This is a genomic window from Streptomyces sp. AK02-01A (assembly GCF_033795305.1).
GTDB lineage: Bacteria > Actinomycetota > Actinomycetes > Streptomycetales > Streptomycetaceae > Streptomyces.
The window spans coordinates 170,797-218,682 of the sequence record NZ_JARBAE010000008.1 but is presented as its reverse complement, the minus strand read 5'-3'; the positions used below and the strand labels follow the sequence as shown (position 1 = coordinate 218,682).

The following is a 47,886-nucleotide window of genomic DNA, read 5'->3' as shown; positions in this document are numbered from 1 at the left end:
TTTCCAAGGCATGGGTGGGCGGGTCTTGCCCTCCCACCCATTCCTTGGAAAAGAGGCTCGAACCCCGACCCCCGAGGCTCAAGCGACGTGAACGTCCCAAGCGGAATCGTTCATGCGGAGCCCCGCGAGCGCGGCTCGGACCCGGCTTGAGCTTCGGGCGGACAGCCGACGCCGCGCCCCCGTCCGCCGATCCGGCCGACCCGGGCACCATCCGCCCGCGAGGAGTAGCTTCGTATGGGTGGATACCGGACTTGTCGGGGACCGACGCTGGCAGGAAAAGATCTTCACCGGTGAGTGGCGGGACGGCGGCGGCGGTGTGCTGCCCGTCATTGAGCCCGCCACCGGTGCGGAGCTGGGTGTGGCCGGGAAGGCCGCGCCGGACGATGTGGCACGCTCCGTCGCCCGGGCGGACGAGGCCCAGGCCGCCTGGGCCGCCGCGCCGTTCAGCGAGCGCGCGGGCGTACTGCGACGGGCCGCGGAGCTGTGGACGGAGCACAGTGCCGAGGTCCGCACCTGGCTCGTGCGTGAGGCCGGGAGCGTCCGCCGCAAGGCGATGAGAGAGCTGGGCGGCACGGTGGCGGAGTGTTGGGAGGCCGCCGCGCTGCCGTCGCACCCGCTGGGCGAGGTGCTGCCCAGCGAGCGGGCGACGCTGAGCATGACCCGCCGGACTCCGGTGGGCGTCGTCGGCGTGATCGCCCCGTTCAATCTGCCGCTCAAGCTGGCCTTCCGTTCGGTGGCCCCGGCGCTGGCGCTCGGCAACGCCGTCGTCCTCAAACCGGATCCCCGTACCCCGGTCTCCGGTGGCGTGGCGCTCGCCCGGGTCTTCGAGGAGGCCGGGCTGCCGCCCGGGGTGCTGCATGTCCTTCCCGGCGGCGCGGACGTCGGCGCGGCGCTGGTCGTCCAGCCCGCCGTACGGGCCGTCTCCTTCACCGGTTCGTCGCGGGCCGGGCATGCCGTGGCCGAGCTGTGCGCGCGCCACTCCACCCGCGTCCATCTCGAACTGGGCGGCAACTCCGCGCTGATCGTCATGCCGGACGCCGACCTCGACCGGGCCGTCGCCGCGGCCTCCTACGGCGCGTTCTACCACCAGGGGCAGGGCTGCATCGTGGTCGGCCGGCACCTTGTGCACGACTCGGTGTACGACACCTACGCGCAGATGCTGGCGGAGAAGGCCGCGGGCCTCACCGTGGGCAACCCGGCGGAGCAGGACGTGGCCCTCGGCCCGCTCATCGACGCCCACCAGCGCGACAGCGTCGACGCGCTGGTCACGGGAAGTGTGGAGGCGGGAGCGAAACCGCTCACCGGCGGCACCTACCAGGGCCTCTTCTACCGGCCCACCGTCCTCGCCGACACGGGCCCGGGAGCGCCCGCCTACGACGCCGAGGTCTTCGGTCCCGTCGCCTCCGTCACCCGCTTCAGCACCGCCGACGAGGCCGTCGAACTCGCCTCCGACAGCCCCTACGGTCTCGCCCTTTCCATCCTCACGGCCGATGTCACCGCCGGACTGGAGATGGCCGCCGCCATCCCCACCGGTCTCGCGCACATCAACGACCAGACGATCGCCGACGACGCGCACGCGCCGTTCGGCGGACTGGGCGAGTCGGGAAACGCGTCGCGCTTCGGCGGACCGGCCGCCAATATCGAGGCGTACACGGACACCCGCTGGATCACCGTCCATTCGGCGATCCCGTCCTACTGAGGCGCGCCCGGCGGGCCCTCCGGACCGTCCGACGAGCCCGGTCGGCACGGGGCCCCGCATCTGGCGCCCGGACCTTCTTTCGGAGGAATCCCCGGCATCGTGCCACCAGAACGTCCGCCGTTGCCCGAGCATCCCTGCTGGGGCACCCGACACGGGCGTAGCCTGGCGCCAGAGACAGGGAGGACAGCGATGAGCGCCGACTCCATCACCGAGCCGGTGGCCCAGAGCGTGTTTCGAAAGTCCCGCCTGGCTCGCCACACCTGGCACGCACGCTCGCCGCGTTGCCGGAGTCATCCCAGTACGTCCAGTACGCGAACGATCCTCCGCCTTGCGATCGCACGGTCCAGACGCCGCGAGCCCCGCCCCAGGGGGCGGACGGCGCTACTTTCGAAACACGCCCAAGCAACGAGGCTTACCGCAAGGCCCACAAGGGCTGGTATCCGATCGAGTTGCTCGCCCTCGCCGGTGAGGTCACCTCCACCAACCATGAGACGGACTCCGGGCCCAAATACCGCGGCTACGCCGCCGCGGGCGTACCGATGTACGTGCTCGTCCACCGCCAGGAGCGGAGGGCGTACGCCTCTCCGATCCGGTGCCCGGCGAAGACCCCGCCATCGCGCACTACGCCACCAAGGTCGAGGTGGAGCTGGGCCGCCCGCTGCCGTTGCCCGCGCCCTACCCGGCCCTCGACACCTCCGTACTCCTGGAGCACTGAGCGAAGCGCCGCGCCACACGCCGGAAGCGTCTCCGGCCCGCCCGGCGCACACCGGGATCCGCTCAGGACTCCAGCGACTCGAAGCGCCAGCGGTGGACCGGCCGGGCGATCAAGTCCCTCGCCGGATCCGGGAGTTCGGGGACATCGGCGTCATAGGGACCGTCCCACCAGGTGATGACCAGCACACGGTCCTGAGGAGCCCGGAGAAGCTCGCGGCGTACCGGGGCGTACGGCAGTTCCTGCGCGCGCGCCCATTCCAGCAGCTCCGCGCCGCGGCCCAGGACCGCCTTCGCCTCCCACATCAGCGCCACGGTCATGAGTAGAGGTTGTCCTTCCGCAGTTCGTGCAGATGATCGTGCTCGTGAACATGCCCGTGCTCATGCTCGTGAATCCGATCTTGCCCCGGCACATGCGGCTCGGTCACCGGCAGCGACGAGTCCGCCGACAGGTCCCAGTCCGACGCGGCACGTCCGCGCGCGACCATCTCCGCGCCCAGCGCGGCGACCATCGCGCCATTGTCCGTGCACAGTCCCGGGCGCGGGACGCGCAGCCGGATTCCGGCCCGTTCGCAGCGTTCGGCCGCGAGCGCGCGCAGCCGGGAGTTCGCCGCGACGCCGCCGCCGATCATCAGATGATCGACGCCCTCGTCCTTGCAGGCGCGGACCGCCTTCCTGGTCAGTACGTCGACGACCGCTTCCTGGAAGGAGGCCGCGACATCCCGGACGGGCACCTCCTCGCCGGCGTTCCGCTTCGCCTCGATCCAGCGGGCCACCGAGGTCTTCAGACCGGAGAAGGAGAAGTCGTAGGCCGCGTCGCGCGGGCCCGTCAGCCCGCGCGGGAAGGCGATGGCGGACGGGTCGCCCTCTCTCGCCAGCCGGTCGATCACCGGGCCGCCGGGAAAACCGAGCTGAAGCACTCGCGCGATCTTGTCGAACGCCTCGCCCGCCGCGTCGTCGATCGTCGCTCCCATGGGCCGCACATCGCTGGTGATGTCAGGCGCGAGTAGCAGCGAGGAGTGGCCGCCGCTCACCAGCAGCGCCATGGTCGGCTCCGGCAGCGGACCGTGTTCGAGCTGGTCGACGCAGATGTGCGAGGCCAGATGGTTCACGCCGTAGAGCGGCTTGCCGAGCGCGTACGCGTACGCCTTCGCCGCCGAGACACCCACCAGCAGCGCGCCCGCGAGACCGGGACCGGCGGTCACCGAGATCCCGTCCAGATCGCGGGCCGAGACGCCCGCCTCCTTCAGCGCGCGCTCGATCGTCGGCACCATCGCCTCAAGATGCGCGCGCGAGGCGACCTCCGGCACGACACCTCCGAAGCGCGCGTGCTCGTCGACGCTCGACGCGACGGCGTCGGCGAGCAGCGTCGTACCGCGGACGATGCCGACACCCGTCTCGTCGCAGGAGGTCTCGATACCGAGGACGAGAGGTTCGTCAGCCATGGGTCCCAGTTCCTTGTACGTGGAGTCCTTGTACGCGCAGGCGCATGACGAGCGCGTCGACATTGCCCGGCTGGTAGTAGCCGCGGCGGAAGCCGATGGGCTCGAAGCCGAAACGTTCGTACAGCTTCTGCGCCCGGGTGTTGTCGACCCGCACTTCGAGCAGCACCTCCTCGCACTCGAAGGCGGTGGCGTGCTGGAGCAGATCCGTGAGGAGCCGGGAGCCGAGGCCGGTGCCCCACTGGTCGCGGGCGGCGGCGATGGTCTGTACGTCGCCGAGGCCGCCGGCGGCCGCGAGTCCGGCGTAGCCGACGATCCGGCCGTCGATCTCGGCGACCACATAGCGGCGCGTGGCCCTCGGGCCGCGCGCGTGCGCCAGCTCCGACCAGAACATCCCCGGTGACCAGGCGTCCTCGGGAAAGAGGTCGTGCTCAAGCGCGAGGACGGGATCGATGTCCCACCAGCGCATCTCCCGCAGCACAGCGCCGGAGGCCGTCACATCGGTCGCGTCGGTCACATCGGTCACTTCGGCGTGACCACCTTGTAGTTCTTCGGCACCTGCGCGTCGGGACGGCGCAGATAGAGAGGCAGCGGCGGCAGGAACTCCCCGCCGGAGGCGAGTCTCTCGGCGGCCAGCGAAGCGAGCGCGGCGGCCGACTGGTGCTCCGGTCCGCGGGCGTCGGCGAAGACACCGGGATAGAGCAGCGCTCCGGCGCCGACGGCGGGCAGGCCCGCGACCTGGTCGGCGATATCGGCGGGCCGGTCGACGGCCGGTTCGGTCAGGCGGGTGCGGGCATCCGCGTACCGCGCCCAGTAGACCTCCTTGCGGCGCGCGTCCGTCGCGACGACAAACGGCCCTTCGGCCTCCGCGCCGTAGGCCAGGCCGTCCAGCGTGCAGAGTCCGCGCACCGGCACTCCCAGCGCGGAGCCGAAGGTCAGAGCCGTGACCAGCCCGACCCGCAGGCCGGTGTACGGTCCCGGCCCGACTCCGACGACCACATCCGTCACGGCGTCCAGTGCGAGCCCGGCGACGGCGAGGACACGGTCGACGGCGGGAAGCAGCAGCTCCCCGTGGCGGCGCGCGTCGACCTGACTCTCCGCGGCCAGGACGGAGGTGCCGTCATGGAGAGCGACGGTGACGGCGGGCGTGGCGGTATCAACGGCGAGCAGAAGCACGCAAACAGCCTACGGCTCCCGCGCACCGGCCACGGCTACCGGTTCCGTCACTCTCCGGATGTTAACGTCACCACTGAGTCACACGTACGAGAGGTGGATCAAGGTGTCCTGGAGCTCCTCGGGAATCGTGGCCGGGCTCACCGCGGCGTCGCTCGCCGGGGTCGGCTTTCTCGGGTACCAGGCGGCGGCGAACATTCCGGACACCCTGAAGCCCAAGAAACCGCACGCCGGCGCTCCCGCGCACAAGCAGAAGAGGCAGAACCCGCTGGTCCTGCCCGAGAAGTCGGGCACCGGCGAGCGGGTCGTCTACGCGCCGGCCGACCGACGTGTGTGGCTGGTCGAGCAGAAGCCGAGGCAGCGGGAGAAGGTGACACGGACCTTCCCGGTCATGCCGAGCACGGTCAGCCCGATGCCCGGTTCCTACGCGGTGACCTCACGGACCGGAGCGGTCGCGGGCTCGGACGGCGTGAGCGTCGAGCACGTGGTGCGGTTCGCGACCATCGAGAACGTCTCGATCGGATTCAGCGCGGCGCTGGACAACACGATGGCGAAGCCCGACCCGACGCTGAAGACGGGCGGGGTCAGGATGAAGCGGGTGGACGGGAACGCGATGTGGAAGTTCGCGACCGTCGGCACCAGGGTCGTCGTCGTCCCGTAGGACGTCTCAGGCGGCGTCGGGCCGCTGCTCCGCGGGCTCTCCGGCGCGTCCGGCGGCTTCGGCGAGCGCCACCGCCGAGGGCGGCCGCGGCGGTGTGGACACGGCCGCGGCGGCCGCGCAGGACGCCAGCAGATCGCTCATGGACAGGGATGAAGGCGACGGCGGCTGTGACAATGCGGATGACTGGGTGCGCTTCTCGCGCTCTGACGCCGACATGGATGCCTCCTGGGGCTCCGGGGGCAGGCGTGGTTAGGTAGACCTAACCAGGTCTCTCTCACCATGTGACCATGCGCGGCACGGCACGCGCAACATTTTGCCGACGTCTTGTCGGAATACACGGAACGACGTGCCGGATCAGCGGGTCAGTGATCCCAGATCCGCGTCGGCCCACCGGCTGCCGAGCCCGGTCAGCGAGACGGTGCGGCGCCCGTCTTCCGTATCCAAGGCCGGATCAGCGGCCGGATCTGCGGCGGCGGCGCCCACGGTCCGGTGGATCACCACATGCAGCCGGTCCTCCGACAGCTCCTCGACCTTGCCGTCACCCCATTCCACGACCACCACGGAGTCCGGCAGCGAGACATCGAGGTCCAGATCCTCCATCTCGTCCAGTCCTCCGCCCAGCCGGTACGCGTCGACATGCACCAGCGCGGGACCGTTGACCAGGGAGGGATGGACGCGTGCGATCACGAACGTGGGAGAGGTGACGGCGCCACGGACCCCGAGGCCCTCGCCGAGACCGCGCGTCAGAGTCGTCTTGCCCGCGCCGAGTTCGCCGGTGAGCATCACCAGGTCGCCGGGACGGAGCAGCGCGGCGAGGCCGCGGCCCAGCTCCCGCATCCGCTCGGGAGAGTCGATTGTGATCATCAGGCCGGCCGGGTCGGTGGTGTCAGCCGCCGGGCTGTGCGGTGCTTCCATACGTGCCAACGTTAGCCGCTTCCGGCACCGCGCCCACGCGTGCGAGCAGGTCGGCGAGCCGGTCCGTGACGGCCTCGGGATGCTCCAGCATCACGAGATGCCCGGCGTCCGGTACGAGCACCAGCTCCGCGTCCGGCAGCAGATCGGCGATGGCCTCGCTGTGCGAGCTGGGTGTCACCAGATCGCGCTCGCCCGCCAGCACCAGCGACGGCACCTCCAGGAAGACCGTGAGCGCCTGTGCCTTGTCGTGGTCGGTGAAGGCCGGATAGAACTCCGCGACGACATCGATCGGAGTGCCCTCGATGAGCCGCTCGGCGAACCGTACGACGGCGGGATCCACGTCCTTCGAGCTGAAGGAGTACCGCTTGATCAGACCCGCGAAGAGATCCGCGGTGGCCCGCCGCCCGCGCTCGACCAGATCGGCCTGCGAACCGAGCGCCTTGAGGACACCGGGAAGCACCCGGCGCACGGCGTTCACGCCCGCGACCGGGAGCCCGTAGTTGACCTCACCGAGCTTGCCGCTCGATGTCCCGACGAAGGCGACGCCGACGACCCGGTCCCGTATCAGCTCCGGATACTGGTCGGCGAGGGCCATCATCGTCATGCCGCCCATCGAGTGACCGACCAGGACGAGCGGGCCCTCGGGCGCGGCGGCGTCGATGACGGCCTTGAGGTCACGGCCGAGCTGGTCGATGGTGACCGGGACAGCGCCGGGACCGCGCTGGGCGACGCCCCGGCCGGAGCGGCCGTGGCTGCGCTGGTCCCAGTGGACGGTACGGACGAGCCCCTTCAGCGCGGCGCGCTGGAAGTGCCACGAATCCTGGCTGAGGCAGTAGCCGTGGCTGAAGACGACGGTGACGGGCGCCGGAGTCCTGCGGCCGAAGAGGCGCCGGCGGCGCGGACCGGCGGCCTTGGCGCCGGCCGTACCGCCGTGCGCGTCGGTCTTCTCGGCCTTCTCGGTCTCGTCGGCCTCGTCGGTCTCGTAGTACAGCTCCGTGCCGTCGTCGGCGAGAGCCGTACCGGGAGTGCCGCGCAGCGCGCCGTACGGCCCCGAGGCGTCGAGCGCGAGGCGCGCCTTCCTGCGTATGCCACGGCCGACGGTCAGCCGCTCGATCGCGACACCGGCCGCCGCACCGGCCGCGATCACGCCGATCGCCGCGCCGGCGAGGCCCGCCCGGCGCCAGTTGCCCGCGGTGTCCGTGGCCGCCGCCATGGTGGCGACCGCCGTGTACGCCGCCACGTCCCCCGCCGCGCTGCTCTCGGTCACCGTGCGCTCCTCGTCGTCCTGACTTGCCTCTTCTTCCCCGTCGTGGCGGGCTTCATCCGGCCGGGCCACACCGGGAGAGGTCACCCGGACAGTTCAGTCAGACTATTCAGCCGGGCTGGTGATCTTCGGCCGGGCCGGCTTCGGGCCGTTCACCGAGATGGACGCGAGGAACGCGGGCGCCGATGCGGGTGACGATCTCGTAGGCGATGGTGTCCGCGGCCTCGGCCCAGTCCTCGACGGTCGGCTCACCGTGATCGCCGGGACCGAAGAGGACGGCGGTGGTGCCCGGTTCGACGGTGTCGCCGGAGAGGTCGACGACGAACTGGTCCATCGCCACCCTTCCGGCCACCCGCCGCCAGGCGCCGCCGACCAGGACGGGCCCCCGGCCCGAGGCATGGCGCGGAATGCCGTCGGCGTAGCCGAGCGGGATGAGACCGAGGGTCGTCTCCCGGTCCGTGAGGTAGTGATGGCCGTAGCTGACGCCATGGCCGCCCGGGACCTGCTTGACCAGAGCGACGGAGGCCGAGAGCGTCATCACGGGCCGCAGGCCGAAGTCCTGAGGGGTGCCCAGCTCGGGGCTGGGCGAGATGCCGTACATGGCGATGCCGGTCCGGACGAGATCGAAGTGCGACTCGGCGACGGTGAGCGTGGCCGGTGAGTTGGCGATGTGCCGGACCTCGGGCTCGACGCCCTGCTTCTCGGCGTACGCCAGCATCTCGTGGAAGACGTCGAGCTGGGCGGCGATGGACGGATGACCGGGCTCGTCGGCGCAGGCGAAGTGCGACCACAGGCCGGTGACGGTGACCTCGCCGGCGTCCTGCGCGGCGAGGGCCGCGGCGACGAGTGCGGGCCAGTCGGCGGGCTGGCAGCCGTTTCTGCCGAGGCCGGTGTCGGCCTTGAGCTGGATACGGGCCGGACGGTGCGCCTCGCGAGCGGCGGCGACCACCTCGCGCAGGGCCCACATCCCGCTGACGGACATGTCGAGATCGGCCTCGATGCCCTCCCGCCACGGGTCGCCGGGCGTCCACAGCCAGCACATCACCCTGCTGGTGATGCCCGCGGCCCGCAGCGCGAGCGCCTCCTGAGGTGTGGCGGTCCCGAGCCAGGTGGCGCCGGCTTCGAGGGCGGCACGGGCGACGGGCACCATGCCGTGCCCGTACGCGTCGGACTTCACGACACCCATCAGCGCGGTGCCGGGTCCGACGCGTGAGCGCAGCGCGCGCACATTGCCCCGCAGGGCAGCGAGATCGACTTCGGCACGCGCCCGGAGAGCCGCCGAGGTCTGAGTCATTCCGGTCATCGCGCCCAGTCTCTCAGAGCGGCGCCCCGGGCCCGCGTCATCCGCCGGACGGCGCTCTCCGGCCCGGCTCAGCCGAGCACGTTCCGCCAGGCCTCCGGCAGCGCCAGCGCCACGTCATGGGCCGCCACCGGTGCGCCCGCCGACGCCAGACGGGCCGCCAGACCGTGGAGATAGGCCGCCACCGACGCCGCGTCGCGCGGCGCCAGGCCCGCCGCCAGCAGCGCGCCCGACAGGCCCGAGAGGACATCGCCGCTGCCCGCTGTCGCGAGCCAGGACGTGCCCGTGGGGTTCACCCGGACCGGGACAGCGGGATCCGGGTCGGCGATCAGCGTCGTCGACCCCTTCAGCAGCACCGTCGCACCGTACCGGGCCGCGAGCTGGCGCACCGCCGCCAGCCGGCCCGACTCCACCTGCTCGCGAGGCACACCGAGCAGCGCCGCGGCCTCTCCCGCGTGCGGAGTGAGCAGCGTCGGCGCCGTGCGGCTCCGGACCGTCGCCGCGTCCAGCGTCCGCAGGCCGTCCGCGTCCACCAGGACGGGAACCTCCGAGGCCAGTACGTCGGCCACGCCGGGTCCGTCGCCCAGACCGGGCCCGACGGCCCAGGCCTGGACCCGGCCCGCCTTCGACGGCGGGCCCTCGTGCACCAGCGTCTCCGGGAAGCGTGCGATCACCGCGTCGGTGCCCGGCCCCACATACCGCACCGCTCCCGCGCCGCCGCGCAGCGCGCCCGACACGGCGAGCACCGCCGCGCCCGGATAGCGGGCCGATCCGGCCACGACGCCGATCACGCCGCGCCGGTACTTGTCGCTCTCGGCCGTGGGAACCGGCAGCAGCCGGGCCACATCCTCGTGCTGAAGGGCCTCCAGCTCGGGCGCGGACGGCAGATGAGGGCCGAGGCCGATGTCCACGAGCCGTACCGCGCCCGCGTACTCCCGGGCCGGATCGATCAGCAGACAGGGCTTGTACGTGCCGAACGTCACCGTCACGTCCGCGCGCAGCGCCTCTCCCTTCACCTCTCCGCTGTCGGCCTCCACGCCGCTCGGGAGATCGACGGCCACGATCACCGCGTCCGATCCCCGGGCCGCCCGCGCCACCGGGACCGCGTCCGGCCGCAGCCCGCCGCGTCCGCCGATGCCGGTGATCCCGTCCAGCACCAGATCGGCGGCGGCCAGTACGGCGAACGGGTCGTCGGCGGCCCGCCCGCCCGCTGCCAGCAGCGCCGCGAGACCGCCCTCATGGGTGCGGTCGGGCGCGAGCAGCACGGCCGAGACGCGGGCGCCTCTGCGCGCGAGGCGGGCCCCGGCGTACAGAGCGTCGCCGCCGTTGTCCCCGCTCCCGGCGAGCACCACGACCCGCGCCCCGTACACCCGCCTGAGCAGGTCCGCGCAGACCGCCGCGAGACCGGCGGCCGCACGCCGCATGAGCGCGCCCTCCGGCACCCGCGCCATCAGCTCGCGCTCGGCGTTCCTCACCGTCTCCACGCTGTACGCAGTACGCATACGGTCAACCCTCCGCGATCACTACGGCGGACGCCACTCCCGCGTCGTGGCTGAGCGAGACATGCCAGCTCCGCACGCCCAGTTCCGCCGCCCGCGCCGCCACCGTCCCGCGCACCCGCAACCGCGGCTGCCCGGTCTTCTCCACGTACACCTCGGCGTCGGTCCAGTGCAGCCCGCCGGGCGCGCCCAGTGCCTTCGCCACGGCCTCCTTGGCCGCGAATCTCGCCGCCAAGGAGGCCACTCCGCGCCTTTCACCGCTCGGCAGCAGCAACTCCCGCTCCAGGAAGAGCCGTTCGGCCAGATGCGGAGTCCGCTTCAGCGCCTCTCCGAACCGGTCGATCGCCGCGACGTCGATCCCCACCCCGATGATCACTCTTACTCCACCCTCACTCCACAGTCACGGACTTCGCCAGATTCCTCGGCTGGTCCACCTCGTTGCCCCGCGCCGTCGCCAGCTCGCACGCGAACACCTGCAACGGCACCGTCGCGACGAGCGGCTGAAGGAGCGTCGGTGTCGCCGGGATACGGATGAGATGGTCCGCGTACGGCACCACCGCATCATCCCCCTCCTCCGCGATCACGATCGTCCGGGCGCCTCTGGCCCGGATCTCCTGGATGTTCGACACGATCTTGTCGTGCAGCACGGAGCGGCCGCGCGGCGACGGCACGACCACCACCACCGGCAGATCCTCCTCGATCAGCGCGATGGGACCGTGCTTCAGCTCACCCGCCGCGAAACCCTCGGCGTGCATGTACGCCAGCTCCTTGAGCTTGAGCGCGCCCTCCAGGGCCACCGGATACCCGACATGCCGCCCCAGGAACAGCACGGTCCTCTTGTCCACCAGCGAGCGCGCCAGCTCCCGCACCGGCTTCATCGTCGCCAGCACCCGCTCCACCTCACCGGCGATCCGCGACAGATCCCTGACGACCTCCCGGATCTCGTCACCCCATTTGGTGCCGCGCAGTTGTCCCAGATACAGCGCGACCAGATAACACGCCACCAACTGGGTGAGAAACGCCTTGGTCGAGGCGACGGCCACCTCCGGACCGGCGTGCGTGTAGAGGACGGCGTCCGACTCACGGGGAATGGTCGAGCCGTTCGTATTGCAGATCGCCAGCACCTTCGCGCCCTGCTCCCGCGCGTGCCGCAACGCCATCAGCGTGTCCATGGTCTCGCCGGACTGCGAGATCGCGATCACCAGGGTGCGCGGGTCGAGGATCGGGTCCCGGTAGCGGAACTCGCTCGCCAGCTCCACCTCGCACGGCATCCGGGTCCAGTGCTCGATGGCGTACTTCGCGATCAGCCCGGCGTGGAAGGCCGTCCCGCACGCGACGATGGTGACCTTGCCGACCTCGCGCAGCACCGACGCGGGGATCCGCACCTCGTCGAGCGTCAGCGAGCCCTCCGCGTCGATCCGTCCGAGGAGCGTGTCCGCGACCGCCTTCGGCTGCTCGGCGATCTCCTTGAGCATGAAGTAGTCGTAACCGCCCTTCTCGGCGGCCGACGCGTCCCAGTCCACGTGGTACGAGCGGACTCCGGCCGGTGCGCCGTCGAAGTCGGTGACGGTCACACCGTCCCGGCGCAGCTCGACCACCTGGTCCTGGCCCAGTTCGATCGCGGAGCGCGTATGGGCGATGAACGCGGAGACGTCCGAAGCGAGAAAGGACTCGCCCTCGCCGACACCGACCACGAGCGGCGAGTTGCGGCGCGCGCCGACGACCACGTCCGGTTCGTCCGCGTGCACGGCGACCAGCGTGAAGGCGCCCGCCAGCCGCCGGCACACCTGCCGCATCGACTCCGCGAGATCGCCGGACGCCGAGAACGCCTCGGCGAGCAGATGCGCCACGACCTCGGTGTCGGTCTCCGACTCCAGGTCATGGCCTCGGCCGGCCAGTTCGGCACGCAGCACCGCGAAGTTCTCGATGATGCCGTTGTGCACGACGGCGACGCGGCCCGCGTTGTCGAGATGAGGATGGGCGTTGGCGTCGGTCGGCCCGCCGTGCGTGGCCCACCTGGTGTGCCCGATACCGGTGGTGCCGCTCGGCAACGGCCGTTCCACCAGCGCTTTCTCCAGATTGACGAGCTTGCCCGCCTTCTTCGCCGCGGCCAGCCCGCCGTCGGCGAGTACCGCCACTCCGGCGGAGTCGTAACCCCGGTACTCAAGCCGCTTGAGACCTGCGATGACCACATCCAGTGCCGACTGTCCGCCGACGTAACCCACAATTCCACACATATCGGCAGCCTACGGCGCACAGACCCGCACTCCCTGTAACCGGAGCCTCCGGTCGGATCGCGCATCACGTCGACGGTCGTACCGATTGTCGAATTCGTCATCCAAAGCCTCTGGTGGCGGCCACCGCCGACCGCATTCAATAGGGCCTCGTGACCTTCCGTATGTTGATCACGCTGCCCCGGATGCTGCGCCACGGCGCGGCCGTCGGCGCCGACCTGCCGCCCGACACGGCCGTGGTCCTCGATCCGCCCGCTCCGGAGCTGCGCGCGGCGCTCACCGCGGCGTCCGCGGGCGATCACGGACCGGCCAGGGAACTGCTCGCCGCCACCCGGCTGGGCGCCGAGTGGGAGCGCCGCGGAAGCTGGGTGCCCCGTCTCGCCGAGAGCGCGCTGCACAGCCCCGGCTGGCTGGACGGCTGGCTGGCGCGGCACCCGGACGATCCTGACGCGATGCTGGTCAAGGCGGATCTGTGTGTGCGTCAGGCCTGGGAGATACGCACCGGAGCGCGCGCGGAGGATGTGCCGAAGGATCAGTTCCAGGCGTTCTTCGCGCTGCTGGACGACGCGGTGCCGGTGATCGGAGCGGCGGCCGAGCTGAATCCGGCCGATCCGGTGCCGTGGCAGGTGGCGCTGGCGCACGCGAAGGGCAGTCAGGCGCCGCGCGAGGTCTTCGACGCGTACTGGGCGGAGGCCACCGCCCGCGCCCCGCACCACTACGGCTGTCACGCGTCGGCGCTCCAGTATCTGTGCCACAAGTGGTACGGCTCGCACGAGGAGATGTTCGACTTCGCGGAACGGTCGGCGCGGAGCGCTCTGCCCGGTTCGAAACTGCGCGCCCTGCCGCTGCTCGCGGCCGTCGAGTACGACGTGGTGGCGGACGCCGCGGCGGCCGGTCCGATCGCCCGCAGCAGGATCGACGCGGCGGTCGGCCGCGCCCTGGAGCTGTCCGCCGCGTACGCTCCCGGCGATCCGGAGATGGCGGAGGTACGCAACCATCTCGCGCTGATGCTGATTCTCGCCGGCCGGTACGACGAGGCGCTGGAGCAGTTCCGCGCCGTGGGAGTGGGAGCGACCGAGTTCCCGTGGACGTACTTCGGTGACGCGCGGCAGGAGTTCCTGGAGTTCCGTACGGGCGTCCGGATGCGGGTGGCGTCGCGTATCCCGTTCTTCTCGACGCCCGGACCGCCGGCCACCGACGCCGGGACCAGCGGCGTACGGACCACGGCCCGGCTCCCGGCCGGACACCGCGCGGCCCTCCAGGCGCAGCACACACCCCGCTCCCTGGCCCTGATCAAGGCGCCGCCCCACAAGGTCGCGGACGCCGCCCTGTTGTGCGGAGTCCCGCTGCGGATCGCTCCGGCTCCCGGCAGCGCCTCGTATGTCGAACTGGCCGCCGACGCCTCACCGGGCCGGCGCGCCACCCTCCTCGGCGAGGAGCGGCTCGCCGCCGCGGCCGACAGCTTCACCACCGGCGAGCGCTGGCCCGCGCTCGTCCTGCGCAGAACCGCGGACCGGCACGGCTTCACCCTGCTGTACAAGGGCAGGAAGCTCGCCGACCACGAATGGGACCCGGCGGCCCCGGTGCCCGACCACGCGACGGCCGCCGCCACCGCCGGTGTGCTCGCCGCGGTCTACGGCATCGCCGACGCACGGCCGCTGACCAGCCTGCTGCGCGGCTCGGACGCCCCGGGCCGACGCCAGACGGCGCTGGCCGCGGCCCTCGGCCTGCCGCCGATCCCGCCGGGCTTCGGCGAACACGACGAGATCCTCAGCGCGCTGCCGGGCGCGCAGGTCCTCGCCCGGCGGGGCCTGTTCGCCGGAATCAGGGACACCCTCTCCGCCGGTCCGGTCCGCCCGACGCCTCCCCCGCCGGTCCTTCCCCGTCCGCGCCGCTGGTGGACCGTCCGCCTGCTGACCCTGCTGGTCTTCGTCCCGGTGACGGCCTACGCGTGGTGGTCGCCGGAGGTCGGCCGGCTCCGCGCCGTTCTCACCACCGTCGCCACGCTCTGGCTGACGACCCGGCTGACCCGCGCCTGGCGCCAGCGCCGCCGGACGCCGTCCTGACGGCGCGGCCCCGGCCGGCCGCCGCCGGCGCAAAACTCCTCGCACCACTGTCAGTCCGTGCTGCTAGCCTGCGTCTTCACTTCACGCACACATCGCGTGGACGCGTTTTCCGGGGGCATCGCGAGCGCTCGCGCCACCGCCGAGCCCCCTCGCTCACTCGCACCGGCACCCGCCGGTCATGTCTGCCCCGAGGACGTCATGCTTCGATCCGAGCCCCTGGCACGCCCGCAGTTCGACCCATATGTCTCCATGCCGGCGCTCACCGCACTGCGTACCGCCGTCCAGGCCGGCGACTGGCAGGCGACCGGGGCGTTCTTCGACTCCCTCACCGACGAGGACGACCGCGCCTACGCCTCCTCCCTCGTCTCCGAACTGGACGGCTCGGAAAGGTTTCTGGAGCGGGTCGTGGCCGAGCTGCCGACGGCGCCGCTGCCCAGGACGCTGCTCGCCGACCGCTATGTCGTCATCGGCTGGCGAATCCGGAGCTCGTCCCGCGCGCAGCATGTGTCACGCGATCAGTTCCGGCAGTTCCACACCTGGCTGCGGCGGGCCGAGCAGCTACTGATCGAGGTCTGCGCCGAACACCCGGGATACGCCCTGGCCTGGAACGCGCGCATCCTCAGCGCGCGCGGCCTGGAGCTCGGACAGAGCGAGGCGCGCCGCCGCTACGACCGGCTCTCCGAGACCCACCCGCACCACTACGCGGCGCAGAGCCAGCTCCTTCAGCAGCTCTGTCCCAAGTGGAGCGGGAGCTGGGAGGCCCTGCACGGCTTCGCCCGCGAGCGCACCGCCGCCGCTCCGCCCGGGAGCCACACCGGCGCGCTCGTCGCCCAGGCCCATATCGAGCACTGGCTGGAGCTCGACAGCGGCGCGGACGACCGCTATCTGAAGGACCCGGCGGTACGGGACGAACTGCTGGCCGCGGCTGCCGTGTCCGTGCTCCATCCGGATTTCCGCGGCGGCCACTACGCGATCAGCTCCCACGGCTACTTCGCGGCGGCGCTCTCCCTCGGCGGTCATCACGCCGAGGCCGCACCGCACTTCCGGGCCCTCGGAAACAACGCCGCCTCCTCGCCCTGGAGTTACCTCGGTGACAAGGAAGCCGCGTACCTCAAGCACCGCGAATCCGCACTGGCGAAGGGCTGACCCGATGTCCCAGGAAATCACCGCCACCGTCCCCGGGCCCGCCGCGGCCTCCGCGATCCGCGAGACCGAGGTCCAGGGCATCCGTACCGTCCTCGCCGCGGGCAGCGGACCGGTCACCGCCGGCCTGGTCTTCCGGGTGGGCGTCGCCGACGAGACCCTCGCCACCTCCGGCATCACCCACCTCGTCGAACATCTCGCGCTGCACCGGCACGGCGTGTCCGACCTGCACTACAACGGCGCCACCGCCGCCACGTACACCGTCTTCCACGCCACCGGCACCGCCGAGGAGATCGTCGGCTATCTCAACGGTGTCTGCGACGCGCTGCGGGACCTGCCGCTGGAGCGGCTGGAGACCGAGCGGGAGATCCTGCGCACCGAGGCCGCGGGCCGGAGCCAGGGCCCCAACCACCTTCTGCCGCTCTGGCGTTACGGTGCCCAGGGCTATGGACTGGCCAACTGCACCGAGCTCGGCACCTGGCATCTGACCGCCGACGCCGTACGCGACTGGGCCACCACCCACTTCACCCGCGACAACGCCGTCCTGTGGATCACCGGCGACACCGTGCCCGAGGGCCTGCGCCTCGATCTGCCGGCCGGTGAGCGCCGCCCGCTGCCCGCCGCCACCTCCGCGCTGCCCACGACTCCCGCCTTCATCCAGGGAGACGACGGAATCGTCGTCCTGGACGCCGTCGTCCGCAGGTCCGTCGCGGCCTCTCTGTTCGCCGAGGTGCTGGGCCGGGCCCTCCACACGGATCTGCGCCAGAAGGGCGGCTACTCGTACGCCACCGCCGGCCACTACAGCCCGCGCGACAGCGAGTTCGCCACCATCACCGCCTTCGCCGACGCGCTGCCGCAGAAGCAGGACGCCGTCGTCGGCGGCTTCGTCGATGTCCTCGCCCGGCTCCGGGCCGGCCGGATCGAGCAGTCCGAACTCGACTCGGCCCGCGGCAAGGTGCTGAAGGCGTTCGACACTCCCGATCTGGAGGCGGCCCGCCTGCCGTCGTACGCCTTGAACCTGCTGACCGGCCACGACAACCAGGACATCGAGGAGCACAAGGCCGAGCTCGCCGCGGTCACTCTCGACGATCTGCGCGACGTCGCCCGCGAACTGCGCTCCACCGCGCTGCTCCAGGTGCCCGGCCGCGGCGCCGACTGGGCGGGCTTCGCCGAGGCCCCGCAGTTCTCTCCGGAGAGCTCCCGGCTCACGGGCACCCGGCACAAGGCGCACGAGAATCCGCGCAGCGTGCTGATCGTGGCCCGCGAAGGCATCACCTACGACACACCCGGCGGCCCCATCACCGTCCGCTACGACGAGTGCGTCGCGATGATCGCCTTCCCGGACGGCGGCCGCCGCCTCACCGGTCTCGACGGATTCCAGATAGCCGTGGAGCCCACGCTCTTCGCGCTGCTCGGGCCGGACCGGATCGCGGCGATCGACGCGGCGGTACCGGCCTCCGCCGTGGTCCGTATGCCGGCCCGCGAGCACATCCCGCAGCCGCGCGTGCCGGAGAGCGGCGCCGCCGGCAAGAACGGCGCGGGCCGCACGAAGGGCTCGGCCCGTCTCCTCCCGTGGACGATCGGCATCTGGCTGTGCGGCATCGCGGCGGCGCTGTGGGCCCTGCTCGCCGCCGTGGCGACCTCGCTGGAGCTGGACGAACCGCAGCCGAGCGGCGTCGCCATCGCCTTGCTCTGGCTGCTGACCGGCATCCCGCTGCTGCTGCTCAGAGCGCTGCGCACGGGCAGGTCGAACCGCGCGTGACATCCGTCCGTTGTCCCTGGGCCCTGTCCGGGGTCCGTCCGGCGGCCCAGGGATTTCGGCGCGGCACGTGACCGACCACACCATCCACGGCGCTCCCGCACCCACGACAATGGCTGCGTGATCACTTCGCCGACACAGAGTGCCCCGCGCCGGGGCGAGCACGGCCCGACGCCGTACGTCGACCTCAGCCGGGCCGAGTGGAGCGCGCTCCGTGACAAGACGCCGCTGCCGCTGACCGCCGAGGAGGTCGAGCGGCTGCGCGGGCTCGGTGATGTCATCGACCTCGACGAGGTACGGGACGTCTATCTGCCGCTGTCCCGGCTGCTCAATCTCTATGTCCAGGCCACGGCCGGGCTGCGCGGCGCGCTCAACACCTTCCTCGGCGACGCGGGCAACGGCCATGGAGCGCAGCGCGGTACGCCCTTCGTCATAGGAGTCGCCGGCAGCGTCGCCGTCGGAAAGTCCACCGTCGCCCGGCTGTTGCAGGCGCTGCTGGCGCGCTGGCCCGAGCATCCGCGGGTGGAACTCGTCACCACCGACGGCTTTCTGCTGCCGATGAAGGAGCTGACGGCCCGTGGGCTGACGGCCCGCAAGGGCTTCCCCGAGTCGTACGACCGGCGGGCCCTGACCCGGTTCGTCGCCGACATCAAGGCGGGCAAGGACGAGGTGACCGCGCCCGTCTACTCGCATCTCATCTACGACATCGTGCCCGGCGAACTGCTCACCGTACGGCGGCCGGACATCCTGATCGTCGAGGGACTCAATGTCCTCCAGCCCGCGCTGCCCGGAAAGGACGGCAGGACGCGGGTCGGGCTCGCCGACTACTTCGACTTCAGCGTGTACGTCGACGCGCGCGCCGAGGACATCGAGAGCTGGTATCTCAACCGGTTCCGCAAGCTGCGCGAGACGGCCTTCCAGAATCCGTTCTCGTATTTCACGAAGTACACGCGGGTCTCCGAGGAGGAGGCCCTGGATTACGCCAGGACCATGTGGCGGACCATCAACAAGCCGAATCTGCTGGAGAATGTGGCGCCGACCCGGGGCCGCGCGACACTGGTCCTGCGCAAGGGCCCGGACCACAAGGTCCAGCGGCTGTCATTGCGCAAACTCTGAGACCGGCTCGCCCGGAATCCGCTCCGGGCGAGCTCAGAACTCCGTCCGGTCAGCCCAGCGCCGATTTCACGGCGTCCGCCAGCCGGCCCGCGACCGCTCTCGCCTGTTCGATGTCGGCCGCCTCGACCATGACCCGTACCACCGGCTCCGTGCCGGACGGCCGGAGCAGGACCCGGCCCGTGGCGCCGAGGTCGCGTTCGGACTCGGCGACCGCCGCCGCCAGCTCCGCCGAGGTGTTCACCCGCGACCGGTCGACATCGGGCACATTGACCAGCACCTGGGGCAGCCGCTCCATGACACCCGCGAGATCGGCCAGGGTACGGCCGGTGGCCGCGACCCGGGCCGCCAGCATCAGTCCGGTCAGTGTGCCGTCGCCGGTCGTCGCGTGGTCGAGGACGATGACATGGCCCGACTGCTCGCCGCCGAGCGCGTAGCCGTGCTCCTTCATCGACTCCAGTACGTATCGGTCGCCGACCGCGGTCTCGACGAGATGGATGCCCTCGCGCTCCATCGCGATCTTGAAGCCGAGATTGGACATGACCGTCCCGACCACCGCGTTGCCGCGCAGCGTGCCCGCCTCGCGCATCGCGAGGGCCAGCACGGCGAGGATCTGGTCGCCGTCGACATCGTTGCCCGCCGCGTCCACGGCGAGGCAGCGGTCCGCGTCGCCGTCGTGCGCGATGCCCAGGTCGGCGCCGTGCTCGACGACCGCGGCCATCAGCAGGTCGAGATGGGTGGAGCCGCAGCCGTCGTTGATGTTGAGGCCGTCCGGCTCCGCGCCGATCGTGATCACCTCGGCGCCGGCCCGCGCGAAGGCCTCGGGCGAGACCCTGGCCGCCGCGCCGTGCGCCTCGTCGAGAACGACCTTGAGCCCGTCGAGCCGGTTCGGCAGCACTCCGATGAGATGCGCCACGTACTGGTCGAATCCCTCGTCGTACACCCGGACCCGGCCCACGCCCGCGCCGGTCGGCCGCTCCCACGGAGTGCCGCCGCGGTGCGCCGCGCTCTCCGGGAAGGCGGTCTCCAGATACGCGGCCTCGATCCGGTCCTCCAGCTCATCGGCGAGCTTGTGGCCACCGCGCGCGAAGAACTTGATGCCGTTGTCGGGCATGGCGTTGTGGCTCGCGGAGAGCATCACGCCGAGATCGGCGCCCAGCGCGCCGGTCAGATAGGCCACGGCCGGGGTGGGCAGCACCCCGACGCGCAGGACGTCCACGCCCGCGCTCGCCAGGCCCGCGACCACCGCGGCCTCCAGGAACTCGCCGGACGCACGGGGATCGCGTCCGACCACAGCCGTGGGCCGATGCCCCTCGAACGTCCCCACCTCGGCGAGCACATGCGCCGCCGCGACCGACAGACCGAGCGCCAGCTCCGCCGTCAGATCAGCGTTGGCGACACCGCGCACGCCGTCCGTGCCGAAGAGTCGTCCCACAGCTCTCCCTCCGAAAACGCCCGGAGCCTAATCCGCCCCGAACGGAAAATGTGCCGAAAATCCAAACCCTTGAGCGTCTGATGCTGTTATACGCCTAATCAGGACCATAAAACGAACGCCCCGGCAGCACGGAGTGCCGCCGGGGCGTTCATTTGCAGTAGAGGCGTAAAGCCTGTACCGGCCAGCGAGCGATTAGCGCTTGCTGTACTGCGGGGCCTTACGGGCCTTCTTCAGACCGGCCTTCTTACGCTCGACGGCGCGGTCGTCGCGGCTCAGGAAGCCGGCCTTCTTCAGCGGGGCGCGGTTGTTGTCCACGTCCGCCTCGTTCAGCGCACGGGCCACACCGAGGCGCAGCGCGCCGGCCTGGCCGGAGACGCCGCCACCCGAGATACGGGCGATGACGTCGTAGCGGTTGTCGAGTTCGAGCACCTTGAAGGGCTCGTTGACTTCCTGCTGGTGCACCTTGTTGGGGAAGTAGTCCTCAAGGGTGCGACCGTTGATCTTCCACTTGCCGGTGCCCGGGACGATCCGGACGCGGGCGATGGCGTTCTTGCGACGGCCCAGGCCGGCGGCCGGCTGCGGGTCGCCGAAGCGGGACGCCAGGGACTCGGAGGTGTACTCGCCCTCGACAGGGGTCTCGGACTCGAAAGTCGTCACCTCGGCGAAGGTCTCTTCGCCCTCGACGGGGGTCTCAACAGTGGTCTCGGCCACGATGCTCCTCAGATTTCTTTTCGTCTTAGGGGGTGGCCGGAATTACTGCGCGACCTGGGTGATCTCGAACGGGACCGGCTGCTGAGCAGCGTGCGGGTGCTGGTCGCCCGCGTAGATCTTCAGCTTCGAGAGCATCTGGCGGCCCAGGGTGTTCTTGGGAATCATGCCCTTGATGGCCTTCTCGACGGCCTTCTCGGGGTTCTTGGCCAGCAGCTCGTCATAGCGGACGGAACGCAGACCACCCGGGTAGCCGGAGTGGCGGTACGCCATCTTCTGCGTGCGCTTGTTGCCGGACAGGTGCACCTTGTCCGCGTTGATGATGATGACGAAGTCACCAGTGTCGACGTGGGGCGCGTAGATCGGCTTGTGCTTACCGCGCAGAAGGTTGGCGGCGGTGGTCGCGAGACGGCCCAGGACAATGTCCTGCGCGTCGATGACGTGCCACTGACGCGTCACATCGCCGGGCTTGGGGCTGTACGTACGCACGGTCGTAGCCTTCGCTTCTTCAGTAATGGGGTCTCCTCCAGCCCGCGAAGGGCCTGGAGGACGGGTCCTGACAAGGCCACCCGGACGATCACGACAGCCCTGGCTGACATACGGGGACGCAACCCGTTGTCTGCCGCTGGTCATCGGCCCGGTGGACCGGCGTAAGGGCCCATCACGTGAGAATGAACAAGCCAATACGCATAACGAACCAGCAGAATACCCGGGCTCCCCCACCTGGGTCAAAACGCCTCCGGCCCGCGGAACTGTCCCGGTCCGGACGGAAGACCCTAACGCGCGCGCACCACGCGCCGCTCGTCCCACACCGGCTCCGGCGTCTCCCGGACGACGCCGTCCGAACCGAACACCAGATACCGGTCGAAGGAGCGCGCGAACCAGCGGTCGTGGGTGACCGCCAGCACCGTGCCCTCGTACGCCTCCAGCCCCTCCTGGAGCGCCTCCGCCGACTCCAGGTCCAGGTTGTCCGTCGGCTCGTCCAGCAGCAGCGCCGTGGTGCCGCGCAGCTCCAGCAGCAGAATCTGGAAACGCGCCTGCTGGCCGCCGGACAGCTTCTCGAAGGGCTGGTCGCCCTGGCGCTCCAGCTCATAGCGGCGCAGCACACTCATCGCACCGCCCCGGTCCTTGGCGTGCTCCGTCCACAGAATGTCGACGAGAGAGCGTCCGAGCAGCTCGGGATGGGCGTGCGTCTGCGCGAAGTGGCCCGGCACGACCCGCGCGCCCAGCTTCCACTTCCCCTCGTGCCGGACGTCCTCTCCGGCCAGCAGCCGCAGGAAGTGCGACTTGCCGGAGCCGTTCGACCCGAGGACGGCCACCCGCTCGCCGTAGTAGATCTCCAGCGAGAACGGCTTCATCAGACCGGTCAGTTCCAGGTTCTCGCAGGTCACGGCCCGCACACCGGTACGCCCGCCGCGCAGCCGCATGGTGATCTCCTGCTCACGCGGCGGCTCCGGCGGCGGCCCCGCGTCCTCGAACTTCTTGAAGCGCGTCTGCATCGCCCGGTAGCGGGAGGCCATGTCGGGGCTGATCGCCGCCTGCTGCCGCAGCCGGTGCACCAGCGCCTTCAGCCGGGCGTGCTCCTCGTCCCAGCGCCGCTTCAGCTCCTCGAAGCGCGCGAAGCGCTCCTTGCGCGCCGCGTGATACGTACTGAATCCGCCGCCGTGCACCCATACGTCGGAACCGGCCGGACTCGGCTCCACACTCACGATCTTCTCGGCCGCCCTCGCCAGCAGCTCCCGGTCGTGCGAGACGAAGAGGACCGTCTTACGGGTCTCCTTCAGCCGCTCCTCCAGCCACCGCTTGCCCGGCACGTCCAGATAGTTGTCCGGCTCGTCCAGCAGCAGCACCTCGTCGGGCCCGCGCAGCAGCGCCTCCAGCACCAGCCGCTTCTGCTCGCCGCCGCTGAGCGTGCGCAGCTCGCGCCACTGCGCCTTGTCGTACGGCACACCGAGCGCCGCCGTGGTGCACATGTCCCAGACCGTCTCGGCCTCGTAACCGCGCGCCTCCGCCCAGTCGCTCAGCGCCTGCGCGTACCGCATCTGCGCGGCCTCGTCGTCGACGGTCATGATCCCGTGCTCGGCGTCGTCGACGGCGGCCGCCGCCTGCCGGATACGCGGCTGCGCCACCGAGACCAGCAGGTCACGGACCGTACGCTCGTCGCGCACCGATCCCACGAACTGCGCCATCACGCCGAGGCCGCCGCTGACCGTCACCGTGCCGCCGTGCGGCTGCAGCTCTCCGGCGATCAGCCGCAGCAGCGTGGTCTTGCCCGCGCCATTGGCTCCCACCAGCGCGACGACCGCGCCTTCGCCCACCCGGAAAGAGGCGTCGCCGAGCAGCACCCGTCCGTCGGGGAGGTAGTACTCCAGGTGCGCGGCCTCTAGATGTCCCATGCCCCGCATTGTCGGTGCAGGCGGCCCAGGAGCCCAATCCTTTTACCTTCCGTTCGCCGTCTCCCGCGCACAACTCCCTTGCGCCGTCCGGTCTAAACTGCGCGCCATGAGCTTTGGGCAAGGGGGACCCCCATGGGGTGGCCCCGGTTCTCCGGGACAGGACCCGTACGGATCCCAGCGCGGATCTCAGGACCCGTACGGCACACAGGACCCGTACGGCGCACCGAACTCGTCACGGGATCCGTACGCACCCGACACACCGGACTGGGCCGCGCTGGCCGACGCCTCCGCCGCGCGCACCCGCCGCCGGCGCTGGCTGCTGATCGGCGGCGGAGTGCTCGCGACCGCCGTGGTCGCCGCGATCGTGGCGACCGCCGTCGTCTCCATGAACGGCGGCGGCGAGGACCGCGCCTCCGACAAGAACACGAGCGAGCCGGCCGTGGCCGGCTCCGGGACGCCGAGCGAGAGCGCCGCGCCCGAGCCGTCCTTCTCCTCGGTCGCACCGCTGCCCGCGCCGAGCCCCAAGGACTTCATCTCCAGCGCGGACAAGGACAAGGCGCCGCTGAGCGCCGACACCCTCTTCCCCGGCAGGAAGCTGACGATGGGCGACCGCGTCTACGAGAAGGGCGCCACGAGCAGCACCACCAACTGCGCCGCGGCGACCCAGGGCTCCCTCGGCTCCGTGCTCGCCTCCAACAGCTGCGACCGGGTCATCCGCGCCACCTACGCCAAGGACGGAGTCGCCGTGACCATAGGCGTCGCCGTCTTCGGCGAGGAGGCGCAGGCGCTGAAGGCCAAGAACGAGGTGAACCAGCGGGAGAGCGGTATCGCGTCGCTCTCCGGCGCCGGTGTCACGACCTTCTGCCGGGCTCCCTCGGTCTGCCGCAAGACCGTCAACTCGTACGGCCGGTACGTCTACTTCACGGTCGGCGGCTTCACCAGCGGCAAGGACGTCACCACGGCCGACAAGGACGTCTTCACCACAGGTGACGACATCGCGGAATTCACCTTCCGCCAGATCCACCGGCGCGGCCGGCTCCAGGCCTCGGCGGCGGCCGCCGCGCCGGTCGGCCAGTAGGGTCGCGCCGCCCTCGCCACCCGTAACCACCGCACACCACCGGATGTTCGCAGTAAGTGATCATCCAGGGCGAAGGCGGGACCGCTGGGACGTGTCTGACACATGGCGCCGTCCGCCCGGAGGGCGGGGCCCGCGACGTCTGGTGCGTGCGGTCCCAAGGCGGAGGATCATCCGTGTACTGGACGTACTCGGATGACTCCGACAACGCCGTGCGCGTGCGTGCCAGGCGTCGCAGGCCAGGCGGGATGTGTCAGACAGGGCCCAGGGCGTGGGACGTATGACGGTCAAGGTCACCGTGGTGGTCCCGACGTACAACTCGGGACACCATGTCGATCCACTGGTCGAGTCGATGCTCCGGCAGACGCTGCCACGCGACGAGTTCGAGGTGCTCTTCGTGGACGACGGCTCGACCGATGACACTCCGGCCCGGCTCAAGGCCCTGGTCGCCGTCCACGACCACTTCCGCCTGACCCGCATCTCCCACTCGGGCTGGCCGGGCAGGCCGCGCAACACCGGGATCGACCAGGCACACGGCGAATACGTGCAATTCGTCGACCACGACGACTTCATGGGCACCGAAGCCCTCCGGCGCATGTACGACCTCGGACACGCCAACGCCTCCGACATCGTCATCGGCAAGGTCGTCAGCGACTTCCGGCTGCGCGGCGTCCCGCACGCGCTGATGAACCGCACCAGGGCGTCGTGCACGGTCCGCACGGCGGCGCTCCACGACAGCCTCACCGTCCACAAGATGTACCGGACCGGCTTTCTGCGCGAACAGGACATCCGCTTCCCCGAGGGGCACTGGGTTGGTGAGGACCTGCTCTTCATGGTGCCCGCGGTCTTCCGCGCCACCTCCGTGTCGATCGTCGGCGACTATCCCTGCTACTTCTATCTGGAGCGGGCGGACGGCGGCCACGCCACCCCGCGCCTGCTGGATCCCGCGACCTACAGCGGCAATCTGCGGCGGATCCTCGACGCGCTGGCCGCCGAGACCGGGCCGGGTCCGACGCGGGACACCTGGCTGCGCCGCTTCTGGCGGGCCGACATGGTCAAGTACCTCAGCGAGCCCTTCTTCCCGGCGTACGAGCCCGAGCACCGGACGGCACTCTTCCGGGCGCTGCGCGCCGTGGCGGCGGAGCATCTGACCGACGGCGCGTACGCGGGGCTGGTCGGCCTGGAGCGGGCCCGCGCCGCGCTGGTCCGGGACGATCGGCCGGACGCGCTGCTGGAGCTGGCCCGGCGGGCCGCTCCGCTGCGGGCCGAGGCCCGGCTGGACTCGCTCGGCTGGCGCAGAGGACGGCTGCGGGCCGGGATCAGCGCCCGGTTCCGGACCGGGCCGGACGGCGCTCCGCTGATCCTGACCCGGCACGACGGCCGCCACTTCCTGGATCCCGCGCTCACCGACGGTGTGACCGGCGAACCCGTCGAGGTCACCGCTGAGCCGACCAGCTTCCGGATCGCGGCGAACCTGCGCCACCAGGACACCTCGGTGACGTGGCTCCTGCCGCACGAGACCCGTCTCGTCCTCGAAGAAGCGCCCGGCCTCGGCGGCCAGGACCCGGCCCGGGTCCTTCCCGTCGTCCGCGGCACCGTCATCATCGACCCGCTGCGCGCCGCCGGCGGCGGACCACCGGCCGAGGGCGGCTGGGAGATCCAGGTCCGGCTCACCGGAGCCGGGCTCGACCGGTACGCACGGCTCGCGAAGGCGACGGGCCACGTCCGGGACCTGCCCGCGCCGGAGATCATCGGCGGCCATCTGATCACGCCCGCGCTCGGCACCGGCGGGCTGACCCTGACCGTACGCGCCACCGACCGCGCCTCCGGTCCGCGACCGCCGAAGGTCAGCGTCGTCCTGCCGACGGCCGGAGCGGTCCCGGAGGCGGTGGCGGACACGCTCGCCTCGCTGGCGGCCCAGAGCCTGCCGTCCCGGGACATCGAGGTGATCACGGTCACGGAGACCGCACCCGGCGCCGACCCGCGCGACACCGGGACCGCCGCCGCCACCGGTGAGTACGTGCTCTACCTGGAGCCCGGCGACCGGCTCGGCGACCGGGCCCTGGAGCGGATGTACGCGTACGGCATCGAGCACGACGCCGACATCGTCGCCGGCAAGCCCGCGGGCAGGTCCGTGCCGCGCGAGCTGTTCGCGCGGGACCGGCCCAGGGCCACCCTCGCCCAGGACCCGCTGGCCGACAGCCTGACCGCCGACAAGCTGTTCCACCGCGCCTTTCTCACCGAGCACGGACTCCGCTTCCGCGGCGGCCCGGGGCCGCTGGCCGAGCAGGCGTTCACCGCGGAGGCCATCCTGCGCGCGGGCCGTACCGCCGTCCTCGGCAGCCATCTCTGCTACCACCACGGCGAGCGGCGGAGCACCTCCGACGTACCGCCCGGCGTGTTCTATCCCGCGCTGCGCGCGCTCGTGGAAACCGTCGACGGCCTCACCGGACCCGGCGCCGGCCGCGACCGGCTGCACCGGCGGTGGCTGCGCGTGGAGATCCTCGACCGGCTGACCGGCAAACGCTTTCTCGACCTGGCCGAGGACGACCGGCGCGCGCTGTTCCAGGCGATCCGCGAGCTCGTCGTGTCCGGCGTCTGCGACGGCGCGGTGGCGGGACTGCCCGCCGTACGCCGGCTGGCCGTCGGACTGATCGCCGACGACCGCCTCGACGATCTGGTGGCCCTCGCCCGATGGGAAGCCTCCGTCGTCTGCCGGGCCCGGCTGGACGCGCTGTCCTGGCGGGACGGCCGGCTGCGGCTGGCGTTCACCGGCGAACCGCGCGCGGGCGACGGCCTCCTGGCCGTCACCACCGCCGCCGGCGGGCAGGTACTCGTACCGGCCGGCCTGTCACCGGCCCTGCGCGGCCGGTTCGCCGGTGAACCGCTCACCGGCGCCGACGCACCGGACCGGGCCTCGGCCGTCCTTGTGCTCCGCGAGCGCGGCACCGGCGCCGAGTACCGGCCCGCGACGGACACCGCCGTCCGCCGCGCCGACGGCACGCTGAGCGTCGCCGGGACCGCGCACCTGGATCCGCGCACCGCCGTGGACGGCGCACCGCTCGGCGACGGCGTCTGGGACCTGTACGTACGCCTCACCGCGCTCGGCTGGACCAGGACCGCCAGGCTCGGCGCGCCGCGCGGCCCCGGCGGCCCCGAGGACCTCGCGCCGGTCCCGCATCCCGCTCTGCCGGACCGCCGGATCATCCCGTACCGGACCGGCCCGGGACACGGTCTGTCCCTGCGGGTCACGGCCTCCGAGCAGCCGACGGCCGGCAGACCGGGGCCGGGAGCGCTGCGCCGGCTGGCCCGGCGGCTGCGCCGTCCCTGAGCTCAGCAGCAGCCGGCCGCGCCGCCCAGCGTCCGCTTGTTCCGGGCCAGCCGGCTGCGCGCGGCCAGCAGCTCGTCGGCCGGATAGCCCACTTCCTCCAGCGTCAGCCCGTGCGGCCGCACGACATGCACCGCCGAGTCCCGGACACCGGCGGCCAGCACCTTCGCCGGCCACTCCACGCCCCGGTGCCCGTCTCCGACGAACAGCAGCGCGCCGACCAGCGAGCGCACCATGTTGTGGCAGAAGGCATCGGCCCGCACCGTCGCGGTGATGATCCCGTGCGCGTCCCGCTCCCACTCCAGCCGCTGGAGCGTACGGATGGTCGTCGCGCCCTCGCGTCTCTTGCAGTACGCCGCGAAGTCGTGCTCGCCGAGCAGACCGGCCGACGCCGCGTTCATCGCCGCCACGTCCAACGGCCAGTCGTGCCACAGCACATGACCGCGCGACAGCGGATCGACACCGCCGGGATGGTCCACCACCCGGTACGCGTAACGCCGCCAGACCGCCGAGAAACGCGCGTTGAAACCCGGCGGCGCCTCGGCCACCCGCCACACCCGTACATCGTGCCCGAGCCGTCCCGCGAGCCGCCTCAGCAGCCGCTCCCGGTGCTCGGCCCACACGTCCTCCGGCAGATCGACATGCGCGACCTGTCCGCGCGCGTGCACTCCCGCGTCCGTGCGTCCGGCGACCGTCAGCTCATACGTGCGCGAGGAGCGCGTCACCGTACGCAGCGCGTCCTCGATCTCTCCCTGGACGGTGCGCCGGGTGGCCTGCTTCGCCCAGCCGGAGAAGTCCTTGCCGTCGTACGAGAGATCCAGCCGCACCCGTACGTGTCCGGGCGCCGCGCCCTCGATGTCCTCGCTCACCCGATGATCCTCTCAAAGCGGAACGGGCCCGCCCCCGTGAGGGAGCGGGCCCGTCCGTCAGCCGTGGAACGCTCAGGCGTCCTTGGACTCCGACTCGGCCGGCTTGGCGTCCTCGACGGTCTCGGCCGGAGCCTCGTCCTTCTTGAGGGCGTCTTCCTTGACCGCGCGCTTCGTCGCCGCCTCGGCCTCACCGGTGGCCTCCTGCGCCACGGTCAGGGCCTCGACCAGCTCGATGACCGCCATCGGGGCGTTGTCGCCACGACGGTTGCCGATCTTGGTGATACGCGTGTAACCACCGGGGCGGTTCTCGTACCGCGGAGCGATCTCGGTGAAGAGCGTGTGCACGACGCCCTTGTCCGTGATCGACTGCAGCACCAGGCGACGGTTGTGGATGTCGCCGCGCTTCGCCTTGGTGATCAGACGCTCCGCGACCGGACGCAGGCGGCGGGCCTTGGCCTCGGTCGTGGTGATGCGGCCGTGCTCGAAGAGCGACTTCGCGAGGTTCGCGAGAAGCAGCTTCTCGTGCGCGGCGCTGCCGCCCAGACGGGCACCCTTGGCGGGCTTCGGCATGGTGTTACTCCTTCATATCTGCACCGGCCGTATCAGGTACCGGTGTCAGTTCCCGGCGGGCGGCCGCCCGCCGGAAGATTCACTCGCTCCGGCCGGAGACACCCGGCGGACCGGACGCCTCTGGCCGGAGGCGATCAGTACTGCTCGGTCTCGACGAAACCGGCGTCCGCGTCGTCGTCCGCGCCGAAGGCGTCGGCCGCGGCGGTCGGGTCGAATCCGGGCGGGCTGTCCTTGAGCGCCAGGCCCATGCCGTTCAGCTTGGCCTTGACCTCGTCGATCGACTTCGCACCGAAGTTACGGATGTCGAGCAGATCGGCCTCGGAACGCGCCACCAGCTCACCCACCGAGTGGATGCCCTCGCGCTTGAGGCAGTTGTACGACCGAACGGTGAGCTCCAGCTCCTCGATCGGCAGGGCGAGATCGGCGGCGAGCGCGGCGTCCGTGGGCGACGGGCCCATGTCGATGCCCTCGGCGTCGATGTTGAGCTCGCGCGCCAGACCGAACAGCTCGACCAGGGTCTTGCCGGCGGACGCCATGGCGTCGCGCGGCCGCATGGCCTGCTTGGTCTCGACGTCGACGATCAGCTTGTCGAAGTCGGTGCGCTGCTCGACACGGGTCGCCTCGACCTTGTACGTGACCTTGAGCACCGGCGAGTAGATGGAGTCGACCGGGATACGGCCGATCTCCTGGCCCACCTGCTTGTTCTGCACGGCGGAGACATAGCCGCGACCGCGCTCGACGGTCAGCTCCATCTCCAGCTTGCCCTTGCCGTTCAGCGTCGCCAGAACGAGGTCCGGGTTGTGGACCTCGACACCGGCCGGCGGGGCGATGTCAGCGGCGGTGACCAGGCCGGGGCCCTGCTTGCGCAGGTACATCACGACCGGCTCGTCGTGCTCCGAGGAGACGACGAGCTGCTTGATGTTCAGGATGAGGTCGGTGACGTCCTCCTTGACGCCCGGCACGGTGGTGAACTCGTGCAGGACACCGTCGATCCGGATGCTGGTGACGGCGGCACCGGGGATCGAGGAGAGGAGCGTACGGCGAAGGGAGTTGCCGAGCGTGTAACCGAAGCCCGGCTCCAGCGGCTCGATGACGAACCGGGAGCGGTATTCGTCGACGACCTCTTCGGTCAACGAAGGACGCTGAGCGATAAGCATGGTGGGATCCTCCAGTCTTGGCACCCACTATTTGATGCCAACGGAACAAGCGTACGGGCGGTACGGCACCGAAGCGCCGTACCGCCCGCGAAGTCCATCACCTGCGGCCCCCGCGAAGGGGCACAGGGTCAGACGCGGCGGCGCTTCGGCGGGCGGCAGCCGTTGTGCGGGGTGGGCGTGACGTCCTGGATCGAACCCACCTCCAGGCCGGTGGCCTGGAGCGAGCGGATCGCGGTCTCACGGCCGGAGCCGGGACCCTTGACGAAGACGTCGACCTTGCGCATGCCGTGCTCCTGCGCGCGGCGGGCGGCCGACTCGGCGGCCATCTGCGCGGCGAAGGGAGTGGACTTGCGCGAGCCCTTGAAGCCGACGTGGCCGGCGGAGGCCCAGGAGATCACATTGCCCGAAGGGTCGGTGATCGAGACGATCGTGTTGTTGAACGTGCTCTTGATGTGGGCGTGCCCATGAGCGACGTTCTTCTTTTCCTTGCGGCGCACCTTCTTGGCTGCGCCCTGACGGCCCTTAGGAGGCATGTCTTTACTCCTGCGTGGAGGTGGTCGGTCCTACAGCGAAGACCGCTGATCAGCGTCCGCTGAGGACTACTTCTTGCCCGGCTTCTTCTTGCCGGCGATCGCGCGACGCGGGCCCTTGCGGGTACGAGCGTTCGTGCTGGTGCGCTGACCGTGCACCGGCAGTCCGCGGCGGTGACGCAGACCCTGGTAGCAGCCGATCTCGACCTTGCGGCGGATGTCGGCGGCGATCTCGCGACGGAGGTCACCCTCGGTCTTGAGGTTGCCGTCGACGTACTCGCGGATCTTGACGAGGTCTTCCTCGGCGAGATCACGCACGCGCACGTTGGGGTCGATACCGGTGGCGGCGAGCGTCTCCTTGGACCGGGTGCGCCCGATACCGAAGACGTAGGTGAGGGCGACCTCGACGCGCTTTTCGCGCGGGAGGTCAACGCCTGCGAGGCGTGCCATTCATGGCTCCTGTTGGTGTCGGAGGTCTTCCGCAGTGTCTCTCCCGGACAGCGGTGTCCCTGCGTATGCGCAGGAACGCTTCCGGGTCCCCGGCCTCCGCCGGAGGTGTCGCCGCCCATCCCATGGGCGTCGGACACTGCGTATGTACGAGTTGCTCGCGTCGCGCGAAGTACTGCGAGAGGCAGGCGGTCTTGCGTCAGCCCTGGCGCTGCTTGTGGCGCAGGTTTTCACAGATGACCATGACCCGGCCGTGACGGCGGATCACCTTGCACTTGTCGCAGATCTTCTTGACGCTCGGCTTGACCTTCATGATTAAGGTTCTCCGGGTCAGTGCGGACACCCCGGGAAGGGGCGTCTGCAAGATCTACTTGTATCGGTAGACGATCCGGCCACGCGTCAGGTCGTACGGAGACAGCTCCACCACGACCCGGTCATCGGGAAGGATTCGGATGTAGTGCATCCGCATCTTGCCGCTGATGTGCGCGAGGACCTTGTGACCGTTCTGGAGTTCCACCTTGAACATGGCGTTCGGGAGGGACTCGATCACGGTGCCCTCAATTTCGATGGCACCTTGCTTCTTGGCCACGCTTCGCCCTTCGAATCGGCTACCTTGATCGACTCTCGCCGCCGTATGCGGACACACGGGTACACCAGAGCCGACGCGTCAGTCTACGGCAGCACACTCGAAAAGACGAATCCGTTGAGTCTGCCCACCGGTGGAGATTTCTAAGCGAATTCCGGGCCGCCAGGCCCTGTCCGACACATCCCGCCGACAGGGGTCAGGCGAGGGGGTCGGGAGCGGCGGTCACACCCAGCTCCGCCAGCTTCGCCCGGCCGCCGTCGGGCGACGTCAGGACCAGCAGGCCCTCGTCCGTGAGCGCGACCGAGTGCTCCCAGTGCGAGGACCAGGTGCCGTCGGTGGTGATGACGGTCCAGTCGTCCTCCAGCACATCCGTCCGGGGCGTACCGAGCGACACCATCGGCTCGATCGCCAGACAGAAGCCGGGCACCAGCTTGGGACCCTTGCCGCGCTTGCGCGAGACGTAGTTCAGCAGATGCGGGTCCATATGCATCTGGGTGCCGATGCCATGGCCGCCGTAATCCTCGATGATCCCGTATTTGCCGCCGCCCGGCCGGGGCTGGCGGCGGATGTAGTTCTCGATGGCCCGGGACACGTCCACCAGCCGGCTGCCGTTCCGCATCGCCGCGATACCGGCCCACATCGACTCCTCGGTCACCCGGGACAGCTCGATCAGCTCCGGTGCGTGACCGGAGCCGACGAACGCGGTGAAGGCGGCGTCGCCGTGCCAGCCGTCGATGATCGCACCGGCGTCGATGGAGATGATGTCGCCGTCCTTGAGGACGGTCTTCTCGTCCGGGATGCCATGGACGACGACATTGTTCACCGAGGTGCAGATCGTCGCGGGAAACCCGCCGTAGCCGAGGAAGTTCGACTTCGCGCCGTGCTCGGCCAGCACCTTGCGGGCGACCTCGTCGAGATCCTTCGTGGTGGCACCGGGCACCGCGGCCTCGGCCGTGGCCGCGTGCACAGCGGCGACGACCAGCCCCGCCTCACGCATCTTCGCGATCTGCTCGGGAGTCTTGATCTCCACCATGACTGTGCCTTCCACCTGACTCTTCGACCGGGACACCATGTCCGCTCACAACCTGTTCAACAGTAAGGCCGTGGTGTCCGAGGGACACCACGGCCTTACTGGTACCGCTCCGCTCAGGAGGCCCGGGCGGCCCGGGCCTGCTGAAGCGCCTCCATCGCGCGCTCGGTCACCTCGGTGACCTTGCCGAGCGCGGAGATCGTCACGACCAGGCCCTGGGCCTTGTAGTGATCGATGATCGGCTCGGTCTGCGTGTGGTAGACCTCCAGCCGCGTCCGCACCGTCTCCTCGGAGTCGTCGTCCCGCTGGTACAGCTCGCCGCCGCAGACGTCGCAGACACCTTCCTGCTTCGGCGGGCTGTACGTCACATGGAAGACATGCGAACTGTCGTTGCGGCAGACACGCCGGCCGGCGATCCGCTTCACGACCTCCTCCTCGGGGACCTCAAGGTCCAGCACGGCGTCCAGCCGGACACCGTCCTCCTTGAGCGCCTCGTCCAGCGCCTTGGCCTGCGAGAGATTGCGCGGGAAGCCGTCCAGCAGAAAGCCGTTGCCGGCGTCCGGCTGCGACATCCGGTCCCGCGCCATCGCGATCGTCACCTCGTCGGGCACCAGCTCGCCGGCGTCCATGTACGCCTTCGCCTTCTTGCCGAGCTCCGTGCCCTGGCTGATGTTGGCGCGGAACAGGTCGCCCGTGGAGATGTGCGGGACCGACAAGTTCTTGGCGAGGTACGCGGCCTGCGTTCCCTTGCCGGCACCGGGCGGCCCGACGAGGACGATTCGCATCAGCGGAGGAACCCTTCGTAATTGCGCTGCTGAAGCTGGCTCTCGATCTGCTTCACGGTCTCCAGACCCACACCCACGATGATCAGGATGCTTGTCCCGCCGAACGGGAAGTTCTGGTTCGCACCGCCGAAGCCTGCCAACGCCATCGTCGGGACAAGAGCAATCAGACCCAGGTACAGCGAGCCCGGCCAAGTGATCCTGTTGAGCACGTAGCTCAGATACTCGGCAGTAGGTCGACCTGCCCGGATACCCGGGATGAAGCCACCATACTTCTTCATGTTGTCCGCGACTTCTTCGGGGTTGAACGAGATGGCCACATAGAAGAAGGCGAAGAACACGATCAGCAGGAAGTACGTGGCGATGTAATACGGGTGGTCGCCCTTGACGAAGTGCGCCTCGATCCACGTCTTCCAGCCCGCGTTCGAGTTGGAGAACTGCGCGATCAGCGCCGGGATGTACAGCAGCGACGAGGCGAAGATGACCGGGATGACACCCGCCTGGTTGACCTTCAGCGGGATGTACGTGGACGTACCGCCGTAGGACCTGCGGCCGATCATGCGCTTCGCGTACTGCACGGGGATCCGGCGCTGCGCCTGCTCGACGAAGACGACCAGGCCCACCATCACGAAGCCGATCAGAATGACCGTGCCGAACTCGATCCAGCCCTTGGCGAGCGTGCCGCTCTGCTTGATGGCCCACAGCGCACCGGGGAACCCGGCGGCGATCGAGATGAACATCAGGATGGACATGCCGTTGCCGATGCCACGGTCGGTGATCAGCTCGCCGAGCCACATGACCGCCGCGGTACCCGCGGTCATGGTGATCACCATGGTGACGGTGACAAAGATCGACCGGTCGGGAACGATCTCCGAGGCGACCGGGCAGCCGCTGAAGAGCGCACCGCTGCGCGCGGTGGCGACCAGGCCCGTGCCCTGCAGCACGGCGAGGGCGACCGTCAGATAACGCGTGTACTGCGTGATCTTGGTCTGGCCGGAACTGCCCTCCTTCTTGAGGGCCTCCAGCCGAGGGATGACCACGGTCAGAAGCTGCAGGATGATACTCGCTGTGATGTACGGCATGATGCCGAGCGCGAAGATCGTGATCTGCAGCAGCGCCCCGCCACTGAACATGTTCACGAGCCCGAACAGGCCGTTGTTGCCCTTCTGGGCCGCGTCGACACAAGTCTGGACATTCTCGTAACTGACGCCGGGCACGGGGATATGCGCCCCGAGCCGGTACAGCACGATGATGGCGAGTGTGAAGAGCAGCTTCTTGCGCAGGTCGGGCGTCTTGAACGCCCGGGCGAACGCGGTGAGCACGGTGCCTCCTGCGACCCCCGCGCTACTGCGTCAGAGGTGACGGTATTGAGGATCGACGGATACGGAACAAGCGGTACCGCGCGAGGAACCCCTGCGGACACGCCGCGCGGCGGGGGTCCGGGAGCGAGCTCCCGGCTTCAATACAGCAATAATGCACGCCACCATACCGGCGACTGTGCCCACCTTGGAACGACCAACCGGGGATGCCCCTTATGAGAGGCATCCCCGGTTGGGTGTTCAGGCCATCGAGTGGTCTCAGACGAGCTCGGTGACGGTGCCGCCGGCGGCGGCAATCTTCTCCTTGGCGGAGCCGGAGACGGCGTTGACCGAAACCTGCAGTGCCACGGAGATCTCGCCCTGGCCCAGGACCTTGACGAGGCTGTTCTTGCGTACCGCGCCCTTGGTGACCAGATCGGCCACCGTGACCTCGCCGCCCTCGGGGTAGAGGTCCGCGAGCTTGTCCAGGTTCACGACCTGGTACTCGGTGCGGAACGGGTTCTTGAAGCCCTTGAGCTTCGGGAGACGCATGTGGAGGGGCATCTGCCCACCCTCGAAGCGCTCCGGAACCTGGTAGCGGGCCTTGGTGCCCTTGGTGCCACGACCTGCGGTCTTACCCTTGGACGCCTCACCACGACCCACACGGGTCTTGGCGGTCTTGGCGCCCGGGGCAGGACGGAGGTTGTGGACCTTCAGCGGGTTGTTCTCCGCCATGTCAGTCGACCTCCTCAACCGTCACGAGGTGGCGGACGGTGTGCACCATGCCGCGGAACTCGGGACGGTCCTCCTTGACAACCACGTCGTGCAGGCGCTTGAGCCCGAGCGAACGCAGGGTGTCGCGGTGGTTCTGCTTGCTGCCGATGTACGACTTCGTCTGCGTGATCTTGATGCGAGCCATTACGCACCCGCTCCCGCTCGCGCACGCAGCAGAGCCGCGGGGGCGACGTCCTCAAGGGGCAGACCGCGGCGGGCCGCGATCTCCTCGGGACGCTGCAGGCCCTGAAGGGCCGCCACGGTCGCGTGCACGATGTTGATCGCGTTGTCCGAGCCGAGCGACTTCGACAGGATGTCGTGCACGCCCGCGCACTCCAGCACGGCACGCACCGGGCCACCGGCGATAACGCCGGTACCGGGGGAAGCCGGCTTGAGCAGGACAACGCCCGCGGCCTTCTCGCCCTGGATCGGGTGAGGGATGGTGCCCTGGATACGGGGGACCTTGAAGAAGTGCTTCTTGGCCTCCTCAACACCCTTGGCGATGGCGGCCGGCACCTCCTTGGCCTTGCCGTAACCGACACCCACGGTGCCGTCACCGTCGCCCACCACGACCAGCGCGGTGAAGCTGAAGCGACGACCACCCTTCACGACCTTGGCGACGCGGTTGATCGCGACGACGCGCTCGACGTACGCGGTCTTCTCGGCCGCGGCCGCACCGCCGTCACGGCCCTTCCGGTCCCGCCGCTCGCCGCCACCGGCACCGCTTCCGCGGCGCTGGGGTCCAGCCATTGGATCTACCTCTCTCTGTTACGTCCGCTAGCTCCGGAACCGGGGCTCAGAACTTCAGCCCGGCCTCGCGGGCGGCGTCAGCCAGAGCGGCAATCCGCCCGGCGTACTGGTTGCCACCACGATCGAACACGACGGCCTCGACACCGGCCGCCTTGGCGCGCTCGGCGACCAGCGACCCGACCTGCTTGGCCTGGGCGCTCTTGTCACCTTCCACACCGCGGATCGAGGTGTCCAGGGTCGACGCCGACGCGAGCGTGTGGCCCGCGATGTCGTCGATGACCTGAGCCACCATGTGGCGGTTGGAACGCGTCACAACAAGGCGGGGACGCTCCAGCGTGCCCGACACCTTCTTGCGGACGCGGATGTGCCGGCGCTTGATGGCAGCGGCCTTGTAGGCCTTGCCCTTGGCGATCTTGACACCGTATGCCATGGCTTACTTACCAGCCTTTCCGACCTTGCGGCGGATGACCTCGCCCGCGTACTTGACGCCCTTGGCCTTGTACGGGTCGGGCTTCCGCAGCTTGCGGATCTTGGCGGCGACCTCGCCGACCCTCTGCTTGTCGATGCCCTCGACGGAGAACCGAGTGGGGTTCTCCACCTTGAAGGTGATGCCTTCAGGGGCCTCGATGAGGATCGGGTGGCTGTAGCCCAGGGCGAACTCCAGGTTGGAGCCCTTCGCCTGGACGCGGTAACCGACACCGCTGATTTCGAGCGCCTTGACGTAACCCTGGGTCACGCCGGTGATCATGTTCGCCACCAGCGTGCGGGACAGGCCGTGCAGGGCCTTGTTCTGACGCTCGTCGTTGGGGCGCAGCACGAGAAGCGTGCCGTCATCGCCCTTGGTGACCTCGATCGGCGCGGCAACGGTGTGCGAGAGAGAACCCTTCGGGCCCTTCACCGCGACCGTACGGCCTTCGATGGTGACGTCCACACCGGCGGGAACCTGGATGGGGAGCTTGCCGATTCGCGACATGAGCTTTTCCTCCGTTCCCGACTACCAGACGTAGGCGAGGACTTCCCCACCTACGCCCTTCTTGCCTGCCTGCTGGCCGGTCAGAAGACCGTGGGACGTGGAGATGATCGCCACGCCCAGGCCGCCCAGGACCTTCGGCAGGTTGGTGGACTTCGCGTACACGCGCAGACCCGGCTTGGAGATGCGCTTGATGCCGGCGATCGAACGCTCGCGGTTCGGGCCGAACTTCAGCTCCAGGACGAGGTTCTTGCCGACCTCGGCGTCCTCGACCTTCCAGCCGGTGATGAAGCCCTCCTGCTGGAGGATTTCCGCGATGTGCGACTTGATCTTGCTGTGCGGCATCACGACATCGTCGTGGTATGCCGAGTTCGCGTTACGCAGACGCGTGAGCATGTCTGCGATGGGATCAGTCATGGTCATGAATTGGCCTTCGGCCTCTCTCGCCGGGGTTTCCTGTATGCGCCATCCCTCTCCCCGATCAGAGCCGGGACGGGTGCGGTGCGGGGACCTACGGCGTAGTAAGCGTTGTCAGCGGGCTATGGCCCGCGGGCGGTCCGGATCAGCGGGCGCCCAACCCCACAAGCCTACGGCATATGAGGAAGGGCTCCCGCCAACCAGTTGCTTACCGAGAGCTTCGGGTAATTCCCAAAAAGGGAATTACCAGGAGCTCTTGGTGACGCCCGGCAGCTCGCCGCGGTGTGCCATCTCACGGAGGCATACGCGGCACAGGCCGAACTTGCGGTAAACGGAGTGGGGACGGCCGCAGCGCTGGCAGCGGGTGTAACCGCGCACGCCGAACTTCGGCTTGCGGGCGGCCTTAGCGATCAGTGCCTTCTTCGCCACGGTCAGTTCTCCTTGAACGGGAAGCCGAGGTGACGAAGGAGGGCACGACCCTCGTCGTCGTTGGTCGCCGTGGTGACCACGGTGATGTCCATGCCCCGGACCCGGTCGATCTTGTCCTGGTCGATCTCGTGGAACATGACCTGCTCCGTGAGACCGAAGGTGTAGTTGCCACGGCCGTCGAACTGCTTCGGCGACAGGCCGCGGAAGTCACGGATACGCGGCAGCGCGAGCGACAGCGTACGGTCCAGGAACTCCCACATGCGGTCACCGCGGAGGGTGACGTGGCAGCCGATCGGCTGACCCTCACGCAGCTTGAACTGCGCGATGGACTTCCGGGCCTTGGTGACGGACGGCTTCTGGCCGGTGATCGTGGTGAGGTCGCGGATGGCGCCCTCGATCAGCTTGGAGTCGCGGGCGGCGTCGCCCACACCCATGTTGACCACGATCTTCACGAGGCCGGGGATCTGCATGACGTTCTCGTAGGAGAACTGCTCACGCAGCTTGCCCGCGATCTCCTCGCGGTAGCGCAGCTTCAGACGCGGTGCAGTGGTGGTCGTCATCAGATGTCCTCACCGGTCCGCTTGGCAACGCGGATCTTGTTGCCCTCGTCGTCAAAGCGGTAGCCGACGCGGGTGACAACCTTCTTGCCGTCCTTCTCCACGACCAGCTGAACGTTGCTGATGTGAATGGGGGCCTCGGTGGTGACAATGCCGCCGGTCTGCGAACCGCGAGCCGTCTGACCGGCCTTGGTGTGCTTCTTGACCCGGTTGACACCCTCGACGAGAACACGGTCCTGCGTGGGATAGGCCACGATGACCTTGCCCTGCTTGCCCTTGTCCTTACCGGTGATGACCTGAACCAGGTCGCCCTTCTTGATCTTCATGCTTACAGCACCTCCGGCGCGAGCGAGATGATCTTCATGAACTTCTTCTCGCGCAGCTCACGGCCCACCGGGCCGAAGATACGGGTGCCACGAGGGTCGCCGTCGTTCTTCAGAATGACAGCGGCGTTCTCGTCGAAACGGATGTACGAGCCGTCCTGGCGGCGGCGCTCCTTGACGGTGCGAACGATGACCGCCTTGATGACGTCACCCTTCTTCACGTTGCCACCGGGGATCGCGTCCTTGACGGTGGCGACGATGACGTCACCGATGCCCGCGTAGCGGCGACCCGAGCCACCGAGAACACGGATGCAAAGGATCTCCTTGGCACCAGTGTTGTCGGCGACACGCAGTCGCGACTCCTGCTGGATCACGTCTATCTCCTGATCGTCTGCCGGTTCCCGGTGGGGGCCGCGAGTGACTCACGGACCCCACCGAGCCTGGCGGAACTATTCCGAGGGGAAGCCCCCTCGGAGGGGTTTACTTGGCCTTTTCGAGGATCTCGACGATGCGCCACCGCTTCGTGGCGGACAGCGGCCGGGTCTCCATCAGGAGGACGCGGTCGCCGATGCCGGCGGCGTTCTGCTCGTCGTGCGCCTTGAGCTTGTTCGTACGGCGGATGACCTTGCCGTACAGCGCGTGCTTCACACGGTCCTCGACGGCGACGACGACGGTCTTGTCCATCTTGTCGCTGACAACAAGGCCCTCGCGGGTCTTGCGGAATCCGCGGTCGCCCGCGGCGGTGCCGCTGGTGTTCGCAGTGTTCTCAGTCACGTTGCTCTCGCTCATCAGGCGCTCTCCACCGTCTCGATGCCCAGCTCGCGCTCACGCATCAGGGTGTAGATCCGCGCGATGTCCTTCCGGACGGCCTTCAGCCGACCGTGGTTTTCGAGCTGACCGGTCGCCGCCTGGAAGCGGAGGTTGAACAGCTCTTCCTTGGCCTCGCGAAGCTTGCCGAGAAGCTCCTCGTCGCCCAGCTCGCGCAGTTCGGACGCCTTGGTAACGGCCGCCATCACGACTCACCTGCCTCGCGCCGAACGATCCGGCACTTCATCGGAAGCTTGTGAGCAGCGCGGGTAAGCGCCTCACGCGCAATCTTCTCGTTCGGGTAGGACAGCTCGAACATCACCCGACCGGGCTTGACGTTCGCGATCCACCACTCGGGGGAACCCTTACCGGAACCCATGCGGGTCTCGGCAGGCTTCTTGGTGAGCGGACGGTCCGGGTAGATGTTGATCCAGACCTTGCCGCCACGCTTGATGTGACGGGTCATCGCGATACGAGCGGCCTCGATCTGACGGTTCGTCACGTATGCCGGGGTCAGCGCCTGGATGCCGTACTCGCCGAACGCAACCTGCGTCCCACCCTTGGACATACCGCTGCGCTTCGGGTGGTGCTGCTTGCGGTGCTTGACCCTACGGGGGATCAGCATTTCGGTCAGGCCTCCGTTCCGCCGGTAGAAGAGGACGTCGCCTCAGCGGCCGGTGCGGCAGCGGCGGCGTCGGCCTTGGGGGCCTCGGCTGCCGGGCTCTGCTGCGGCTTGCGGCCACGGCCGCCACGCTCGCCACCACGGCCACCACGGCCGGCGGGACGGTCGTTGCCGCCACCACGGGCCGGACGGTTGCCGGCGCGGGCCGCGGCGTTCTCGGCACGCACCTCGGCGATGTTCTTGACGTCGCCCTTGTAGATCCAGACCTTCACACCGATACGGCCGAAGGTCGTCTTGGCCTCGAAGAAGCCGTAATCCACGTTCGCGCGGAGCGTGTGCAGGGGCACACGGCCCTCGCGGTAGAACTCCGAGCGGGACATCTCGGCGCCGCCGAGACGGCCACCGCACTGGATCTTGATGCCCTTGGCGCCGGCCTTCATCGTCGACTGCATGCTCTTACGCATGGCGCGACGGAAGGAGACACGCGAGGAGAGCTGCTCGGCGACGGCCTGGGCCACCAGCTGAGCGTCCACCTCGGGGTTCTTGACCTCAAGGATGTTGAGCTGGACCTGCTTGCCGGTCAGCTTCTCCAGCTCGCCGCGGATACGGTCGGCCTCGGCGCCGCGGCGGCCGATGACGATGCCCGGACGCGCGGTGTGGATGTCAACGCGGACGCGGTCGCGGGTGCGCTCGATCTCGACCTTCGAGATGCCGGCCCGCTCCATGCCCTTCGTCATCATGCGACGAATGGCGACGTCTTCCTTGACGTAGTCCTTGTACAGCTTGTCGGCGTACCAGCGGGACTTGAAGTCCGTGGTGATACCGAGCCGGAACCCATGCGGGTTAACCTTCTGGCCCATTACCGGGTTCCTTCCTTGCTGCTGACGACCACGGTGATGTGGCTGGTCCGCTTACGGATCCGGTAGGCACGGCCCTGGGCACGCGGACGGAACCGCTTCAGGGTCGGACCTTCGTCCACGTACGCCTCGCTGATGACCAGCGAGTTGGCGTCGGTGTGGTCGTAGTTGTGCGCGGCGTTGGCAATGGCGCTGTCAAGCACCTTGCCGACCGGCACGCTCGCGGCCTGCGGGGCGAAACGCAGGACCGCCTGAGCCTCCGTGGCATCCATGCCACGGATGAGGTCCACCACGCGGCGGGCCTTCATGGGCGTGACGCGGATGTACCGCGCCTGGGCCCTGGCTTCCATGGTTGTCCCTTCGGTGTTAGTCATAGTCGGTTCCACCCCGCGTTAGCGGCGCTTCGACTTCCGGTCGTCCTTGACGTGGCCGCGGAAGGTGCGAGTCGGCGAGAACTCGCCGAGCTTGTGGCCGACCATCGACTCGGTGACGAACACCGGGACGTGGATCTTGCCGTTGTGCACCGCGATCGTGTGGCCCAGCATGGCCGGGACGATCATCGAGCGACGGGACCAGGTCTTGATGACGTTCTTGGTGCCTGCTTCGTTCTGGACATCCACCTTCTTGATCAGGTGGTCGTCGACGAAGGGCCCCTTCTTGAGACTGCGCGGCATCTAAACCCGCTCCTAGCGCTTCTTGTTCGTCTTGCGGCGGCGGACGATGTACTTGCTGCTTGCCTTCTTCGGCGAGCGAGTACGACCTTCCTTCTGACCCCACGGGCTGACCGGGTGACGTCCACCGGAGGTCTTGCCCTCACCACCACCGTGCGGGTGGTCGACCGGGTTCATCGCGACACCGCGGACGGTCGGGCGAACGCCCTTCCAGCGCATACGGCCGGCCTTGCCCCAGTTGATGTTCGACTGCTCGGCGTTGCCGACCTCGCCGATCGTGGCGCGGCAGCGTACGTCGACCATCCGGACCTCGCCGGAGGGCATACGAAGGGTGGCCATGGAGCCCTCCTTCGCCAGCAGCTGCACCGAAGCGCCCGCGGAGCGGGAGATCTTCGCGCCGCCGCCGGGACGCATCTCGATGGCGTGGATCGTCGTACCCACCGGGATGTTGCGCAGCGGCAGGTTGTTGCCCGGCTTGATGTCGGCCCCGGGGCCGTTCTCAACCCGGTCGCCCTGGCTGAGCTTCGCCGGGGCGATGATGTAGCGCTTCTCGCCGTCTGCGTAGTGCAGCAGCGCGATGCGCGCGGTGCGGTTCGGGTCGTACTCGATGTGCGCGACCTTGGCAGGCACGCCGTCCTTGTCGTGACGACGGAAGTCGATCACGCGGTAGGCGCGCTTGTGGCCACCACCCTGGTGGCGAACGGTCACACGACCGGCGTTGTTACGGCCGCCCTTGCTGTGCAGCGGGCGGACCAGCGACTTCTCCGGCGTGGACCGCGTGATCTCGACAAAGTCGGCGACGCTGGAGCCACGACGGCCCGGGGTCGTCGGCTTGTACTTGCGGATACCCATTTCTCAGTCCTCGGAAGATTCCGGACTTCTGAACGATCCAGCCTCCGTCAGGAGGCCGGGCCGCCGAAGATGTCGATACGGTCGCCCTCAGCAAGGGTCACGATGGCGCGCTTGGTGTTGGCGCGCTTGCCGAAACCGGTGCGGGTGCGCTTGCGCTTGCCCTGGCGGTTGATCGTGTTGACCCCTGCGACCTTGACCGAGAAGACCGCTTCCACGGCCTGCTTGATCTGGGTCTTGTTGGCGGTGGGCGCCACGATGAACGTGTACTTGTTCTCGTCGAGCAGCGCGTAGCTCTTCTCGGACACCACGGGCTTCACGAGGATGTCGCGGTGGTCGTGGAAGGTCTTGCTGGTGATCTCGGCCATCAGGCTTCACTCCCCTCGTTGTCTTCAGCGGCCTTGGAAGGGCCAGACACGAAGGACTCGAAGGCGGCCTTGGTGAAGACCACGTCGTCGGAGACGAGCACGTCATACGTGTTGAGCTGGCCCGGCGCCAGGATGTGCACCTGGGGCAGGTTGCGTGCGGACAGCCACGCGGCCTCGTCGGCCCGCTCGGCGACCAGGAGCACGTGCTTGCGCTCGCTGATCTTGCCCAGCAGGGCCTTGGCGGCCTTGGTGGACACCGCGTCCTCGACCACGCCGGAGACGACGTGGATACGGGAGTGGCGGGCCCGGTCGGTGAGGGCACCGCGCAGGGCGGCGGCCTTCATCTTCTTCGGCGTCCGCTGCGAGTAGTCACGCGGCTGGGGGCCGTGAACGACGCCACCGCCGGCGAACTGCGGCGCACGGGTCGAACCCTGACGGGCGCGGCCGGTGCCCTTCTGGCGGTACGGCTTCTTGCCACCACCACGGACTTCGCCGCGGGTCTTGGTCTTGTGCGTGCCCTGGCGGGCAGCGGCCAGCTGGGCGACAACGACCTGGTGGATCAGCGGAATGCTGACCTTGGCGTCGAAGATCTCCGCGGGGAGTTCGACGGTCCCGGCCTTGTCGCCTGCCGGCGAAAGGATGTCAACAGTGCTCATCAGTTACCTCAGGCCCCCTTGGCCGCGGTACGGACCAGGACGAGGCCGCCGTTCGGACCAGGAACCGCACCCTTGATCAGGATCAGGCCCTTTTCCGCGTCAACGGCATGAACGGTCAGGTTCTGGGTGGTCACGCGCTCGTTGCCCATACGGCCGGCCATCCGCATGCCCTTGAACACACGGCCCGGGGTGGCGCAGCCACCGATGGAGCCGGGAGAGCGGTGCTTGCGCTGGGTGCCGTGACCGGCGCCGAGGCCCTTGAAGTTGTGACGCTTCATGACACCGGCGAAGCCCTTGCCCTTGCTCTTGCCCGTGACGTCAACCTTGACGCCGGACTCGAACACATCGGCGGTGACCTCCTGGCCGAGCGTGTACTCGCTCGCGTCGGAGGTACGCAGCTCCACCAGGTGGCGGCGGGGGGTCACGTCGGCCTTGGCGAAGTGGCCCTTGAGGGGCTTGTTCACCTTGCGCGGGTCGATCTCGCCGAAGGCGATCTGGACCGACTCGTAGCCGTCGGAGTCATTCGTACGGACCTGGGTAACAACGCAGGGCCCGGCCTTGACGACGGTCACCGGGACGACACGGTTGTTCTCGTCCCAGACCTGGGTCATGCCGAGCTTCTCGCCCAGGACACCCTTGATCTGCTTTGCCATCTCTTCCGCGCCTCTCAGAGCTTGATCTCGATGTCGACGCCGGCCGGAAGGTCCAGGCGCATCAACGAGTCAACGGTCTTGGGCGTCGGGTCGAGAATGTCGATCAGGCGCTTGTGCGTGCGCATCTCGAAGTGCTCGCGCGAGTCCTTGTACTTGTGCGGCGACTTGATGACGCAGTACACGTTCTTCTCAGTGGGCAGCGGCACCGGGCCCGCGACCGACGCACCAGTACGCGTCACCGTCTCGACGATCTTCTTCGCCGAGGAATCGATGACCTCGTGGTCGTAGGCCTTGAGCCGGATGCGGATCTTCTGTCCCGCCATGGCTGCTTCGTAGTCCTGTCTCTCGTAACGCTCTGGAACCCGCTGGGCCCTGCACCATCAAACACACGGTCCTGCTCCGACCCACGCGGTCGGGCGTGTCGCATCCCCTCCACGAAAACTCCCGAAGGATTTTCCCTGCCAAAGGGTGCGGCCCAAGTCCGCGAGCCGGGGGCAGAACACCCACCGGGCGCCTGGCCGGAGCCCCGCTGACACTTCCCGGAAGATTCCCGTACGTCCGTCCCAGCGCTGCCCGTAAGGCAGTTGGGACGACGAGTACTGTGGGACTCGCTTCCGGTCCTCCCGGCGGGAGGCGCGCAGCATCGGCACTCAACCGAGCAACCTGAACAGTGTGCCATAGGCCCTACAGCCCTGGCCAATCGCGGCCCGAAAGGGTACCCCGTCAACGCGGGTCATCAAACGCGGGCCCGCTCCGCACGCGAACCCGCCTCGCTGTTCAGGCCCCCCGCGCCGGCCTCCGGACACGGCGCCTCGGGTCACCGCGGACACAGCACAGGGGCCCCGCGCCACCGTCCTCACGGACTGCGGTGCGGGGCCCCTGCTGGATGCTCTTGAAGGAGCTACCAGGTCAGATCGACAGAACTACTTGTTGATCTTGGTGACCTGGCCGGCGCCCACGGTCCGGCCACCCTCACGGATGGCGAACTTCAGGCCCTCTTCCATGGCGACGGGCTGGATCAGCTCGACCGTCATGACGGTGTTGTCGCCCGGCATGACCATCTCGGTGCCCTCGGGGAGGGTCACGACGCCGGTCACGTCCGTGGTACGGAAGTAGAACTGCGGGCGGTAGTTGTTGAAGAAGGGGGTGTGACGGCCACCCTCGTCCTTCGACAGGATGTAGGCCTGGGCCTCGAAGCTGGTGTGCGGCGTGACCGAACCCGGCTTGATGATGACCTGACCGCGCTCGACGTCCTCGCGCTTGATGCCACGGAGGAGCAGACCGACGTTCTCACCGGCCTGGCCCTCGTCGAGCAGCTTGCGGAACATCTCGATGCCGGTGACCGTGGTGGTGGTCTTGTCCTGCTTGATACCGACGATGTCGACGGTCTCGTTGACCTTGAGCACACCACGCTCGATACGACCGGTGACGACGGTGCCACGACCGGTGATCGTGAAGACGTCCTCGATCGGCATCAGGAACGGCTTGTCGACGTCGCGCTCGGGCTGCGGGATCGCCTCGTCGACGGCGGCCATCAGGTTCAGGACCGACTGGCCCCACTCCTTGTCGCCCTCAAGCGCCTTGAGCGCCGAGACACGCACGACCGGAAGGTCGTCGCCCGGGAACTCGTACTCGGAGAGGAGCTCACGTACCTCAAGCTCGACGAGCTCCATGATCTCCTCGTCGTCCACCATGTCGGCCTTGTTCAGCGCGACAACGATGTACGGCACGCCGACCTGGCGGGCCAGGAGCACGTGCTCCTTGGTCTGCGGCATCGGGCCGTCGGTGGCGGCGACCACGAGGATGGCGCCGTCCATCTGCGCCGCACCCGTGATCATGTTCTTGATGTAGTCCGCGTGACCGGGGCAGTCGACGTGCGCGTAGTGACGCGACTCCGTCTGGTACTCGACGTGCGCGATGGAGATGGTGATACCGCGCTGGCGCTCCTCAGGAGCCTTGTCGATCTGGTCGAAGGCCGAGGCCTCGTTCAGGTCCGGAAACGCGTCATGCAGCACCTTGGTAATGGCGGCCGTGAGGGTCGTCTTACCGTGGTCGATGTGACCGATGGTGCCGATGTTGACGTGCGGCTTAGTCCGCTCGAACTTCGCCTTCGCCACTGGGGTCCTCCTGTGGAGTGGTTCTGTACGCCTTACTCATCGGCGCCAGGTGATCTTTGCTGGGATGCCGGGGCCCGGGGCATCCCGGCCGTGATTCGGCCGGAATGCCCCAGAGCTTGCCGGTGACAAGCCTAAAGCGTGCGCTCGGAAGAGCTACTCGCCCTTGGCCTTCGCGATGATCTCCTCAGCGACGTTCCGGGGAACCTCGGCGTAGGAGTCGAACTGCATCGAGTAGCTTGCGCGACCCGAGGTCTTGCTTCGGAGGTCTCCGACGTAGCCGAACATCTCCGAAAGCGGCACCAGGCCCTTGACGACCCGGGCGCCGGCCCGCTCCTCCATGGCCTGGATCTGGCCACGGCGGGAGTTGATGTCGCCGATGACATCGCCCATGTAGTCCTCGGGCGTGGTGACCTCAACGGCCATCATGGGCTCAAGGAGCACGGGAGACGCCTTGCGCGCGGCCTCCTTGAAGGCCTGCGATCCGGCGATCTTGAACGCGAGTTCGGAGGAGTCGACCTCGTGGTACGCACCGTCGAGCAGCGTCAGGCGGACACCGGTCATCTCGTAACCGGCGAGGATGCCGAACTGCATGGCCTCCTGCGCACCGGCGTCCACCGAAGGGATGTACTCCTTCGGGATACGGCCACCGGTGACCTTGTTCACGAACTCGTACGAGGTGTCGCCGCCCTCGATGGGCTCGATCGCGATCTGCACCTTGGCGAACTGACCCGTACCACCGGTCTGCTTCTTGTGGGTGTAGTCCACCCGCTCGACGGCCTTACGGATCGTCTCACGGTAAGCGACCTGCGGCTTGCCGACGTTCGCCTCGACGCGGAACTCGCGCCTCATGCGGTCGACCAGCACCTCAAGGTGGAG

General features: G+C 69.2%; 57 protein-coding genes (1 of these 57 only partly in view). 9 read left to right on the top strand and 48 right to left on the bottom strand.

Going from position 1 to position 47,886, the window contains the following annotated elements:
- Positions 1 to 238: 238 nt before the first annotated feature.
- The gene (locus PV679_RS11705) at positions 239 to 1,699 is read left to right on the top strand and encodes an aldehyde dehydrogenase family protein (RefSeq protein WP_319680050.1); all 1,461 of its coding nucleotides are present in this window, start codon (positions 239 to 241) and stop codon (positions 1,697 to 1,699) included.
- Between the two features lie 592 nt (positions 1,700 to 2,291).
- On the top strand, positions 2,292 to 2,414 hold the full coding sequence (locus PV679_RS11700) for a hypothetical protein (protein WP_319680049.1): 123 nt from the start codon (positions 2,292 to 2,294) through the stop codon (positions 2,412 to 2,414).
- A gap of 62 nt (positions 2,415 to 2,476) precedes the next feature.
- Here the strand turns inward: PV679_RS11700 and PV679_RS11695 are convergent, their stop codons facing one another.
- From PV679_RS11695 to tsaB, 4 genes are read right to left on the bottom strand one after another with little or no spacing between them, the layout of a single operon-like run.
- Complete coding sequence (locus PV679_RS11695) at positions 2,477 to 2,731, bottom strand: hypothetical protein (protein WP_319680048.1); 255 nt, start codon at positions 2,729 to 2,731, stop codon at positions 2,477 to 2,479.
- Positions 2,728 to 3,855, bottom strand: a complete 1,128-nt coding sequence (gene tsaD / locus PV679_RS11690) for a tRNA (adenosine(37)-N6)-threonylcarbamoyltransferase complex transferase subunit TsaD (protein WP_319680047.1) — start codon at positions 3,853 to 3,855, stop codon at positions 2,728 to 2,730. Before tsaD ends, PV679_RS11695 begins: the two co-directional genes overlap by 4 nt.
- Entirely contained in the window at positions 3,848 to 4,351 is a 504-nt protein-coding gene (gene rimI / locus PV679_RS11685; protein WP_319680069.1) for a ribosomal protein S18-alanine N-acetyltransferase, read from the bottom strand. The genes tsaD and rimI overlap by 8 nt, the downstream gene beginning before the upstream one ends.
- 23 nt (positions 4,352 to 4,374) lie before the next feature.
- Entirely contained in the window at positions 4,375 to 5,028 is a 654-nt protein-coding gene (tsaB, locus tag PV679_RS11680) for a tRNA (adenosine(37)-N6)-threonylcarbamoyltransferase complex dimerization subunit type 1 TsaB (RefSeq protein WP_319680046.1), read from the bottom strand.
- Between the two features lie 103 nt (positions 5,029 to 5,131).
- Between tsaB and PV679_RS11675 the strand changes: the two genes are divergently transcribed.
- The gene (locus tag PV679_RS11675) at positions 5,132 to 5,686 is read left to right on the top strand and encodes a hypothetical protein (RefSeq protein WP_416069695.1); all 555 of its coding nucleotides are present in this window, start codon (positions 5,132 to 5,134) and stop codon (positions 5,684 to 5,686) included.
- A 6-nt stretch (positions 5,687 to 5,692) separates the two neighbouring features.
- On the opposite strand, the gene PV679_RS36175 is transcribed toward PV679_RS11675, so the two are convergent.
- The 7 genes from PV679_RS36175 to glmS all read right to left on the bottom strand — a co-directional run bounded on the left by PV679_RS36175 (position 5,693) and on the right by glmS (position 12,901).
- Complete coding sequence (locus PV679_RS36175) at positions 5,693 to 5,827, bottom strand: hypothetical protein (protein WP_416069694.1); 135 nt, start codon at positions 5,825 to 5,827, stop codon at positions 5,693 to 5,695.
- Positions 5,828 to 6,040: 213 nt separating this feature from the next.
- Entirely contained in the window at positions 6,041 to 6,601 is a 561-nt protein-coding gene (gene tsaE / locus PV679_RS11665; RefSeq protein WP_319680044.1) for a tRNA (adenosine(37)-N6)-threonylcarbamoyltransferase complex ATPase subunit type 1 TsaE, read from the bottom strand.
- Complete coding sequence (locus PV679_RS11660) at positions 6,573 to 7,814, bottom strand: alpha/beta hydrolase (RefSeq protein ID WP_319680067.1); 1,242 nt, start codon at positions 7,812 to 7,814, stop codon at positions 6,573 to 6,575. Before PV679_RS11660 ends, tsaE begins: the two co-directional genes overlap by 29 nt.
- Before the next feature lie 160 nt (positions 7,815 to 7,974).
- Complete coding sequence (gene alr, locus PV679_RS11655) at positions 7,975 to 9,159, bottom strand: alanine racemase (protein ID WP_319680066.1); 1,185 nt, start codon at positions 9,157 to 9,159, stop codon at positions 7,975 to 7,977.
- A 77-nt stretch (positions 9,160 to 9,236) separates the two neighbouring features.
- Positions 9,237 to 10,667 (bottom strand): NAD(P)H-hydrate dehydratase, encoded by a 1,431-nt coding sequence (locus PV679_RS11650; protein WP_319680043.1) that lies wholly within the window; start codon positions 10,665 to 10,667, stop codon positions 9,237 to 9,239.
- A 4-nt stretch (positions 10,668 to 10,671) separates the two neighbouring features.
- Positions 10,672 to 11,040: a holo-ACP synthase gene (locus PV679_RS11645; RefSeq protein ID WP_319680042.1), complete on the bottom strand. Its 369-nt coding sequence runs from the start codon at positions 11,038 to 11,040 to the stop codon at positions 10,672 to 10,674.
- A 13-nt stretch (positions 11,041 to 11,053) separates the two neighbouring features.
- Positions 11,054 to 12,901: a glutamine--fructose-6-phosphate transaminase (isomerizing) gene (glmS, locus tag PV679_RS11640; RefSeq protein ID WP_319680041.1), complete on the bottom strand. Its 1,848-nt coding sequence runs from the start codon at positions 12,899 to 12,901 to the stop codon at positions 11,054 to 11,056.
- A 149-nt stretch (positions 12,902 to 13,050) separates the two neighbouring features.
- On the opposite strand from glmS, the gene PV679_RS11635 reads away from it, so the two are divergent.
- From PV679_RS11635 to coaA, 4 genes are all read left to right on the top strand, one after another.
- Positions 13,051 to 14,964 carry a hypothetical protein gene (locus PV679_RS11635; protein ID WP_319680040.1) on the top strand — a complete coding sequence of 638 codons (1,914 nt, stop codon included), beginning with the start codon at positions 13,051 to 13,053 and terminating at the stop codon, positions 14,962 to 14,964.
- Positions 14,965 to 15,162: 198 nt separating this feature from the next.
- A complete protein-coding gene (locus tag PV679_RS11630) occupies positions 15,163 to 16,110 on the top strand; it encodes a hypothetical protein (RefSeq protein WP_319680039.1) in 948 nt (315 codons plus the stop codon).
- 4 nt (positions 16,111 to 16,114) lie between these two features.
- Complete coding sequence (locus PV679_RS11625; RefSeq protein ID WP_319680038.1) at positions 16,115 to 17,869, top strand: insulinase family protein; 1,755 nt, start codon at positions 16,115 to 16,117, stop codon at positions 17,867 to 17,869.
- 117 nt (positions 17,870 to 17,986) lie between these two features.
- Complete coding sequence (gene coaA, locus PV679_RS11620; RefSeq protein ID WP_319680037.1) at positions 17,987 to 18,982, top strand: type I pantothenate kinase; 996 nt, start codon at positions 17,987 to 17,989, stop codon at positions 18,980 to 18,982.
- A gap of 49 nt (positions 18,983 to 19,031) precedes the next feature.
- Here coaA and glmM read toward each other — a convergent pair whose 3' ends face one another.
- From glmM to PV679_RS11600, 4 genes are all read right to left on the bottom strand, one after another.
- On the bottom strand, positions 19,032 to 20,414 hold the full coding sequence (gene glmM / locus PV679_RS11615) for a phosphoglucosamine mutase (RefSeq protein WP_319680036.1): 1,383 nt from the start codon (positions 20,412 to 20,414) through the stop codon (positions 19,032 to 19,034).
- Positions 20,415 to 20,606: 192 nt separating this feature from the next.
- On the bottom strand, positions 20,607 to 21,125 hold the full coding sequence (gene rpsI / locus PV679_RS11610) for a 30S ribosomal protein S9 (protein WP_319680035.1): 519 nt from the start codon (positions 21,123 to 21,125) through the stop codon (positions 20,607 to 20,609).
- A gap of 42 nt (positions 21,126 to 21,167) precedes the next feature.
- Complete coding sequence (gene rplM, locus PV679_RS11605; protein ID WP_319680034.1) at positions 21,168 to 21,611, bottom strand: 50S ribosomal protein L13; 444 nt, start codon at positions 21,609 to 21,611, stop codon at positions 21,168 to 21,170.
- Positions 21,612 to 21,898: 287 nt separating this feature from the next.
- On the bottom strand, positions 21,899 to 23,518 hold the full coding sequence (locus PV679_RS11600) for an ABC-F family ATP-binding cassette domain-containing protein (protein WP_319680033.1): 1,620 nt from the start codon (positions 23,516 to 23,518) through the stop codon (positions 21,899 to 21,901).
- A 106-nt stretch (positions 23,519 to 23,624) separates the two neighbouring features.
- Here PV679_RS11600 and PV679_RS11595 point away from each other — a divergent pair, with 106 nt between their 5' ends.
- Positions 23,625 to 24,596: a hypothetical protein gene (locus tag PV679_RS11595; protein ID WP_319680032.1), complete on the top strand. Its 972-nt coding sequence runs from the start codon at positions 23,625 to 23,627 to the stop codon at positions 24,594 to 24,596.
- Between the two features lie 277 nt (positions 24,597 to 24,873).
- The gene (locus PV679_RS11590) at positions 24,874 to 27,924 is read left to right on the top strand and encodes a glycosyltransferase family A protein (RefSeq protein WP_319680031.1); all 3,051 of its coding nucleotides are present in this window, start codon (positions 24,874 to 24,876) and stop codon (positions 27,922 to 27,924) included.
- A 2-nt stretch (positions 27,925 to 27,926) separates the two neighbouring features.
- Here the strand turns inward: PV679_RS11590 and truA are convergent, their stop codons facing one another.
- The 33 genes from truA to fusA all read right to left on the bottom strand — a co-directional run.
- Positions 27,927 to 28,790 carry a tRNA pseudouridine(38-40) synthase TruA gene (truA, locus tag PV679_RS11585; RefSeq protein ID WP_319680030.1) on the bottom strand — a complete coding sequence of 288 codons (864 nt, stop codon included), beginning with the start codon at positions 28,788 to 28,790 and terminating at the stop codon, positions 27,927 to 27,929.
- Between the two features lie 72 nt (positions 28,791 to 28,862).
- Positions 28,863 to 29,360 carry a 50S ribosomal protein L17 gene (rplQ, locus tag PV679_RS11580; protein WP_319680029.1) on the bottom strand — a complete coding sequence of 166 codons (498 nt, stop codon included), beginning with the start codon at positions 29,358 to 29,360 and terminating at the stop codon, positions 28,863 to 28,865.
- 134 nt (positions 29,361 to 29,494) lie between these two features.
- Positions 29,495 to 30,517: a DNA-directed RNA polymerase subunit alpha gene (locus tag PV679_RS11575; protein WP_319680028.1), complete on the bottom strand. Its 1,023-nt coding sequence runs from the start codon at positions 30,515 to 30,517 to the stop codon at positions 29,495 to 29,497.
- Between the two features lie 128 nt (positions 30,518 to 30,645).
- Positions 30,646 to 31,050, bottom strand: coding sequence for a 30S ribosomal protein S11 (gene rpsK / locus PV679_RS11570; protein WP_003956432.1), 405 nt, complete (start codon positions 31,048 to 31,050; stop codon positions 30,646 to 30,648).
- A gap of 66 nt (positions 31,051 to 31,116) precedes the next feature.
- Complete coding sequence (gene rpsM, locus PV679_RS11565) at positions 31,117 to 31,497, bottom strand: 30S ribosomal protein S13 (RefSeq protein WP_319680027.1); 381 nt, start codon at positions 31,495 to 31,497, stop codon at positions 31,117 to 31,119.
- A 196-nt stretch (positions 31,498 to 31,693) separates the two neighbouring features.
- On the bottom strand, positions 31,694 to 31,807 hold the full coding sequence (gene rpmJ, locus PV679_RS11560; protein WP_009740505.1) for a 50S ribosomal protein L36: 114 nt from the start codon (positions 31,805 to 31,807) through the stop codon (positions 31,694 to 31,696).
- A 54-nt stretch (positions 31,808 to 31,861) separates the two neighbouring features.
- Positions 31,862 to 32,083, bottom strand: coding sequence for a translation initiation factor IF-1 (gene infA, locus PV679_RS11555; protein ID WP_003956442.1), 222 nt, complete (start codon positions 32,081 to 32,083; stop codon positions 31,862 to 31,864).
- A gap of 193 nt (positions 32,084 to 32,276) precedes the next feature.
- Positions 32,277 to 33,113, bottom strand: coding sequence for a type I methionyl aminopeptidase (gene map / locus PV679_RS11550; protein WP_319680026.1), 837 nt, complete (start codon positions 33,111 to 33,113; stop codon positions 32,277 to 32,279).
- 113 nt (positions 33,114 to 33,226) lie between these two features.
- Complete coding sequence (locus PV679_RS11545; RefSeq protein ID WP_319680025.1) at positions 33,227 to 33,895, bottom strand: adenylate kinase; 669 nt, start codon at positions 33,893 to 33,895, stop codon at positions 33,227 to 33,229.
- Complete coding sequence (secY, locus tag PV679_RS11540) at positions 33,895 to 35,214, bottom strand: preprotein translocase subunit SecY (RefSeq protein WP_319680024.1); 1,320 nt, start codon at positions 35,212 to 35,214, stop codon at positions 33,895 to 33,897. Before secY ends, PV679_RS11545 begins: the two co-directional genes overlap by 1 nt.
- Before the next feature lie 255 nt (positions 35,215 to 35,469).
- A complete protein-coding gene (rplO, locus tag PV679_RS11535) occupies positions 35,470 to 35,925 on the bottom strand; it encodes a 50S ribosomal protein L15 (RefSeq protein ID WP_319680023.1) in 456 nt (151 codons plus the stop codon).
- Position 35,926: 1 nt separating this feature from the next.
- Positions 35,927 to 36,109, bottom strand: coding sequence for a 50S ribosomal protein L30 (gene rpmD, locus PV679_RS11530; protein WP_319680022.1), 183 nt, complete (start codon positions 36,107 to 36,109; stop codon positions 35,927 to 35,929).
- Positions 36,109 to 36,714 (bottom strand): 30S ribosomal protein S5, encoded by a 606-nt coding sequence (rpsE, locus tag PV679_RS11525; protein WP_128554712.1) that lies wholly within the window; start codon positions 36,712 to 36,714, stop codon positions 36,109 to 36,111. Before rpsE ends, rpmD begins: the two co-directional genes overlap by 1 nt.
- A 46-nt stretch (positions 36,715 to 36,760) precedes the next feature.
- A complete protein-coding gene (gene rplR, locus PV679_RS11520; RefSeq protein ID WP_319680021.1) occupies positions 36,761 to 37,144 on the bottom strand; it encodes a 50S ribosomal protein L18 in 384 nt (127 codons plus the stop codon).
- A 3-nt stretch (positions 37,145 to 37,147) separates the two neighbouring features.
- Positions 37,148 to 37,687, bottom strand: coding sequence for a 50S ribosomal protein L6 (gene rplF / locus PV679_RS11515; protein ID WP_319680020.1), 540 nt, complete (start codon positions 37,685 to 37,687; stop codon positions 37,148 to 37,150).
- 21 nt (positions 37,688 to 37,708) lie between these two features.
- Positions 37,709 to 38,107 carry a 30S ribosomal protein S8 gene (gene rpsH, locus PV679_RS11510; protein WP_319680019.1) on the bottom strand — a complete coding sequence of 133 codons (399 nt, stop codon included), beginning with the start codon at positions 38,105 to 38,107 and terminating at the stop codon, positions 37,709 to 37,711.
- Positions 38,108 to 38,344: 237 nt separating this feature from the next.
- Positions 38,345 to 38,530 (bottom strand): type Z 30S ribosomal protein S14, encoded by a 186-nt coding sequence (locus tag PV679_RS11505; protein WP_003948630.1) that lies wholly within the window; start codon positions 38,528 to 38,530, stop codon positions 38,345 to 38,347.
- Between the two features lie 2 nt (positions 38,531 to 38,532).
- Positions 38,533 to 39,090, bottom strand: coding sequence for a 50S ribosomal protein L5 (gene rplE, locus PV679_RS11500; protein WP_319680018.1), 558 nt, complete (start codon positions 39,088 to 39,090; stop codon positions 38,533 to 38,535).
- Positions 39,090 to 39,413: a 50S ribosomal protein L24 gene (gene rplX, locus PV679_RS11495; RefSeq protein WP_030351442.1), complete on the bottom strand. Its 324-nt coding sequence runs from the start codon at positions 39,411 to 39,413 to the stop codon at positions 39,090 to 39,092. Before rplX ends, rplE begins: the two co-directional genes overlap by 1 nt.
- A 2-nt stretch (positions 39,414 to 39,415) precedes the next feature.
- Positions 39,416 to 39,784: a 50S ribosomal protein L14 gene (gene rplN, locus PV679_RS11490; RefSeq protein WP_023539336.1), complete on the bottom strand. Its 369-nt coding sequence runs from the start codon at positions 39,782 to 39,784 to the stop codon at positions 39,416 to 39,418.
- 106 nt (positions 39,785 to 39,890) lie between these two features.
- On the bottom strand, positions 39,891 to 40,199 hold the full coding sequence (rpsQ, locus tag PV679_RS11485; RefSeq protein WP_319680017.1) for a 30S ribosomal protein S17: 309 nt from the start codon (positions 40,197 to 40,199) through the stop codon (positions 39,891 to 39,893).
- A complete protein-coding gene (gene rpmC / locus PV679_RS11480) occupies positions 40,199 to 40,423 on the bottom strand; it encodes a 50S ribosomal protein L29 (RefSeq protein ID WP_319680016.1) in 225 nt (74 codons plus the stop codon). The genes rpsQ and rpmC overlap by 1 nt, the downstream gene beginning before the upstream one ends.
- Positions 40,423 to 40,842: a 50S ribosomal protein L16 gene (gene rplP, locus PV679_RS11475; protein WP_014047785.1), complete on the bottom strand. Its 420-nt coding sequence runs from the start codon at positions 40,840 to 40,842 to the stop codon at positions 40,423 to 40,425. Before rplP ends, rpmC begins: the two co-directional genes overlap by 1 nt.
- 5 nt (positions 40,843 to 40,847) lie before the next feature.
- Positions 40,848 to 41,699: a 30S ribosomal protein S3 gene (gene rpsC, locus PV679_RS11470; RefSeq protein WP_319680015.1), complete on the bottom strand. Its 852-nt coding sequence runs from the start codon at positions 41,697 to 41,699 to the stop codon at positions 40,848 to 40,850.
- Positions 41,699 to 42,046 (bottom strand): 50S ribosomal protein L22, encoded by a 348-nt coding sequence (rplV, locus tag PV679_RS11465; RefSeq protein WP_026249422.1) that lies wholly within the window; start codon positions 42,044 to 42,046, stop codon positions 41,699 to 41,701. Before rplV ends, rpsC begins: the two co-directional genes overlap by 1 nt.
- A 42-nt stretch (positions 42,047 to 42,088) precedes the next feature.
- Complete coding sequence (rpsS, locus tag PV679_RS11460) at positions 42,089 to 42,370, bottom strand: 30S ribosomal protein S19 (RefSeq protein WP_030351437.1); 282 nt, start codon at positions 42,368 to 42,370, stop codon at positions 42,089 to 42,091.
- A 12-nt stretch (positions 42,371 to 42,382) separates the two neighbouring features.
- The gene (gene rplB, locus PV679_RS11455) at positions 42,383 to 43,219 is read right to left on the bottom strand and encodes a 50S ribosomal protein L2 (protein ID WP_114659660.1); all 837 of its coding nucleotides are present in this window, start codon (positions 43,217 to 43,219) and stop codon (positions 42,383 to 42,385) included.
- Positions 43,220 to 43,266: 47 nt separating this feature from the next.
- On the bottom strand, positions 43,267 to 43,584 hold the full coding sequence (rplW, locus tag PV679_RS11450) for a 50S ribosomal protein L23 (protein WP_161308664.1): 318 nt from the start codon (positions 43,582 to 43,584) through the stop codon (positions 43,267 to 43,269).
- Complete coding sequence (rplD, locus tag PV679_RS11445) at positions 43,584 to 44,240, bottom strand: 50S ribosomal protein L4 (RefSeq protein ID WP_319680014.1); 657 nt, start codon at positions 44,238 to 44,240, stop codon at positions 43,584 to 43,586. The genes rplW and rplD overlap by 1 nt, the downstream gene beginning before the upstream one ends.
- A gap of 8 nt (positions 44,241 to 44,248) precedes the next feature.
- Positions 44,249 to 44,893 carry a 50S ribosomal protein L3 gene (rplC, locus tag PV679_RS11440; protein ID WP_319680013.1) on the bottom strand — a complete coding sequence of 215 codons (645 nt, stop codon included), beginning with the start codon at positions 44,891 to 44,893 and terminating at the stop codon, positions 44,249 to 44,251.
- A 14-nt stretch (positions 44,894 to 44,907) separates the two neighbouring features.
- Positions 44,908 to 45,216 (bottom strand): 30S ribosomal protein S10, encoded by a 309-nt coding sequence (gene rpsJ / locus PV679_RS11435; protein ID WP_003948644.1) that lies wholly within the window; start codon positions 45,214 to 45,216, stop codon positions 44,908 to 44,910.
- Between the two features lie 600 nt (positions 45,217 to 45,816).
- Positions 45,817 to 47,010, bottom strand: coding sequence for an elongation factor Tu (gene tuf, locus PV679_RS11430; protein ID WP_319680012.1), 1,194 nt, complete (start codon positions 47,008 to 47,010; stop codon positions 45,817 to 45,819).
- 153 nt (positions 47,011 to 47,163) lie between these two features.
- On the bottom strand, positions 47,164 to 47,886 hold the final stretch of the coding sequence (fusA, locus tag PV679_RS11425) for an elongation factor G (protein ID WP_319680011.1). 1,404 nt of this gene lie beyond the right edge of the window; only the last 723 of its 2,127 coding nucleotides appear in the window; its start codon lies beyond the right edge, outside the window; its stop codon occupies positions 47,164 to 47,166.

Coding starts and splice junctions, on each gene's coding strand:
- PV679_RS11695 (WP_319680048.1), bottom strand. CDS start 2,731: ATGACCGTGGCGCTGATGTGGGAGGCGAAGGCGGTCCTGGGCCGCGGC.
- tsaD (WP_319680047.1), bottom strand. CDS start 3,855: ATGGCTGACGAACCTCTCGTCCTCGGTATCGAGACCTCCTGCGACGAG.
- PV679_RS36175 (WP_416069694.1), bottom strand. CDS start 5,827: ATGAGCGATCTGCTGGCGTCCTGCGCGGCCGCCGCGGCCGTGTCCACA.
- tsaE (WP_319680044.1), bottom strand. CDS start 6,601: ATGGAAGCACCGCACAGCCCGGCGGCTGACACCACCGACCCGGCCGGC.
- PV679_RS11660 (WP_319680067.1), bottom strand. CDS start 7,814: ATGGCGGCGGCCACGGACACCGCGGGCAACTGGCGCCGGGCGGGCCTC.
- alr (WP_319680066.1), bottom strand. CDS start 9,159: ATGACTCAGACCTCGGCGGCTCTCCGGGCGCGTGCCGAAGTCGATCTC.
- PV679_RS11650 (WP_319680043.1), bottom strand. CDS start 10,667: ATGCGTACTGCGTACAGCGTGGAGACGGTGAGGAACGCCGAGCGCGAG.
- glmS (WP_319680041.1), bottom strand. CDS start 12,901: ATGTGTGGAATTGTGGGTTACGTCGGCGGACAGTCGGCACTGGATGTG.
- PV679_RS11630 (WP_319680039.1), top strand. CDS start 15,163: ATGCTTCGATCCGAGCCCCTGGCACGCCCGCAGTTCGACCCATATGTC.
- PV679_RS11625 (WP_319680038.1), top strand. CDS start 16,115: ATGTCCCAGGAAATCACCGCCACCGTCCCCGGGCCCGCCGCGGCCTCC.
- PV679_RS11600 (WP_319680033.1), bottom strand. CDS start 23,518: ATGGGACATCTAGAGGCCGCGCACCTGGAGTACTACCTCCCCGACGGA.
- PV679_RS11595 (WP_319680032.1), top strand. CDS start 23,625: ATGAGCTTTGGGCAAGGGGGACCCCCATGGGGTGGCCCCGGTTCTCCG.
- PV679_RS11590 (WP_319680031.1), top strand. CDS start 24,874: ATGACGGTCAAGGTCACCGTGGTGGTCCCGACGTACAACTCGGGACAC.
- rplQ (WP_319680029.1), bottom strand. CDS start 29,360: ATGCCGAAGCCCGCCAAGGGTGCCCGTCTGGGCGGCAGCGCCGCGCAC.
- PV679_RS11575 (WP_319680028.1), bottom strand. CDS start 30,517: ATGCTTATCGCTCAGCGTCCTTCGTTGACCGAAGAGGTCGTCGACGAA.
- rpsK (WP_003956432.1), bottom strand. CDS start 31,050: ATGCCTCCTAAGGGCCGTCAGGGCGCAGCCAAGAAGGTGCGCCGCAAG.
- rpsM (WP_319680027.1), bottom strand. CDS start 31,497: ATGGCACGCCTCGCAGGCGTTGACCTCCCGCGCGAAAAGCGCGTCGAG.
- rpmJ (WP_009740505.1), bottom strand. CDS start 31,807: ATGAAGGTCAAGCCGAGCGTCAAGAAGATCTGCGACAAGTGCAAGGTG.
- map (WP_319680026.1), bottom strand. CDS start 33,113: ATGGTGGAGATCAAGACTCCCGAGCAGATCGCGAAGATGCGTGAGGCG.
- PV679_RS11545 (WP_319680025.1), bottom strand. CDS start 33,895: ATGCGAATCGTCCTCGTCGGGCCGCCCGGTGCCGGCAAGGGAACGCAG.
- rplO (WP_319680023.1), bottom strand. CDS start 35,925: ATGGCGGAGAACAACCCGCTGAAGGTCCACAACCTCCGTCCTGCCCCG.
- rpmD (WP_319680022.1), bottom strand. CDS start 36,109: ATGGCTCGCATCAAGATCACGCAGACGAAGTCGTACATCGGCAGCAAG.
- rpsE (WP_128554712.1), bottom strand. CDS start 36,714: ATGGCTGGACCCCAGCGCCGCGGAAGCGGTGCCGGTGGCGGCGAGCGG.
- rplR (WP_319680021.1), bottom strand. CDS start 37,144: ATGGCATACGGTGTCAAGATCGCCAAGGGCAAGGCCTACAAGGCCGCT.
- rplF (WP_319680020.1), bottom strand. CDS start 37,687: ATGTCGCGAATCGGCAAGCTCCCCATCCAGGTTCCCGCCGGTGTGGAC.
- rpsH (WP_319680019.1), bottom strand. CDS start 38,107: ATGACCATGACTGATCCCATCGCAGACATGCTCACGCGTCTGCGTAAC.
- rplE (WP_319680018.1), bottom strand. CDS start 39,090: ATGACGACCACCACTGCACCGCGTCTGAAGCTGCGCTACCGCGAGGAG.
- rplX (WP_030351442.1), bottom strand. CDS start 39,413: ATGAAGATCAAGAAGGGCGACCTGGTTCAGGTCATCACCGGTAAGGAC.
- rpsQ (WP_319680017.1), bottom strand. CDS start 40,199: ATGAGCGAGAGCAACGTGACTGAGAACACTGCGAACACCAGCGGCACC.
- rpmC (WP_319680016.1), bottom strand. CDS start 40,423: ATGGCGGCCGTTACCAAGGCGTCCGAACTGCGCGAGCTGGGCGACGAG.
- rplP (WP_014047785.1), bottom strand. CDS start 40,842: ATGCTGATCCCCCGTAGGGTCAAGCACCGCAAGCAGCACCACCCGAAG.
- rpsC (WP_319680015.1), bottom strand. CDS start 41,699: ATGGGCCAGAAGGTTAACCCGCATGGGTTCCGGCTCGGTATCACCACG.
- rplV (WP_026249422.1), bottom strand. CDS start 42,046: ATGGAAGCCAGGGCCCAGGCGCGGTACATCCGCGTCACGCCCATGAAG.
- rpsS (WP_030351437.1), bottom strand. CDS start 42,370: ATGCCGCGCAGTCTCAAGAAGGGGCCCTTCGTCGACGACCACCTGATC.
- rplB (WP_114659660.1), bottom strand. CDS start 43,219: ATGGGTATCCGCAAGTACAAGCCGACGACCCCGGGCCGTCGTGGCTCC.
- rplW (WP_161308664.1), bottom strand. CDS start 43,584: ATGGCCGAGATCACCAGCAAGACCTTCCACGACCACCGCGACATCCTC.
- rplD (WP_319680014.1), bottom strand. CDS start 44,240: ATGAGCACTGTTGACATCCTTTCGCCGGCAGGCGACAAGGCCGGGACC.
- rplC (WP_319680013.1), bottom strand. CDS start 44,893: ATGGCAAAGCAGATCAAGGGTGTCCTGGGCGAGAAGCTCGGCATGACC.
- rpsJ (WP_003948644.1), bottom strand. CDS start 45,216: ATGGCGGGACAGAAGATCCGCATCCGGCTCAAGGCCTACGACCACGAG.